This window comes from Streptomyces sp. NBC_01591, from assembly GCF_035918155.1.
In the GTDB taxonomy this organism is placed as follows: domain Bacteria; phylum Actinomycetota; class Actinomycetes; order Streptomycetales; family Streptomycetaceae; genus Streptomyces.
Genome location: NZ_CP109328.1, coordinates 228,835 through 286,012 on the forward strand (window position 1 = coordinate 228,835; position 57,178 = coordinate 286,012).

Annotated in this window: 47 protein-coding genes and 12 pseudogenes (2 of these 59 running past the window's edge); 28 read left to right on the forward strand and 31 right to left on the reverse strand. The window is 68.2% G+C overall.

From position 1 onward, the window contains the following. Positions 1-219: the final stretch of a TetR/AcrR family transcriptional regulator gene (locus OG978_RS41965; protein WP_326770360.1), read on the forward strand. It extends 444 nt beyond the left edge of the window; the window shows 219 of its 663 coding nt (coding positions 445-663); its start codon lies beyond the left edge, outside the window; it ends in the stop codon at positions 217-219. Positions 220-602: 383 nt separating this feature from the next. Here OG978_RS41965 and OG978_RS41970 read toward each other — a convergent pair. Continuing rightward, a pseudogene (locus tag OG978_RS41970) lies at positions 603-1,160 on the reverse strand (ATP-binding protein); the annotation flags it as partial. A gap of 191 nt (positions 1,161-1,351) precedes the next feature. Here OG978_RS41970 and OG978_RS41975 point away from each other — a divergent pair. From OG978_RS41975 to OG978_RS48605, 3 genes and pseudogenes are all read left to right on the forward strand, one after another. Then, complete coding sequence (locus tag OG978_RS41975; protein ID WP_326770361.1) at positions 1,352-1,951, forward strand: TIGR03086 family metal-binding protein; 600 nt, start codon at positions 1,352-1,354, stop codon at positions 1,949-1,951. Positions 1,952-2,139: 188 nt separating this feature from the next. After that, positions 2,140-3,372: pseudogene (locus tag OG978_RS41980) on the forward strand (transposase); the annotation flags it as partial. Positions 3,373-3,554: 182 nt separating this feature from the next. Then, a pseudogene (locus tag OG978_RS48605) lies at positions 3,555-4,521 on the forward strand (helix-turn-helix domain-containing protein); the annotation flags it as partial. A 618-nt stretch (positions 4,522-5,139) separates the two neighbouring features. Here OG978_RS48605 and OG978_RS41995 read toward each other — a convergent pair. Then, positions 5,140-5,796 (reverse strand): hypothetical protein, encoded by a 657-nt coding sequence (locus OG978_RS41995; RefSeq protein WP_326770362.1) that lies wholly within the window; start codon positions 5,794-5,796, stop codon positions 5,140-5,142. 594 nt (positions 5,797-6,390) lie between these two features. On the opposite strand from OG978_RS41995, the gene OG978_RS42000 reads away from it, so the two are divergent. From OG978_RS42000 to OG978_RS42010, 3 genes are all read left to right on the forward strand, one after another. Then, positions 6,391-6,711 carry a transposase gene (locus tag OG978_RS42000; protein ID WP_326763674.1) on the forward strand — a complete coding sequence of 107 codons (321 nt, stop codon included), beginning with the start codon at positions 6,391-6,393 and terminating at the stop codon, positions 6,709-6,711. Continuing rightward, on the forward strand, positions 6,695-7,615 hold the full coding sequence (locus tag OG978_RS42005) for an IS3 family transposase (protein ID WP_326770363.1): 921 nt from the start codon (positions 6,695-6,697) through the stop codon (positions 7,613-7,615). The genes OG978_RS42000 and OG978_RS42005 overlap by 17 nt, the downstream gene beginning before the upstream one ends. A gap of 204 nt (positions 7,616-7,819) precedes the next feature. Beyond that, positions 7,820-8,578 (forward strand): IS6 family transposase, encoded by a 759-nt coding sequence (locus OG978_RS42010; RefSeq protein ID WP_326770364.1) that lies wholly within the window; start codon positions 7,820-7,822, stop codon positions 8,576-8,578. A gap of 536 nt (positions 8,579-9,114) precedes the next feature. On the opposite strand, the gene OG978_RS42015 is transcribed toward OG978_RS42010, so the two are convergent. Further along, positions 9,115-9,708, reverse strand: a complete 594-nt coding sequence (locus OG978_RS42015; RefSeq protein WP_326770365.1) for a C40 family peptidase — start codon at positions 9,706-9,708, stop codon at positions 9,115-9,117. A gap of 796 nt (positions 9,709-10,504) precedes the next feature. Next, complete coding sequence (locus OG978_RS42020; RefSeq protein WP_326770366.1) at positions 10,505-10,717, reverse strand: hypothetical protein; 213 nt, start codon at positions 10,715-10,717, stop codon at positions 10,505-10,507. Between the two features lie 366 nt (positions 10,718-11,083). Here OG978_RS42020 and OG978_RS42025 point away from each other — a divergent pair, with 366 nt between their 5' ends. After that, on the forward strand, positions 11,084-11,713 hold the full coding sequence (locus tag OG978_RS42025; protein WP_326770367.1) for a hypothetical protein: 630 nt from the start codon (positions 11,084-11,086) through the stop codon (positions 11,711-11,713). Between the two features lie 645 nt (positions 11,714-12,358). Here OG978_RS42025 and OG978_RS42030 read toward each other — a convergent pair. Further along, positions 12,359-12,811, reverse strand: coding sequence for a helix-turn-helix domain-containing protein (locus tag OG978_RS42030; protein ID WP_326771049.1), 453 nt, complete (start codon positions 12,809-12,811; stop codon positions 12,359-12,361). A 28-nt stretch (positions 12,812-12,839) separates the two neighbouring features. Between OG978_RS42030 and OG978_RS42035 the strand changes: the two genes are divergently transcribed. Next, positions 12,840-13,610: a methyltransferase domain-containing protein gene (locus OG978_RS42035; RefSeq protein WP_326770368.1), complete on the forward strand. Its 771-nt coding sequence runs from the start codon at positions 12,840-12,842 to the stop codon at positions 13,608-13,610. A gap of 766 nt (positions 13,611-14,376) precedes the next feature. Here the strand turns inward: OG978_RS42035 and OG978_RS42040 are convergent. Further along, a complete protein-coding gene (locus tag OG978_RS42040; protein ID WP_326770369.1) occupies positions 14,377-14,580 on the reverse strand; it encodes a LexA family protein in 204 nt (67 codons plus the stop codon). Positions 14,581-14,996: 416 nt separating this feature from the next. After that, a complete protein-coding gene (locus OG978_RS42050; protein WP_326770370.1) occupies positions 14,997-15,641 on the reverse strand; it encodes a hypothetical protein in 645 nt (214 codons plus the stop codon). Between the two features lie 600 nt (positions 15,642-16,241). On the opposite strand from OG978_RS42050, the gene OG978_RS42055 reads away from it, so the two are divergent. Both OG978_RS42055 and OG978_RS42060 read left to right on the forward strand, forming a co-directional pair. Further along, on the forward strand, positions 16,242-17,735 hold the full coding sequence (locus OG978_RS42055; protein WP_326770371.1) for a hypothetical protein: 1,494 nt from the start codon (positions 16,242-16,244) through the stop codon (positions 17,733-17,735). 102 nt (positions 17,736-17,837) lie between these two features. Next, positions 17,838-19,970, forward strand: a complete 2,133-nt coding sequence (locus tag OG978_RS42060; RefSeq protein ID WP_326770372.1) for a hypothetical protein — start codon at positions 17,838-17,840, stop codon at positions 19,968-19,970. Positions 19,971-20,051: 81 nt separating this feature from the next. On the opposite strand, the gene OG978_RS42065 is transcribed toward OG978_RS42060, so the two are convergent. Together OG978_RS42065 and OG978_RS42070 are read right to left on the reverse strand one after the other, a co-directional pair. Continuing rightward, a complete protein-coding gene (locus OG978_RS42065; protein ID WP_326770373.1) occupies positions 20,052-20,948 on the reverse strand; it encodes an IS3 family transposase in 897 nt (298 codons plus the stop codon). Continuing rightward, a complete protein-coding gene (locus tag OG978_RS42070; protein ID WP_326763437.1) occupies positions 20,945-21,250 on the reverse strand; it encodes a transposase in 306 nt (101 codons plus the stop codon). Before OG978_RS42070 ends, OG978_RS42065 begins: the two co-directional genes overlap by 4 nt. Positions 21,251-21,366: 116 nt before the next feature. Between OG978_RS42070 and OG978_RS42075 the strand changes: the two are divergent. Both OG978_RS42075 and OG978_RS42080 read left to right on the forward strand, forming a co-directional pair. Then, a pseudogene (locus OG978_RS42075) lies at positions 21,367-21,564 on the forward strand (enoyl-[acyl-carrier-protein] reductase FabV); the annotation flags it as partial. A 100-nt stretch (positions 21,565-21,664) separates the two neighbouring features. Beyond that, entirely contained in the window at positions 21,665-22,069 is a 405-nt protein-coding gene (locus OG978_RS42080; RefSeq protein WP_326770374.1) for a hypothetical protein, read from the forward strand. On the opposite strand, the gene OG978_RS42085 is transcribed toward OG978_RS42080, so the two are convergent. From OG978_RS42085 to OG978_RS42105, 5 genes and pseudogenes are all read right to left on the reverse strand, one after another. Continuing rightward, on the reverse strand, positions 22,039-23,175 hold the full coding sequence (locus tag OG978_RS42085; RefSeq protein WP_326770375.1) for a sigma-70 family RNA polymerase sigma factor: 1,137 nt from the start codon (positions 23,173-23,175) through the stop codon (positions 22,039-22,041). The two genes, OG978_RS42080 and OG978_RS42085, sit on opposite strands and share 31 nt — an antisense overlap. A 3-nt stretch (positions 23,176-23,178) precedes the next feature. Continuing rightward, entirely contained in the window at positions 23,179-23,457 is a 279-nt protein-coding gene (locus OG978_RS42090; RefSeq protein ID WP_326770376.1) for a hypothetical protein, read from the reverse strand. A 495-nt stretch (positions 23,458-23,952) separates the two neighbouring features. Further along, positions 23,953-24,135, reverse strand: a pseudogene (locus OG978_RS42095) (threonine dehydratase); the annotation flags it as partial. Between the two features lie 720 nt (positions 24,136-24,855). After that, a complete protein-coding gene (locus tag OG978_RS42100; RefSeq protein WP_326770377.1) occupies positions 24,856-25,917 on the reverse strand; it encodes a ParB/RepB/Spo0J family partition protein in 1,062 nt (353 codons plus the stop codon). 44 nt (positions 25,918-25,961) lie between these two features. Continuing rightward, the gene (locus tag OG978_RS42105) at positions 25,962-26,624 is read right to left on the reverse strand and encodes a ParA family protein (RefSeq protein WP_326770378.1); all 663 of its coding nucleotides are present in this window, start codon (positions 26,622-26,624) and stop codon (positions 25,962-25,964) included. A gap of 494 nt (positions 26,625-27,118) precedes the next feature. On the opposite strand from OG978_RS42105, the gene OG978_RS42110 reads away from it, so the two are divergent. Further along, positions 27,119-27,244, forward strand: coding sequence for a hypothetical protein (locus tag OG978_RS42110; protein ID WP_326770379.1), 126 nt, complete (start codon positions 27,119-27,121; stop codon positions 27,242-27,244). A 428-nt stretch (positions 27,245-27,672) separates the two neighbouring features. Continuing rightward, positions 27,673-28,200: a hypothetical protein gene (locus tag OG978_RS42115; RefSeq protein ID WP_326770380.1), complete on the forward strand. Its 528-nt coding sequence runs from the start codon at positions 27,673-27,675 to the stop codon at positions 28,198-28,200. Here the strand turns inward: OG978_RS42115 and OG978_RS42120 are convergent. Together OG978_RS42120 and OG978_RS42125 are read right to left on the reverse strand one after the other, a co-directional pair. After that, the gene (locus tag OG978_RS42120; protein WP_326770381.1) at positions 28,148-28,942 is read right to left on the reverse strand and encodes an IS5 family transposase; all 795 of its coding nucleotides are present in this window, start codon (positions 28,940-28,942) and stop codon (positions 28,148-28,150) included. The genes OG978_RS42115 and OG978_RS42120 overlap by 53 nt on opposite strands. A gap of 310 nt (positions 28,943-29,252) precedes the next feature. Then, the gene (locus OG978_RS42125) at positions 29,253-29,576 is read right to left on the reverse strand and encodes a hypothetical protein (protein WP_326770382.1); all 324 of its coding nucleotides are present in this window, start codon (positions 29,574-29,576) and stop codon (positions 29,253-29,255) included. A 629-nt stretch (positions 29,577-30,205) separates the two neighbouring features. Between OG978_RS42125 and OG978_RS42130 the strand changes: the two genes are divergently transcribed. The 3 genes from OG978_RS42130 (at position 30,206) to OG978_RS42140 (ending at position 32,329) form a co-directional block, all read left to right on the forward strand. After that, the gene (locus OG978_RS42130; RefSeq protein WP_266798933.1) at positions 30,206-30,625 is read left to right on the forward strand and encodes a hypothetical protein; all 420 of its coding nucleotides are present in this window, start codon (positions 30,206-30,208) and stop codon (positions 30,623-30,625) included. Between the two features lie 67 nt (positions 30,626-30,692). Then, positions 30,693-31,418, forward strand: a complete 726-nt coding sequence (locus OG978_RS42135) for a DUF6585 family protein (RefSeq protein ID WP_326770383.1) — start codon at positions 30,693-30,695, stop codon at positions 31,416-31,418. Between the two features lie 35 nt (positions 31,419-31,453). After that, positions 31,454-32,329, forward strand: a complete 876-nt coding sequence (locus OG978_RS42140) for a DUF3592 domain-containing protein (protein WP_326770384.1) — start codon at positions 31,454-31,456, stop codon at positions 32,327-32,329. Here the strand turns inward: OG978_RS42140 and OG978_RS42145 are convergent. Genes OG978_RS42145 through OG978_RS42160 form a run of 4 tightly spaced genes read right to left on the reverse strand, consistent with a single transcriptional unit; the run spans position 32,322 to position 37,875 of the window. Next, positions 32,322-33,587 carry a CHAT domain-containing protein gene (locus OG978_RS42145; protein WP_326770385.1) on the reverse strand — a complete coding sequence of 422 codons (1,266 nt, stop codon included), beginning with the start codon at positions 33,585-33,587 and terminating at the stop codon, positions 32,322-32,324. The two genes, OG978_RS42140 and OG978_RS42145, sit on opposite strands and share 8 nt — an antisense overlap. An 11-nt stretch (positions 33,588-33,598) precedes the next feature. After that, positions 33,599-35,242 (reverse strand): hypothetical protein, encoded by a 1,644-nt coding sequence (locus OG978_RS42150; RefSeq protein ID WP_326770386.1) that lies wholly within the window; start codon positions 35,240-35,242, stop codon positions 33,599-33,601. 3 nt (positions 35,243-35,245) lie between these two features. Further along, entirely contained in the window at positions 35,246-36,505 is a 1,260-nt protein-coding gene (locus OG978_RS42155; protein WP_326770387.1) for a hypothetical protein, read from the reverse strand. Beyond that, positions 36,505-37,875, reverse strand: a complete 1,371-nt coding sequence (locus tag OG978_RS42160) for a hypothetical protein (protein ID WP_326770388.1) — start codon at positions 37,873-37,875, stop codon at positions 36,505-36,507. The genes OG978_RS42155 and OG978_RS42160 overlap by 1 nt, the downstream gene beginning before the upstream one ends. Before the next feature lie 671 nt (positions 37,876-38,546). Between OG978_RS42160 and OG978_RS42165 the strand changes: the two genes are divergently transcribed. Beyond that, on the forward strand, positions 38,547-39,068 hold the full coding sequence (locus OG978_RS42165; protein WP_326770389.1) for a hypothetical protein: 522 nt from the start codon (positions 38,547-38,549) through the stop codon (positions 39,066-39,068). Between the two features lie 273 nt (positions 39,069-39,341). Here OG978_RS42165 and OG978_RS42170 read toward each other — a convergent pair. The 4 pseudogenes from OG978_RS42170 to OG978_RS42185 form a co-directional block, all read right to left on the reverse strand. Continuing rightward, positions 39,342-40,099 (reverse strand): annotated as a pseudogene (locus OG978_RS42170) (IS6 family transposase). Positions 40,100-40,129: 30 nt separating this feature from the next. After that, positions 40,130-40,258: pseudogene (locus OG978_RS42175) on the reverse strand (IS3 family transposase); the annotation flags it as partial. Between the two features lie 8 nt (positions 40,259-40,266). Beyond that, positions 40,267-40,437: pseudogene (locus tag OG978_RS42180) on the reverse strand (IS30 family transposase); the annotation flags it as partial. Between the two features lie 3 nt (positions 40,438-40,440). Further along, a pseudogene (locus OG978_RS42185) lies at positions 40,441-40,883 on the reverse strand (transposase); the annotation flags it as partial. A 109-nt stretch (positions 40,884-40,992) separates the two neighbouring features. Between OG978_RS42185 and OG978_RS42190 the strand changes: the two are divergent. Then, entirely contained in the window at positions 40,993-41,232 is a 240-nt protein-coding gene (locus tag OG978_RS42190) for a helicase associated domain-containing protein (RefSeq protein WP_326771050.1), read from the forward strand. A gap of 585 nt (positions 41,233-41,817) precedes the next feature. Further along, the gene (locus OG978_RS42195; protein WP_326770390.1) at positions 41,818-42,612 is read left to right on the forward strand and encodes an SMI1/KNR4 family protein; all 795 of its coding nucleotides are present in this window, start codon (positions 41,818-41,820) and stop codon (positions 42,610-42,612) included. A 227-nt stretch (positions 42,613-42,839) separates the two neighbouring features. On the opposite strand, the gene OG978_RS42200 is transcribed toward OG978_RS42195, so the two are convergent. The 3 genes and pseudogenes from OG978_RS42200 to OG978_RS42210 form a co-directional block, all read right to left on the reverse strand. Continuing rightward, positions 42,840-44,219: an IS1380 family transposase gene (locus tag OG978_RS42200; protein WP_326763650.1), complete on the reverse strand. Its 1,380-nt coding sequence runs from the start codon at positions 44,217-44,219 to the stop codon at positions 42,840-42,842. 313 nt (positions 44,220-44,532) lie between these two features. After that, positions 44,533-44,727: pseudogene (locus tag OG978_RS42205) on the reverse strand (DNA alkylation repair protein); the annotation flags it as partial. Positions 44,728-44,747: 20 nt separating this feature from the next. After that, complete coding sequence (locus OG978_RS42210; RefSeq protein WP_326770391.1) at positions 44,748-45,980, reverse strand: oxygenase MpaB family protein; 1,233 nt, start codon at positions 45,978-45,980, stop codon at positions 44,748-44,750. Positions 45,981-46,364: 384 nt separating this feature from the next. Between OG978_RS42210 and OG978_RS48610 the strand changes: the two are divergent. Both OG978_RS48610 and OG978_RS42215 read left to right on the forward strand, forming a co-directional pair. After that, positions 46,365-46,625 (forward strand): annotated as a pseudogene (locus tag OG978_RS48610) (trypsin-like serine protease); the annotation flags it as partial. Beyond that, positions 46,510-47,082, forward strand: a complete 573-nt coding sequence (locus tag OG978_RS42215; RefSeq protein ID WP_442817876.1) for a trypsin-like serine protease — start codon at positions 46,510-46,512, stop codon at positions 47,080-47,082. The pseudogene OG978_RS48610 and the gene OG978_RS42215, both read left to right, overlap by 116 nt. Positions 47,083-47,490: 408 nt before the next feature. Here the strand turns inward: OG978_RS42215 and OG978_RS42220 are convergent, their stop codons facing one another. Further along, on the reverse strand, positions 47,491-47,802 hold the full coding sequence (locus tag OG978_RS42220) for a hypothetical protein (RefSeq protein ID WP_326770393.1): 312 nt from the start codon (positions 47,800-47,802) through the stop codon (positions 47,491-47,493). 451 nt (positions 47,803-48,253) lie between these two features. Here OG978_RS42220 and OG978_RS42225 point away from each other — a divergent pair, with 451 nt between their 5' ends. The 4 genes from OG978_RS42225 to OG978_RS42240 all read left to right on the forward strand — a co-directional run bounded on the left by OG978_RS42225 (position 48,254) and on the right by OG978_RS42240 (position 51,389). Beyond that, positions 48,254-48,589 carry a helicase associated domain-containing protein gene (locus OG978_RS42225; protein ID WP_326770394.1) on the forward strand — a complete coding sequence of 112 codons (336 nt, stop codon included), beginning with the start codon at positions 48,254-48,256 and terminating at the stop codon, positions 48,587-48,589. Positions 48,590-49,273: 684 nt separating this feature from the next. After that, positions 49,274-49,561 carry a hypothetical protein gene (locus OG978_RS42230; RefSeq protein ID WP_326770395.1) on the forward strand — a complete coding sequence of 96 codons (288 nt, stop codon included), beginning with the start codon at positions 49,274-49,276 and terminating at the stop codon, positions 49,559-49,561. Between the two features lie 524 nt (positions 49,562-50,085). Continuing rightward, positions 50,086-50,940, forward strand: coding sequence for an IS5 family transposase (locus tag OG978_RS42235; protein WP_326770396.1), 855 nt, complete (start codon positions 50,086-50,088; stop codon positions 50,938-50,940). Continuing rightward, the gene (locus tag OG978_RS42240; protein WP_326770397.1) at positions 50,937-51,389 is read left to right on the forward strand and encodes a type IV toxin-antitoxin system AbiEi family antitoxin domain-containing protein; all 453 of its coding nucleotides are present in this window, start codon (positions 50,937-50,939) and stop codon (positions 51,387-51,389) included. Before OG978_RS42235 ends, OG978_RS42240 begins: the two co-directional genes overlap by 4 nt. On the opposite strand, the gene OG978_RS48615 is transcribed toward OG978_RS42240, so the two are convergent. The 3 genes and pseudogenes from OG978_RS48615 to ltrA (OG978_RS42255) form a co-directional block, all read right to left on the reverse strand. Then, a complete protein-coding gene (locus OG978_RS48615; RefSeq protein WP_442817904.1) occupies positions 51,331-51,819 on the reverse strand; it encodes a GNAT family N-acetyltransferase in 489 nt (162 codons plus the stop codon). The two genes, OG978_RS42240 and OG978_RS48615, sit on opposite strands and share 59 nt — an antisense overlap. Next, a pseudogene (gene ltrA / locus OG978_RS42250) lies at positions 51,734-52,726 on the reverse strand (group II intron reverse transcriptase/maturase); the annotation flags it as partial. The pseudogene ltrA (OG978_RS42250) and the gene OG978_RS48615, both read right to left, overlap by 86 nt. A 202-nt stretch (positions 52,727-52,928) precedes the next feature. Next, entirely contained in the window at positions 52,929-54,716 is a 1,788-nt protein-coding gene (gene ltrA, locus OG978_RS42255) for a group II intron reverse transcriptase/maturase (protein ID WP_326763529.1), read from the reverse strand. A 2,250-nt stretch (positions 54,717-56,966) separates the two neighbouring features. Here ltrA (OG978_RS42255) and OG978_RS42260 point away from each other — a divergent pair. Continuing rightward, positions 56,967-57,178 (forward strand): IS5 family transposase gene (locus tag OG978_RS42260; RefSeq protein WP_442817877.1) (it continues 720 nt past the right edge of the window). Within the gene, positions 56,967-57,178 belong to an annotated coding region that runs on past the window's edge; the region does not span the whole gene.

The following is a 57,178-nucleotide window of genomic DNA, read 5'->3' on the forward strand; positions in this document are numbered from 1 at the left end:
CCGCGCTATACCGTTCAGCACGCCGCAGCGAAGGCCCTGACCTCCAAGCCTGACGCCCGCCCCGACGTCGACACCGCCCGCGCCGCCGACCTGCTGTACGGGCTTCTCAGCCCGGAGCTGTACCTGATCTTTGTCCGCAACCGGGGCTGGTCCCCCGACGCCTGGGAGGAGTGGGCCTGCGCGGCCCTGATTGCCCACCTCTGCACTGACCACGAGTAGGCCGCCGACCCTTCGGCGGCTGCCGCCGAAGCAAAGTCTGCGACCGGCTGCGGCTGCGGAGACTGACCGGGACGCTCACTCCGCTGCACCGTCGTCATCGTCGAGCGCCGCGGCGTCCGGGTTGCGGCAGCGGCCGTAGGCCGCCGGCCGGGGTGAAGGCGGTGAAGCTGTAGCGGCCCAGCACCCCGCAGCAGGCCGATCACCTGCACTAGAAGACCTTGATCAAATGCCTAGCGCCAACGGCTGTACCGCTGGTCCCCAGCCCGACGGTGATCTGACGTCAGTGTAATTCGTGCTGCAGGTGGGCAAGGTGCCTTCGGGTTCCTGCAATGGCCGAGGCCCGGGGACTGGGACGTGTGAGCCATTGCCCCGGGCCGCCGGAGTCAGGCTGCTGCCGCCTTGCGCTTGGCGGTGGTGCTGGCGAGGCGGAACGACTGGGTGCCGGTCTCGATGATGTGGGCCTCGAAGGTGAGGCGGTCGACGATGGCCTGGCAGAGCCGCTTGTCGGTGAAGGTCTGGTCCCACTCGGTGAACGGCCGGTTCGACGCAATCGCGATCGCGTGCCGTTCCTCGCGCTCGGTGAAGATCTGGAACAGCAACTCGGCGCCGTGCCGGTCGAGCTTGACGTAGCCGAGCTCGTCCAGGCAGTGCAGGTCGACACGGCCGTATTTCTTGATGGTGCGGCCGAGTTGCTTGTCGCTGGCGGCCTCGGCCAGCTCGTTCACCAGGTTCGCCGCGGTGGTGTAGCGGACGCGGCCGCCAGCCTCGGCGATCGCGGTACCCAGTCCGATCAGCAGGTGCGACTTGCCGGTGCCGGAGTCACCGATCAGGCAGAGCGGGTTGCCGGCTTGGACCCAGGCCAGCTGGGTGAGGGTGTTGATCACCTCTTGCGGGACGTTGGCATTCTTCGAGAAGTCGAAGTGGCTTCGTTGATCTCTAGGAACAGCGTTTGTCGACTGGTTTCGGAGTCACTTGCTGATCAGTGGGGCCGTGCATGTCGACGAGAAGTGACGGCACAACTGGCTCAGTCCCGGAGACCCACCTTTCGGGCAAGTAGCCGGCGGGCGTGCCTCCGGGGCTCGGCGGCTGATTTCCGCCAGCACGTCGCCTTCTGCATTCCTACGCTGCGGCCATGTCATACCGCTTCGCTGGCATCATCGACCGCTATCTACTCTCCGGTTCCGAGTTCACCCACAGGCTGCGCGCGGTACGGGACGAGCAGTGGACGGCACCCACCCCCTGCGCAGAGTGGGACGTACGCCACCTCGTCAACCACATGACCCGGGGAAACCTCAACTACGTCTCTCTGCTGGATGGTGACTCGGCCGCCGACTTCCTCCGGCTCCGGGACGAGGACGCTCTGGGCAGCGATCCGGTGGGTGCCTACATCCGGTCGGTGCGGGAGTGCGCCGAGGCGTTCCGGAGGCCGGGCGTCCTCCAGCAGACTCTCGACTACCCTCTCGGCCCGGTGACCGGAGAACAGGCCCTCGCAGTCCGCACCACGGACGCGACCATTCACACCTGGGACCTGGCCCGAGCCGTCAACGCTCCCGAGAAGCTCGATCCGGAGCTCGTCACCTGGATCGAAGAGCACCTCGCCGAAATTTACGCCGGCTTGGCGGAGTCACCCGTCTCCGCCGACACCACCCACCGCTTCTTCGCCGCGCCAGGGGCTCCACCCGTGGCCGGGGAGGCCCGCCAAGCCCGGTTGCTGCGTCTGTTCGGCCGCTGAGCGAAGGGCAAGGCGAGCTCGACCTTCGACATCTGCGGCATGACCAGCGCCTTTCACCAAGAGCATCCCGATGCTGTCCTGGCAAGAGCCGCCATGCCTCCCAAACTCATCAACATCACCTGACTGTGGTTCGGGGCGCCTTCCAAATCCATCGATAAGTGACGTCACTACTGCTCGATAAAGCCACCTCGTTGCTGGTGGAGCTGGATAGGCGGACCGGTTTCCTGGACTGCTTCACGCACGCCGGCGGCAAGCAGGCCCGCTCCCCGGAGCTGAAACGGAACCTGCTGGCCGTGTTGATCGGGAACGCCACGAATCTGGGTTTGGTGAGGATGGCGGAGGCGTGCGGGATCTCGTACGACATCCTGGCCTGGACCCAAGAGTGGTACATCCGCGAGGAGACCCTGGCGGCGGCGAACGCCGCAGTCGTCAACTACCACCACCGCCTCCCGCTGACCCAAGCATTCGGCGGCGGCACGCTGTCCTCCTCGGACGGGCAGCGGTTCCCGGTCAAAGGCAAGTCGACGACCGCGCGGGCGATGAAGAAGTACTTCGCCGGCCAGGGCCTGTCCACGTATGCGCATGTCTCGGACCAGCACACCACGTTCGGCACGAAGGTCATCGTGGTGACCCGCCGGGAGGCGCACTACGTGCTGGACGAGATCATGGGCAACAAGACCGACCTCCCGATCACGGAGCACACGACCGATACGCACGGCGTCACTCTGGTCAACTTCGCACTGTTCGACCTCGTCGGGATGCAGCTCTCGCCGCGCATCCGGGACCTGGGAAAGATCACCCTGTACCGAATGGACCCACAGCGGGACGTGAGCAGCCTCTGGCCAGTGGCCGGACCTCTGCTCACCCAGAAGATCAACATGAGGTTGATCGAGGAGCACTGGGACGATCTGCTCCGCCTGGCCGGGTCGATCAAGTTCGGGCACGCCACCGCCTCACTGATCGTCGGCAAGCTGTCCGCATCCTCCCGGCAGAACACCCTCGCCGCGGCGCTGAAGGAGTACGGGGCGCTTCGCCGCACGGTCTACGCCGCCCGCTACCTGGCGGACGAGACCTACCGCAGGAAGATCGCCCGGCAACTCAACAAGGGCGAATCGCTGCACTCCCTGCGCCGCAGTCTCCTGTACGCGCACGAGGGCGCGATCCGCCACCGCCACCTGGCCGCACAGACCGAGCAGGCATGGTGCCTGACGCTGCTGACCAACTCGGTCGTGACCTGGACGACGGAGTACTACGGCCTGGCCATCGCCCAGATGCGAGCCGAAGGCCGCGCGGTCGACGACGAACTCCTCGCGCACATCTCCCCGGCCCACAGCGAGAACGTGAACTTCTTCGGCACGATCAACGTCGAGGTCGACACCGAACTCGCCAAGCTCGACCCTGCCGGCTACCGGCCCCTGCGGCCCGCCGCCCAGGCCGGAACTGAACAGACGGACAAGGGACGGCCGACACCCCGGATAGGTGGAACCGCCTCCGCCAGGGCATTCACCAGATGTGTATCTGTGGATGGTGCACTCCTGCCTTGCCCTCATCAAGGGGCAAGAGGCAAACCGTTCAGGGACTCGCAAGACGGGGAGGACACGAGATGCTGATCGAAAAGGTATTCCGCAGCGAGGACTTGCCCCCGGCCGACCGGTTCGACTCCTGGCGCGAACTGGTCGGCCAGACCCATGCTCCACTGGAGCTGCGCAGTGACCACTGGGCGGATTTCCGGTCTTCCCAGCGCCTACTGGACCTCGGTGCCGTATCCGTGTGGCCGACAACCTTCCAGCCACTGTGCTCTCGACGGACGCCGAAACTGATCCGGCAGTCCGATCCCGAGGGGCTGCACATCTCTCTGCCTCTGAGCGGGGCACTGCGCGCCGTCCGGGGCGAGGAAGAGGCCATCTACGGTCCGGACAGCCTGTGCATCGTCGACACCTCGCGGCCCGTCGACATCCACGGGGGTGACGACGCCAGCCTGCACACGGGAGTTGGGCTGGAGGTCCCCAAAGCACTGCTGCCCCTGCCCCGCAACCAGCTCGACCAGGCGGCCCGGCTGCGGCTGTCAGCGCAGGACGGGTTCGGCTCCCTGCTGGCACAACTGCTCACCCAGCTGGCGAGAGGCACGAATTCGTACCAACCGCCCGATGGACCCCGGCTCGGGACTGTCGTGGTCGACCTGTTGTCCGCGCTGATCGCCCATGCCCTGAACTCGGAAAACTCGCTCACACCGGAAACCCGTCAGCAGGCGCTCGTCATACGCATCCGTGCCTTCGTCCAGCAGCACCTGCACGACCCGCACCTGACCCCGCCCGCCATCGCCGCCGCGCACCACATCTCCACCAGCTACCTTCACCGCCTCTTCCAGCAGGAAGACGAAACGGTCGCGGCATTGATCCGCAACCAGCGCCTGCAAACGAGCCTGCCACGACCTCGCCGACCCGGCTCAGCGCACCACACCCATCCACGCCATCGCCGCCCGCTGCGGCTTCCCACGCGCATCCGACTTCACCCGCGCTTTCCGCACCGTCTACGGCATCCCTCCCAAGGAGTACCGCCACCAAGCCCAGAGCTTCGTGGATTCCGAGCCCTCCGCGACGCATTGCAAAGACTTTGGCTCTCAAGTGACGTACCGGGTGACTGCGTCGACGCAGGGGCCGGCGTTCTGCTCCAGCGACCGGACCGAGGCACCTGGCGAGGGGCAGGAGCATCAGACGGGTCCCGAGGGGCAGGGTCGCTGCTTTCGCCTGTCTCACAAGCATGGATGTGACACAGGGGCAGGCCCGCTGAACCGTGATCACGTTTGTGCGACATCCCGCGAGTTCCCCTGAGCCCCGCTGATTCTTTGAGCCCATGGCCAGGGGCTTCTTCCTCCGTCGGGTGCTCTTCCATCCGGTGACGGAACTTCTGGATTCTTGAAGCCTTCTCATCTCGCCCGACCGGCCTGCGGTCTGAGCGAAGGCGAGGAGGCTCGGGCCGGCGGCACTGGCAGTCGCAGGAGGCCCTCGCAAGCGTCAGGCGCCGGCAGGCCGCCCGTGACCTGGCCCGGCGGCGATGACGGGGTGTGACCGGCAGCCGTTGACCTCGTCCGGGGACCGACCGCTGATCGCCGCACAGAGGTGACTGGTCTTGTGCTCGGCGACACCGGGCCCGCGTAGATGACGTAGTTTCTGCCGCTCCTGGGGAAGCTATTTGATCTTCGCGGCGATGGTCCGGACGAACTCAGGGAGCACATCGTCCCGCCAGACGAAAGGTGCTGGGGCCGACTCGCCCTTGAAGGTCACGCTGCTCTGCCCGCCCACGGTGAACAGCAGTGGACCTTTGCGGCAGTTCCAACTTCCCTCGTAATTACCGGTGATGACGCAGTGATCCGCGCCCTTTGCACCCTGGTTGGTACTGGATCCTGACGCTAGGCGATGTTCGTAGCCAACAATCAGCTTGGGGTCGGCCACGGCCTCGATGCGGAACCAGAACTGGGTAGCGGCGTAGGTCTCGCCCGGAAGGCGCATGCTGTAGAGGCACTGGCCGGACTTGGACCTGTCACTCTCCTTCCACGAGGAGTCGGCAGCGAAGTCCTTGATCGACAAAGCGCTGATCGGACGGCTCTCCTGTTCGATGTCCTTGGCACCAGGGAAGATCGCCTTGATCTCCTCCTGGTCCACGAACGAGCACGCGTCCGGCCACTGATTCGCGGCCACGATTGCCCCACCCTTGAGTTCAGGAAGGTTGACAGTCGCATCTCGGGGGGCGGCCTTGCCTATCGCAACATCACCCTCGGACGGCATGTACGTAGCGACCAGGAGCGTCAGCAGCACGACATTTGACATCAGCAGGGTGAGCATCATGGCTCTGTTCTTCCACATGGCGGCCGATTCTCCCCGAGCAGCGAGCTGATCGTCGACCGCATCCGCTGCACCGAGGCATCCCGCTGCCGGGAGATCCCGGACACAGCCGCAGAGCAAGACCGGCCGTCGGTTCCTGTGAACCCAAGGGCCAGAGCCGCCGGACAAGACTGAAGACCAATGAGTTCGCCCCAAAGCCCGTCAGTTCGCGCGAACTCATGGGCCTTCCGGCCTCGGGGAACATCGGTGCAGCCATTGGCGCTGAGATTGATCATGGTCGGCTAGCACACCGGCTGGGGGCTCCGCTGGGGTTCGCGGAAAGATCACCGTGCCGGTGCCGGGGCTGGCTACGGTCCGCCTCGTGCCGGTTGAGTTTCTGACTGATGAGCAGGCTGTTATCTGGACCTTTCAGATCCGAAAGGTGTGCCGGCCTGGGCGTTTGCGTGGCTTGCAGTGTCAACTAAGTTGATCGTCAGCGTCGCTTGCCGAGGCCGGGAAGCCCGCCTGGGACTGTGCGCACGCTGGTTGTGAGGTTCCCCCGAGATGCGGGGATGGGTGACAGAAGGTCAGATGGGTCTCATGAGAGGAGCCCAGACGATGCCTGCGCCGAGAAAGTACCCGCTGGAGTTGCGTGAGCGTGCGGTCCGGATGTACCGGACCGCCGAGCCGAAGCCCGTGATCCGCCGCATGGCCGAGGAACTCGGCGTGCACCACGAGGCCCTGCGCAACTGGATCCGCCAGGCCGAGGCCGACGCCGGCGAACGCGACGACCTGCTCACCACCGCCGAGCGTGAGGAGCTTGCCGCCCTGCGCAAGGAGAATGCCCAGCTCAAGCGTGCGAATGAGGTCCTGCGGACGGCCTCGGCTTTTTCGCGGCCCAGCTCGACCCGACCCGGCCCAGGTGACGGCGCTCGTTGACGAGCACCCGCATCTGGGGGTCGAGCCCGTACTCCGGGAACTGAACATCCCTTCCTCCACCTACTACCGGTGGCGCCAGGCCGAGAAGGAACCGTGCGAACGGCGCCGCCGGGACGCCGAGCTGACGGGCAGGATCCAGCAGGTCCACGACGAGTCCGGCGGGATCTATGGCTCACCTCGCGTGCACGCCGTCCTCAAGCGTGAGGGCGTCCACGTCGGCAGGAAGCGCGTCGAGCGGCTCATGCGGGAGGCCGGCCTGGCCGGGATCAGCCCCCGCCGGGGCACGGGTTTCACTCGCCGTGACCCGGACGCCGATCTGGCCCCTGACCTGGTGCAACGCGACTTCACCGCGAATGGGCCGAACCGGCTGTGGGTTACCGACTTGACCATGATCTCCACCGGGGAGGGGCCGTTGTGGCTGTCCGCGATCCGCGACGCGTTCTCCCGCCGGGTGGTCGCCTGGGAGACCTCCGCCCGCGCGGACGCCGACCTGGTCCTCACCTCGCTGGAGTATGCCCTGGCCAGCCGCGAGGTCGCCCCCGGTGAGCTCATTCACCACGCCGACCACGGCTGTCAATACACGTCCGTGAAGCTCACAACACGCCTGGTCAGGGCCGGTATCCAGGCGTCCATGGGCTCGGTCGGCGACTCGTTCGACAATGCCCTGGCGGAGAACCTGTGGATGGTCATCAAGACCGAGTGCATCCGCGGCCGCGTCTTCGCCACCAGAGCCGAAGCGAACCTCGCGCTCTTCGAGTACATCGACGGCTTCTACAACCCCCGCCGCATCCAGAAACGACTGGGCTACCTCAGCCCGATCGAGTACGAGGAGAAGCACTACGCCAACCAGGCAACGACCGAACAAGTGAACCTGAAACCACGTCAACCCGCTCTGACCAGCTAGTCAGCCACTCCCGCGCTGCGGGGGAACCTCAGTTGAGGGCTCGTCCGCGATAGGCCGCGATGGCTGCTGCGCTGAGATTGACTCTGACCTCAACGGTGGGAGCTGAAGCGGCTTGCCGGGCCGACGATTGGCCACGATGCTGTCCGATGCCGGGCAAACAGCGATCTTGTCGGGAGGCACTGTCACGTTGACTGGCCGGGTGGGATGATCTTCTGGTTGGTCGTGCCGGGGAGGGATTCGTTCGTGTCGTCCGCGTCGCCGTCGTACAAGGGCCACCGGTACCCGGTGGAGGTGATCGCGCACGCGGTATGGCTGTACTTCCGCTTCCCGCTGTCCTTCCGCGAGGTCGAGGAGCTGATGCTCGAGCGCGGCGTCATCGTCTCCTACGAGACCATCCGCCGCTGGTCCGCCAAGTTCGGCCAGGCCTACGCGGACGGACTGCGCCGCCGTCGGCCACGGCCCGGGGACAAGTGGCACCTGGACGAGGTCTTCGTGAAGATCAACGGAGAGCAGAAGTACCTGTGGCGGGCCGTCGACCAGGACGGCAACGTGCTCGACATCCTCCTGCAGAGCCGCCGGGACAAGGCCGCGGCAGGACGCTTCTTCCGCCGCCTGATGAAGAAGACCCGTACGGTGCCGCGGGTGGTCGTCACCGACAAGCTCCGTTCCTACGGCGCGGCGCACCGCGAGGTCATGCCCTCGGTGGAACACCGTTCCCACAAGGGCCTGAACAACCGGGCGGAGAACAGTCATCAGCCCACGCGGCAGCGCGAACGCGCCATGAAGGGATTCCGCTCCGTCGGCGGGGCCCAGCGGTTCCTGTCCGCGTTCAGCGGCATCTCACCCCACTTCCGCCCTCACCGCCACCTGATGACAGCCTCCGACCACCGAGCCGAGATGACCGTCCGCTTCGCGATCTGGGACCAGATCACCCAAGCTGCCAGCCGGCCCACCACGGCCTGACCACAGGCCCGGACCGCGGGCCCCACCAGACCACGACGCACCATCAAGCACCTGCAACCCAACAACGTGACAGCACCGTTCGGCAAGCAGTGCCTGGAAGTAGGCGATCGTCGGCGCCATGTTCGCCCGGTCGCGCTGGTCGTAGCCACGCTGGATCGCCTCGGCCAGTTCGGGCGTCACGTCGGTCGTCACTGCTGCGCCTCCATGCGTACGGGTCCGAAGATCGGCTCACCATAATGCAGCCTCGTCCGCAGGCGCCTGCCTGTGGGCCGGCCTGGCGTTGGCAGCGTTGGCGTCTGTACTTGATGGAGCCATGTTCCTCGTCACACGCGGATGCCTGCCTCGTCGAGGGTGGGCTGCTGTCAGCTACCGATTATGACGAGCGACGCCCCGGTTTCCCGTGTCTGCCAGTCCGTCAACCGAGAGGACGCGGGAGCATCGACGTCGCTTACAAGTCGCTGCTCCATACAAGACGCTATGCACGTTCGACCGTACGCGGCGGTGCACGTTGGCCCGTACGCCGACACCGTGTCCCGTCACGGTGTGATGTGGCGGTAGCTGACGACATCGGATGCGGCGGCGAGTGGGGCGACGGTGACCGTACTGCCAGGGCGTGGGGCGTGGATGACCTTGCCGTGCCCGATGTAGAGCTGGACGTGCCCGCCGCCGTTGGCAATCACCAGGTCGCCGGGGACGAGCTGGGCGCGGGTCGTGGCCGTGCCTGCCCGGACCTGACCCCACGTGGTGCGCGGGAGGCTCACTCCGGCCGCCTTCCATGCCTGCGTCACCAGACCTGAGCAGTCGTAACCGCGCGGGCCGGTCCCGCCCCATATGTAGGGCTTGTCCAACTGCGCCTGGGCGAAGGCGACAACGCGCTGCGGAGCGGACCGTGCAGGAGACTTCGCCGCCGACTTCGCCGATGCCGACGGCGCCCCATCCGTCGGCCGGTCCTTCCTCGTCTCGCCCACGGGTCCCGTTCCTGCGGGGACACGGAAGGTGTCTCCTGCGTAGATCAGTGTCGACGTGCCCAGAGCATTGAGCCGCTGCAGGGCCTTGACGGTGGTGCCGTGCCGGCCGGCCAGCGCGTAGAGCGTGTCACCGGGCCGCAGGACGACCTTCCTGGCCTCCATGCGCTTCGCCGCTCCCGTGCCGGAAGCGGCTGCTTCGGCAGGATGGGCGGGCTTGGGCGCGGGCCGTGTCGGCTCAGCGTGGGCAGGCTCCGGCGCGGGCCGCGTCGGTTCGACGTGGACAGGCTCGGGCACGGTCGGACCTTGCGGCGCCAGAGTGACCGCCGGCCGGGCGGCCGGGGACGAGGAACCCGTTGGACCATGCGCGGCAAGAAGTACTCCCGCCAGCCATGAGAGCGCGAACAGCACGAGCAGCACTCCCGCTGTCCGTCTCCACTGCGCGCTGATGCTCCCGCCGGTCCTCGGAGCCCGCGGCTTCCGGTGACGCGCTGCGGACGAGTCCTCCGGCACGTGCCGGGAGGGCCTGGGCAATGTCTGCTGTTCCACCACGACCTCCTTCGAGGGGCCGACGGATCAGCGGCCCGGAAGAAGGCTGTTCCGGCTCAACGGTGTCCCGCCAGATCGTGGGGCGGCCGGGACAGTCCGGGCCCGTCCGAGCCCGTCAGAGCTCCGGACATCACCCCTCGGATCCCGCGGCCGCAATCCACGGACACCACCCTTGACCAGCACGGACGAGCCCGGACTGTCCGAGCCGCCGCAGACCGTTGCCCCGCCCCGCACCAGCCCGCAACGCTTCATCCACCTCCCCGCACCGCCCGGCGACGTCGCCATCGAAGGTGTGTCGTCTCGCGGATGCCGGGATCGCCTTGCCGCCGTCGGCTGGACAGCCGCAGGCAAAAAGGGGGGATCACCTGGCCGCTCGAGCCTGGTCGAAGATCCCCCGCTCCCATCCATTCCTTCAACCCAGGAGCATCAGCATGCACAGCACACACAAGAGAAAGAGCCGCGCGCTGGCGGTCGCCGCCGTCGCCGTGGGGCTGCTGGCCGGCGGGATCGCCGCCGGCGGCGTCTCCACCACGGCTGAATCCACGGACACCGCCACCGACACCATCGCCAACGCGGCGGCGGCCGAACCTGGCAAGCTGCCTGCCATGAAGGGGCTGAAGTTCACCCTGGGCGACCGTTCGGTGAAGCTGGACTGGAAGAAGGTTGCCGGCGCCGACGACTACCGCGTCTACGCCGATTACTCCTGCGACACCGTGCCCAACAGCGCCAGCAGCTCCCAGCTCGTCAAAGACCATCTCGGGAAGACGACCGAGTGGACCCACAAGAACATCAAGGCCACCTGCGTCAACTACGCGGTCGCCGCAGTGCGCGACGGCCAGCAGGGCGTTCTGCCCCCATTCGGCAAGCGAGTGTTGGTCTCGATGCCCAACCGCGACTACTCCGCGGCCGCCCAGCGGTTCTTCACCGCCGCCCCCGCTCCGGCGACCAGGTCGCCACCACCCGCGTCGCCCCCGGCAAGGACCGCGGGATCGTGCTGGCCCGCGCCTACATCCGGAACAAGACCCTCTTCACCGACGCCATCGGTGACCACCGCAGCTGGACCGCGAACCCGGCCGCCTCCGCGAAGATCACCGTCGCGTGGAACACCGGCACCGGCGAAGTCGCCGCATACGCCCACAAATCATGCCCCGTCGGCGTCACCGGCCCCGGCGGCTCCGCGGAAATCCCCCCGTGCCGTGACGCCCTCCCCCTCGCGTTCGTCTCCGATGCCGCGTCCGTGGGCGACACATCAAAGGATGCACGCAATCTGATCAGCATCTCGCGCACCAGCTCCAGGGGTCTGTCCATAGGCGTCTCCGCCATGAACTCCTGGGAACGCACCTGCGTCGGCGAAACGTGCGTCGGGCCCGGTTTCGGCCGGATCAACGCACGGTTGACCCTTTCGCCGAGCGAGGACACCTTCACCGCGTCTCTCACCGCCGACAAGTTCCCTGCGTGGGAGTTCCTCCGCTACCCCCACTTCGTTCAGGGCGCACCTGAAACCAGGATCATAGGCTTCCGCGACCAGACCGAGATCGGGGACCTCCGCAGCGGACAGCAGTCCGCCTGCACCAGCAAGGGACCCGAGACCCTGCAGTTCACCAACCCCATGTCCTGCTGACCCACAGCACAACAAGGCGTTCGCCCCGCTGCAACAGGGCGAGGCACCGGGGCCAATGCCCCCTACCCGGTCACCGCCCGTCCCTGCGGGCGGGTCCGGGTTCGGGGCATTCCAGTAGGCCCTACAGCGGGGCAAGGCGGGAGACACGGTCCAGGGCACGCAGCAACTCGGGCCTCCTGCCGGGGGTGTCCTAGGCCGGCACCGCCGAGGACGTCGAGCTGCACACGGCGCTCGGCGCGGGCAGCAGTTCCTCGTCGGCTCGGCCACCGGCCCCAAGGGTCCGCCGCGGGGACGGCGGCGCAGCCGGGCGAGACCCGAGTACGCCTCGGGCTCGCAGTTCATCGAGGTCGGACAGACGCTCTCCGGGGAGAGCATCGAGCAGGTCGGCCTGGGCGGCGCGGATGCTGGGCGCGGGAGTCTGGGGGCCTGCGCCAAGGGCACGGCGGACGGTCACGCCGGTCATCGTACGGGCAGCGCATCACCGACCGCCCCGGCCGCCCCGGCCGCCGGGCTCCCGTGCAGCGGGGTGTCAGCGCGGTGTCCGGATCGTGGTCCAGGAGCAGCGTGGCCACCGGCTGGCCCGCCGATAGGGACGCGGCGGCAGGCGGCCGACTCGCATCGCTGCGACACGTCGAGCGTATGGGGTCAGACGGGAAGGCGGACCGCAGCGTCCGTGCCGGTGCGATCTGCCACCATCAGCTGGAAATGGGCGCACTGGGAGAAGTCCTCGTGGTCGCAGCCAAGGACACATTCGATCAATTCGAGAGACGCCTGCGCTGCCGCAATACGGGAGCGAAGTGCCTCGGCCTCTTCGCGCAGGATGTCCTTGCGCTTGGCGGGGTCTGCGGTAGCGACCAGAGAGCGGATGATGTCGAGGGAGAGTCCTGCCTCCTTGGCGCGCAGGATGACGGCGACGCGTGTGAGGTCGGCGCTCCCATAGCGGCGGCGGCCAGCGGCGTCGCGGGTGGGCGTGAGCAGTCCCATCGCTTCCCAGTGACGCAGGACGTGCGTAGCCAGACCGAAGCGTTCCGCGAGGGCGCCGATGCCTATCGGCTCGCGCTCACCGCCAACCGGCGTCCTGTGCTTGCTTGACTTCATGCCGACATTAAGTCGCAGCCTGGTGCTCATGACCAAGGAAACGGATCAAAAGAGCCAGTTGCCGGACGAGCTCATCGCGCTGCTCGATTCGGCCGACCGGATGCCGGGCGCCAACGAACTGCGGGCCCAGTCCTACGCCTTGCTCGGCGCCGGACCCGGAATGTCCGCCGTGGACGTGGGCTGCGGCGCCGGACGGGCCGTTGCGGAGCTGGCCGAACGGGGTGTGAAGGCCGTCGGCGTAGACCCGAGCGAGCGCATGATCGCCGTCGCCCGCGGCCGCTGGCCCGAGGCGGACTTCCGGATCGCGGGGGCGTACGAACTACCGCTGGCGGACGCCTCGGTGGACGGCTACCGCGCCGACAAGGTGTTCCACGAACTGGCCGAACCCGAGCGGGCGTTGACAGAGGCCCGCAGAGTTCTCAGGACCGGAGGGCGGATCGTGCTGCTCGGCCAGGACTGGGACACCATCATCATCGACTCCGCCGATCCGGCCCTCACCCGCACCATCGTCCACGCCCGCGCAGACCTGACCGCTGGCCCGCGTGCCGCCCGCCAGTACCGCAGCCTGTTGCTGAATGCCGGCTTCGACGATGTGACGGTCGAGGTGCACACCGGCGTGTTCACCGGACCGGCGATGTTGCCCTTGCTCGCCGGACTGGCCGAAGGAGCCCGCTCCACCGGCGCCATCACGCACGAGCAGACGGACAGCTGGATCGCTGAACAGCGTGCACGGGCCGAGGCCGACCGGCTCTTCCTGGCGCTGCCGATGTTCATGGCCGCAGCGACCGCACCACGGTAAGTCAGCGATCACCCGGTCAGGCGCGGCAACCGGGCGTTGCCGTGGTTGGGCCGCGGGCCGCGTGGAGGCGCTCAAGTTCCCGCTCCTCGCGCGTCGAGTCGGCCCTGGCCTGCGGTGGTCGGGCCTGTGGTCGGCCTACGTCGGCCCGTGGTCGGGCCCGTGGTCGGGCCCGTGGTCGGGCCCGTGGTCGGGCCCGTGGTCGGGCCCGTGGTCGGGCCCGTGGTCGGGCCGCCTAGTTGAGGACCTGGACCTCACCGATCCGCGCACTCCCTTGCCCCGGGGAGGGTGGATGAGGGGGACCTCTCTATCGAATTAGAGGTGTCGGCCCTGGGACGACGCTGACCCACAGGCGGTGACCTGCGGCGCAGCGAACACCGGTCGGGGGGTGTTGGCAACCTGTTGAGCAACCCGGTGGCCCGCTCCCGGAGGGCTGCTCCTGGTCGCGCCTCTGGTCGCGCCTCTGGTCGCGCCTCTGGTCGCGCCTCTGGTCGCGCCAGGATCCGGTGCGATGGAGGGAAATCCGCAGGCCGCAGGGTCCGCCACGGCCGGGCGGCACGCCGACTACTTACCTACAGAGTGCCTGTGCGCCGCCGGACCCGTCATCGCTGTCCGATGCAGCGGCCACCCGGCGCGACCGGTGCGTCCTCCTGGCCGTCGCCGCGGTACGTCACCCCGGAGATGCAGGCACTGGACGGCACGGCCCCCTTGGCCGGGCCGACCCCCTTGGCCGCTGACCCAATTGCTGACCCTCCCGGCATGGCCGGGGTCAGGCACTGAGGCGGCAGGAGCGCCAGCGGTGGCCGGTGCGGCTGATCAGTCCGCGGGCTTCGAGGCGGCCGAGCCGGTAGGCGACGGGGCTGGTGCTGGACAGGCCGACCTTCTCGCCGATCTGCCGGACGGACGGGCTCTCGTCGGTCTCGGCGATCCAGTCCCGGATCGCACGCAGGATCGCCTCCTGCCGGGAGGACAAGGCATCGGGCCGGGTCTTGCCGCTCTCGTCCCGCGCTGCTCCTGGCGGTGGGCGAGCCGGCGCAGCTCGACCCGGGCGGCGGGTGTGCCGGGTGGGGTGGACCAGAACGGATGCCACCGCAGGTAGGCGGAAAGGTCCAGGAGGCGGCGGCGCAGGGCGGTGGTGTGGCGGGGGCGGGGTTCGGCGAGCTGCCGGTAGGTGGCGAGCCAGTCGCGCTGGGCCCGGTGTCCTGTCGCACCGAACCTTGAGCGAATCTCACCGAAGACTGACGGATTGCAGTTCGTCTCATCGAAGGTTAAGTACGCAGGTCAGGGCGTTGCGGCAGCGGACCGCACGATCGCGCCGATACTGCACACGTACGGGTTGGGCGGCGGTCGGGAGCAGCAGATCCAAAGGGCAACCTACGTTGCGACGGTTCAGCGAAGCAGTGCTGCACGCAGGGTGATGCCGTGCCGCGTACGCAGCCGCCGCAGCTCCCACATCGCCACGGCGGTGACGGTCAGCGGGGCTCCCAGGATGAAGGCCACCCGCACTCCGAACGGCACACCGTCGTATGCACCCCGGAATACGTCGAAGAGAGCGACTTCCCAAACGAGCAGCGTCGCGAGCAGCGGTGGAACCGTCTCGTGGAGGTCTGCTGTCCGGAAGACGTGCACGAGTGACTGCGTGATGCCGTAGAAGCCAAAGGGGGCGAGCCACAACAGGAAGGCCCCCAGGGCGAACAGCAGCGCCACCCGCCCTGCCGACGCCGTCCAGTTCGTTTCCTCGGTCACGTACCCCAGCCCCGTGATCAGTCTTGGCACAGCGAGCGTGACGACCAACGCGAGCAGCGCCCCGGCGGGCTTACCCGCGCGGCGCAAGAACAGGCGCCGGTTGGGTGGGCGGGCCGCCGCGATGAAGGCGGCGACGGCGACCGGGAACGTCACCCCCAGCACAATGAGGGTGGTACGGATCTGGCCGAAGCGGTCGTTCAGTACGGAGTCGGCGTCTGATGCCAGCCCGTAGGACAACAGCATCCACGTGACAGCGACCAGGCCGACGACCGTCCGCAAGACCTGCACCCTCTTCACCACCGGGTCGTTCACACGGTCCGGCCGGGACGGCGTGAACACCACACGCCCCACAGCGATCGGATTGAAGAGACGTCCGAAGGTCAGCGGGCGCGCCGGACCCGGCGGCCATGGGCCCCCTGGCGGCACGGGTGGCGAACCCGGTCCTCCCGGCGGTTGTCCTCCTCCGTATGGATTCCACGGCACCCCGCCCCCGCTTCCGCTCATCCCCGCGTCCTTCCTGTCGTCGTTTCCAGAGGTCACGAGGAGAATCGCAGATCTCAGCGCGTGAAAACGCCTAGGTCCTGTCTCTTTGGTCAGCGTCGGGTCCAGATGAGGATGTCGACGATGTGGAGTGCGGCCTGGTAGGCAATAACGATTTCGGCTACTCCTGCCAGGTCATCCGTGTGGTCCAGCACGTCTCGGGCCTCGAGGACCCGGCCTACCCATCCCCGGTGGTCTGACCTGGGTCTCGCTGTGCCGCGCACCGCCCACGCGACTGCCCCGCCCTCGCTCCAGGGGGCGGCGCAGTTTCCGTCACCCCGCGTCGAGCCTCTACCTTGAACTCCGACGGAAATTACAAGTGGCGGCAAAGGAAGGTGAGTTGGGTTAATGGCGACAGATCCGGCGGATACGGTGTCCGTCAGCGGGGTCGGGTTCGGGGACTACTACCGGGCGCATGCGGGGCCGCTCGTCGCCCTGTCGCTGCTGCGGGGCGCGGACCTGGTGGAGGCGGCGCGACTCGCCCAGGACTCGATGACAGTGGCCCGGCGGTGGATGGACCTGCTGGTCGCGAACGTGGTCGGGGCCGCGAAGGACACCAGGACCCCCGTGGTCACCGCGCAGGCGCTGCGGTCCTGGACGTGCCGGATGACCGTCGGCGGCGGCTGCGGAGCGCTCCGCCCAGCGCACGGGACGGTGCCCGCCCTCCTGGGGAAGGGCAGCACCGACGCCCTGGTGCAGGTCCGAACGGTGGTGGCGCTCGCCCCGCTGAGAGAGTTGAACGATCGCCAACTCAACGTCATTGCCTTTCGGTTGGCCGGCTGTGCGCCGGGAGCGATCGGGTACGAGCTGGGCCTGTCGATGCCGAAGGTGCACCGCACCCTGCGCCACGTCGGCAAGCTGCTCGAAGCGGAGACGGGGGTACGGCAGGCCAGAGGTGCCGAGGCGCCGGGGGAGGCCGAGGGGTCTGGGGCGGCCGAGGGGTCCGCGGAGGCAGACGTCAGGTTCGCGGAGCTGCTGGGCGAGCTGGCCGCCGCGCTGGATCCCGTACTCGACCTGCGGTCCGGGCTGGACGAGGTGAGCGGCTCCATTGGTGCAGACGGGACCACCGCTCGCCGCGCCCCCGTACCGCCGCTGTGGAACCTCGGCCCTTCGCTCCCCGTGCCGCCCTTCGGCGCACCAGTGCTGCACTCGTTCGCCGAGCCCGCGCCATCCGGGGTACGGGCGTACGCGGCCGGCCTCGCCCGGTGCGACGCGCAGGGCCGCGAGGCTGCGCTCGGCGGGTTTCCCGCGGTCGAGCTGGCGGCTGTACGGCTCGGAGCGGTGCTCGCCCTTCAGGTGGAGCGATTCCGGCGGGAGGCCGAGAGGTCCGGGACACGGGCCACAAGAGACGAGTTCCGGAGGGAGGACGCCCAGGCGTTCGCGGTCGCACTGGCACAGGACGCCGCGCTCGCCGCGCCGATGTTCGACGCGGTGAAGGACCTCGACGTCCCGCGCCGCGTCGGCTTCCTGGCGGCGGGCCTCGCCCATGACGACCCCTGGACGAACGAGGTCTCCTACGACGGGATCGAAGCGTCCCTCGCCCTGGCCCAGTTCCGGCGCGCGGCGGTGCGGGCGGCGCTGCGCGCGTCGCACCGGCCCGGTGCGGACACCTCCCCTCAGTCCGGCGGCTCGCTCGCCGAGGCCCTCACGCAGTCCCTGAGCGACACCCACCGGATGATCCACCAGCTCGACGAACTGAACAGCGACCTCTCGCGTGCCGAGTCGACCCTGCCGGACGGCTACTACGTCGACACGACCCGGAACTTCGACCTCCACCAGAGCTTCCACGCGGACCTGGCCCTCGGTATCGACGCCGTCCGGGAGGCCCTGTCGCAGCCCTAGCTAGGACGGAGGCCCGTTCCCCGCCCGTCGTCCGCCGCCCGTCGTCCGCCGCACGCCGGAGGATGAGGGCGTGTCAGACCCTTGTGGGAGGGTGGTTCGCGGATGGGAGAGCCGTCCGCGACGGACCCCGGAAAGCCCAGGGAGCAGCACGTGAACAACCCCGGAAACGCCCCCACCGCCCCCGCCGCTCGTCGCCGGGCGGCGCGGCGACGGCGCTCCGACCTCGACGTGGTCACGGCATGGTGGCAGGGGCTCGACGGCGACGGGTTCCTCGTCCTTCCGCCGCCGAACCGGTGCCGCTACACCCAGTCCGACGGCCACGAGGACGCCGCCGAACTCCACGCGGCGCGGGGGCTCACCGGCCCCGTCTCCTTCGCGTACTGGCACTGGCAGTCCCATGGGCGGGCCTTCGACCGCTCCGGCGCCCTGAGGGGCGAACTGCTGCTGCACTGGGGCGGCGACCACGCCGCCGTCGCCGCCGGGCTCGGCGCGGGGCCTGCCGGTTTCCGGGTCGTCGACGGCGGACCGCAGGGCGCCTTCCGGCTGGACCGGATCACCCCCCGGGACGAGGCGGGCCTGCCCGAGCCCACGGACCCCGACGGCGTACGGCAGTTCCTCGCCGCGCTCGACGAGCCGGTGGACCGTTCCGCCGGCGTCCTCCGGTACCGGCCGCTGTCCCCCGCCGAGGCCGCGTGGCTGCACGAGCGGCTGGACGACGTCCCGGACCTCTCCGCCGCGACCCGGTTCGTGGTCCCGCTGGAGCGGCGGGACGGGCTCACCCCCGACGAGACGGGGCGGCTGCTGCGCGCCTGGCGGGAGGAGTACGAGGGACGGCTCACGGAGTGGGGCGCCTGGGAGGAGCTGGTCCACGCGCTGCTGCGGCACCGCCACGAGGAGGCGTGGGAGATCGTCGGCGACCTCGGCTCCCGGGCGGCCGGTGTCCTGTCGCGGGTGCCGTCCGAGCGGGGCCTGGCCGTCGTGCGGGAGGCCGCGCTCGCGGGCCATCGCGCCCCGGTCCACGCCTGGCTGGCGCTGCACCGGTCGCTGCACGAGCCCGACGCGGTACGGGCCGCGGCGGCCCTCGCGGCGGAACTGGCCGCGCACGACCTGCCGGAGACGTCACTGCACGGGCTGTACGACGCGCTGATCGGGGCGGTCACGGCCGACTGGCGACGGGAGACGGGGGCGAAGCACCATGCCGGCCGGTTGTACGCCACCCTCGCGGTGGTCCGCTTCGCCACCGACGCGAGGCTGCCGCGCGCCCTGCGCGTCCTCGCCGCGAACGCGGCCCGCGACCGGGTGCAGCACGTACGGGAGGAGGCGCTCCGGCCCGGCCAGACCGTGCTCACCGGCGTCGACACCGCCGACGCGCTGGCCGCCGTGGACCGCTACGAGGCCGCCCGGGCCGGGCTTCTGTCCGGCACCGGACCGGACCTCACCGGGTCCGAGGGCAGACTGGGCGACGTGTGGCACCGGTACCGGACGCTCACCGACGCCGACGTGCGCTGGCTGCGGGACCGGGTGGCCGACCCCACGACCGGTCTGCAGGGGCTCGGTTTCTGCCTCGAACTCCTCCACGCCCACGGACTGGCCACGGCGTCCGACGTCGAGGCACTGCTGCCTCGTCGGCTGAAGGACCTCACCAAGAAGTACCGGACCACGTACACCGAATGGCGCCACCCGCTCGTCACCCTGACCTGTCTCGCCCTCGACCTGGACCATCCGGCCGCGGGAAAGCTGGTCTCCTGGTGGAACGGGGCCCGGCCGCTCTGGAAGGACGAGCTGCGGCTCCTCACCCACCTCGGCGCGCCCGACGAGGCCAAGGCCGCCGAGCTGTGGGACGTCGTCACCTCGCCCGCCCACGACGTGGGCCAGCTGATGACCTGGGTGCTGGTCCGGGCCCGCCTCGATGGCGAGCACCCGCTGCTCGTGGCCGACCGGCTGTTCGGCTCCCCGGGCATCAGCGAGTACGTCCTGCACCGGGTGCTGATCGGCGTGGCCGACCCGGGACAGCCGCTGTGGCACTACGCCGTCGACCCGCGCAGCGTGTGCTGGTGGCGGCGTGCCCAGGAGGTCGCCGAGCACCCCGGCCTCTCCCCGGAGGCCCGTGCCGTCGGCCTGAGGCTCGCCCGCGAGCACTACCTCATCCGCTATCCGGACCAGGTGAGCCCTGCACCGACCGAGGCGGAACGCGCGAAGGCCCTGGCCTGGCTCGCCCGGCAGGACACCCCCTAGCTAGGGACTGTTTCCTCGATCCGTCCGTGAGATCGTCGTGCTCGTGATTGAAGTTTCCCCGTGATCTTGGACACGTCGCCGTTACGCCGCGAGGGCCTGATCCTGCTGGTAGCGCAGGCGTGTCTCGTGGGGTGCGAGGTAGCCCCAGTGGACGTGCTTGCGCAGGCGGCGTCTGTTGTAGAAGGTCTCGATGAAGTCGAAGATGCCGGCGCGGGCGGTCGCGCGGTCGGGCCAGAAGCGGGTGCCGATCTCCTCTTTGAGCACAGCCCAGAAGCTCTCCGCGGCGGCGTTGTCGAAGCAGCTCCCGGTCCGGCCCATGCTTTGCCTGTGCTCCAACAGGCCGATTCTGTCGCGCAGTTGGCGGGAGGTGTATTCCGATCCGCGGTCGCTGTGGATCACGCAGCCGGGTTCCAGGCGGCCCAGCGCGGCGGCCATGTCGAGCGCGTCGACGACGAGTTCGGTGCGGTGGTGGTTGGCCATCGAGTAGCCGATGACCTCGCGCGTGGCCAGGTCCAGCCACGCGGCGAGGTAGAGCCAGCCCTCGGCGGTGGGGATGTAGGTGATGTCCCCGACGATCTTCGTGCCGGGGCGGGTGGCGGTGAAGTCCCGGCCAATCAGGTCCGGCGACGGGGCGGCTTTGGTGTCGGCCCTGGTCAGGCTGCGGCGTCCGGTGCGCCGGCTGTTCCCGGCGATGCCGTGCTCCCGCATGACCCGTTCCACCCGCTTGCGGTTGACCGGCCGGCCCCGCCGACGCAGTTCGGCGGTGACGCGCGGGACGCCGTAGTTCCGCCGGGACGCGAGGTGGATCACCGTGATCTCGTGCGCCAGGGCCTCATCGGCCCGCCGCCGCGCTGCGCGGGCTTCCCGTCCGGCCACCCACGCGTAGTACGTGGAACGGGCGGTCTTCGTCACCTTGCACAGCAGCGTGACCGGGTAGTTCGCCTTCTCCGCGTGGATGAACCGGCATATCTCGCTCACCGGTCGCTCTCCTTCGCGAAGAAGGCCGTCGCTTTTTTCAGGATCTCGATTGTTTTCGCCTGCTCGCCGGTCAGCTTCCGCAGCCTCTTCAGTTCCTCGTCCCGGTCGTCGGCTCGCCCGGCGGCGGGACCGGATCCGGTGTCCTGAGCGGCACGGGCCTTCTTCACCCAGCCCCGCAGGGACTCCGAGCTGACCCCGAGCTCCCGGGCGACCTCGGTCACCGTCCGGCCCGACGACCGCACGAGCTCGATCGCGTCCCGCTTGTACTCGTCCGAGTACCGCTTCGTGTACTTGCTTCCCACCTGGCACTGCTTCCTCTGGGCTCTCACGGCCCAGTCTCCAGGTGTCCACGATCAAGGGGAAGCTTCACCCTCAACTTCCCCTGCAATCACGGACTCCACGCTACGAGGGGAAGGTCACCTGGGAACTCGACCCCGCCGTGCAGAACGACGTCGCCGAACACTGGTCCACCGCCACCAGCAACACCATCACCGCACTCGCCGACCTCGACTGGTTCAGCGACGAAGTCCGCCGCCTCTACGGCTTCTCCGTCCCCGGCGTCGACTACACCGCCCCCGTCGAAACCGATGTCCCCTGGCCCGCTCCCACCATCTGACCCGCGCCGCGAACGCCCCCAGACACTCATCACGGCCTCTCAGGATTTCGAGCCAGGGAACGCGATGACGCTCCACCAAGACCCTGGCGGAGGCCGGCTGATGAACCCCCAGACACACATCGCGACAGACGGCTACGCCGACGCCATCCCGGCCCCCGGCACTCGCTGGGGCACCGCCATGTTCGACCTGATCCACTCCCCCGCCGACGCGGACCGGATCACGCCCGTGTACGCCTGCACCACCGGAGTCCCGCGCATCGCCACAGCTTTCACCCACACGTCCAGGCCGTCCTTCTCAGCTGAAGAGCCCGGCGATCTCGTCAGCCGCATCCTCGACGGCCGCCTCGTAGTCGTCATCGTCGAGGATCGGCATGCGCAAGGTGACGCGGTGCCGGAGCTCGGCCAGGTGGCTGAGTACCTCTTCGTCGGACAAGGTCTTGTCGAACCCGTCAACGTGGAGTTCGGCGTCGTGCTTCATCGCATGCCTCCCTCACGGAAGTCGTAGCCGAGTGAATCCTCAAGACCCTTGCGGGCCGCGCTGAGCCTGCTCTTCACTGTGCCAGGGGGAATATTCAGCAGCTCGGCGATCTCGTTGACGGGGTACCCGTCGACGTAGTGCAAGACAAGGCACTCGCGCTTGTCTCGCGTCAGGTTCCCAATCGCGGTGTACAACGCGATCTTGTCCACCGTCGTTGACGCAACATCGAGGCCGTCGCATGGCATGCCCGTATCCGAGTCGTTCAAGGGGCGCTCGGGGCGGGATGCCAGCTTCTGATACGACCGATTCAGGATGCGCCGGCCCGTGAAGGCCACCCAGGCGACGGGATTGGGGTGTTCACTCACTTCCGGCCACTTGCGGTAGGCGATCTCGAAGGCCCGGCTGGTTGCCTCTTGCGCGAGCTCCCAGTCGTTCTGCCGAGCGTTGAGGATGCGGCAGATCTGTAGGAAGTGGGCCTTGAAGAAGTCATCGAAGTTCTTGGCCGGTGGGCGAGGGAGCGTGACCGCAGCTCTCAAACCCTCCAGAAGCGCGTTGGCACGCGCCGCCAGGGGCCAGTTGGTGTGCTCGGTGAGGATGCGGGGGGCGCAGCGATCCCCGAAGAGCACCACCAGATGGTCTCCGCGGCGGAAGCGCGAGGGCCACAGGAGCCCCTGGGCCCAGGGATTGTGCTGGCGTAGTACCGAGGACCAGGCCCGTGCGCGAACGAAGTCTTCGGAGAGAACAAGTTCGGAGGAAGCCCCGACGGCATGGAGAGCCTCCGCTGTCGTCAGGTCAATAAGCAGAAGAGGGTCAGTGGTCCGTACCTTAGCGAGTTGACGGTCCACAACCGCCGCCAGTGGAACTAGTCGCAACCCATCAGGGTTGAACGTCGTCGCCCTCAGCAGCGTGTCTGCGACGGCCGCCTCGGGAGTCTGGGCCGCGTAGAGGTAAGAATACGGATCCTCCGGCGTGCCGTCGAAGCGTCCGCCCCCGAAGATGTGCGCTGGGCGGGGGTTGAACGCTGTCGAAGAGATGCGCTTGTGGTGGACCCTGTACAGCCCGGTGCCTTCTGGCAGCTCAGCGCGCCGAGCCGTCAACGGCCGTGCTGGCGGAGGAGAGATGGGCAGGGACATTGGTCACTCCTCCTCAGCCGTGGTGAGAGCGTTGTGACGGGTAGGGAGTAGTTCTGAGGGCGCCGATACAGCGCGATCGCAGCGGACGGACTCACCGACGATGACGTCCAGCCGCTCCTGCACGGGGACCGTGATTTCCAGGACGCTTCCGTCGGCCCGCTGGTCGTAGATCCTGCCGCCTTGCTGAATTGCCAGCGGCGCCGTGAGTAGAGTCGTACGCCGCTCCCGTTCGAACGTTGCCGCGTTCTTGCCCTCGACCCAGCTCCGGATCGTGTGCCACATGCCGCCTTCCCTTCCTGTCCGGATGCCGCCTGCGAGCGAAAGCGCCGCTCGGATCATCTGAACCACCATGCCTGCTCCCTCAGCCTGTCGTGTCTGCCTTCACCCCGGTAAGGCCTTCGACCCGCGGACTGGTTCACACGAACTTTCTGGGAAACCGACGCGGGACCAGGAGCCGTGGTTGGCGCTGAGATCGATCAGTGGGCCACCTCCGGCGTTCGCTCAGACTTCGATGAGATTTACTCAGCCTTCGGTGAGACAGGGCAGCAACGCTTCGATGAAAGCGGTAAGAATCCACATTTCTGATCAAATCCGGCAGACGGAAAGGCGGTGCTGGCGGCCTGCTGGCAAGGGGTCGGTATGACGAGGTGCCTGAACGGCTGGCAGGCCGCCAGGAGGCCGTACAGCCGATTTAGCCTGTCCTGAACGGGCATTGAATGCTCCGTACGGGTGAGGAAGGTGTGGCCAGCGCTCTCCGAGGGACCTTTCGAGCGCTTATCAAGACCTGTGGACGGGAGCCGAGCCGACCCAGCGGTGGTAGGCGTCCACGTCGACGTTGCTGCCGCACACGATGGTGACCACGTGTCGGCCGGCGAAGCGGTCGCGGTCTTCGAGGATCGCCGCGATGCCGAGTGCGGCCGACGGTTCGACGACGAGGCCGGCGTGGTCGAGGAGCATGCGGGGGTGTCCGGAATCCAACCGGCCACGAGAAGAGCGGTACCGCTCCCCCACCGCCGGGCGGAAGAACGGGGCCGCAGCACTGTCAGGCCATCGTGGTCACGGGCTGCCTGGCTGCGGAGCTGTCGCGAGCTCCTCACCCGTGACTTTGTGCAGTCGTTTCGTCAGCCTGTGCCGGTCGAGCTCGCCCATCCGCGCCATGAGAGCGTCGAACACCGGCTCCCGCCCGCCCGGCGGTAGCTGCCAGTCCCCCGCAACATCCTTCGGGGCATCCAGTGCCGGATGCTCGGCAGCCGGCAGATCTGCCGATGGCTTCCGGCGAGGCTCCGGCAACGTCGGATCAGGCGGTCCAGCCGCCTCAGTGCCTGGCTTGGGGGCAGTCGATTGAACAGGAGTGACCGACGGCGTCTCCAGTTCCGGTGAGGGCTTGGCCGTCTCAAGGTCCTGCACTTTCAGGTTCGCTCTGGTTTACCGCGGTAAACCGGGTCTGCTCCGGGGGCTGCCGCGAGACGGCCGCAGGCTGCGTGTGCATCCGCTGCTTCTGCTTGCCTTTCCCTCGGCTCTCCAGTTCGGCAATCCAGGCCGCAACCCCTCGACTGTCAGCCGTGTGACCGAAGAACCCCGGCAGGTGTAGGTGCCCACTGAATCCGACCAGGCCACGACAAAGCGGCCCCGCTCCCCCACCACCAGGTGAAAGAACGGGGCCGCCAATGACGCTTGACGCTATGCCTGGGAGTCCTCGACCCGGCTGGTCTCACTAAGCATCACGCGCTGGAGTTTCTTCGTCAGCATGTGCCGGTCCAGCTCGGACAGTTCCCCCATCAGCCGGTCAAACCACCTTTCCCAGTTGGCCAGAGCCTGCTTCTGCTCTGTGACAGGGATCAGCTCGACTTCGGGCGATTCAGGAGCGGCGTCGCGTGGCACAGGGACGGGCAACGCTTCGAGCGGGACAGTTCCCGGTGATTCGGCTGGCAGCGGCTCTTCTGCGCGCGGCACGGGCTGCTCTGATCCTGCTTCCGAACTGGAGGATGTGTATACCGCGGTATACGCCGGCTCAGGTTTGGGTGCCGGTGCGGCGGTCTCTCTCGCAGGCGCGGGGCCGGGGGCAGGCATGGGGCTAGGGGCAGGCGTGGGGGATCCCTTCCTGTCCGCCTTCTGCTTCGCAGCCATCCGATCGGCTTTCCACGCGGCGAGCTGATCGCTGGGCGGCATGGCCGAGTACATCCGCATGTCACGGAACGCCTTGAGCTCGCCGGAGATGACGAGTGCTTGCATCTCCTCGGAGAGGCGCAACAGACCGATGCGCTGACTGAACCACTGCTTCGACTTCTGCAGCTTCTCTGCAGCCTGCGTCTGGTTGCCGTTGGTCATCTCCAGCATCTGCTGAAGACCACGGGCTTCTTCGATGTAGTTGAAGTTCGACCGCTCGACGTTCTCTGTGAGAACAGCCGCGAGGAACCTGACGCGGGACTCGGCGATGTCCTCGCGGACGTGTACGTCGAGCGTAGGGAGTCCGACGTGGACGGCAGCCTTCCATCGCCGCTCCCCTGCGGCCATGACGATCCGGCAGTCCGGCAGCAGTTCCTCGTGTTCGGGGAACAGCTTGACGTAGCGGGCCCGGGTGATCCCGACACAAGGCTGAAGCTGCCCGGTGCGCATGCTGTTGCCGAGCTCTTCGAGCTTGACTGGGTCGAAGTCCTGGCGGGGGTTGAGGGGAGTGGGCGCCACCTGGTCGGGCGCCACGTGAACCAGAGTGGGCTTGCTGCTGCCGGGGGTGCTCTCCACGGCTGCTCCGGCCAGGGTGGCCAGGTTGAGTCGTCGGCCAGCCATCAGCGGCGGCCTCCGTATCCGAGCTCCAGCGCCAACCGGAAGTAGTCTTCGCGTGCTCGGAGCGTGGTGCCGTTGTCGGCGTACTGGGTAACGACCTTGCCTTCGGCCGCCGCACGGGTATGAATCTTGTACCGGCGGATCACGGTGTTGGCACGTGGCCAGCCCATGGCGTCGATGTACTCAAGAGTCTCATCGCGGTCGGCCTTGCCGTCGCGCGGATCCCAGGCATTGACGACGACCTTGTACGGCAGCCCCCGGGGTGCGATCACCTGGGTGATAGTGCGCGCGGTCGGGTCGAACGCAAGAGGTTCCGGGGGGAGCGGGACCAGGACGTCATCGGCGATGTCGAGTGCGGCCGCGAGGATGTGCTCGTTCTCAAGGCTGCCGGGGGTGTCGATGAAGATGTGCTGCCGCTGGTCGCTGCTTCCGAGAACATCGTGCGTAACTGCTGCCAGGTTGACCGTGGTGGTCGTCTTGCCGACTCCACCCTTCTGGTTCGCGATGACGTGGATCTCAGCGCCCAGGTTCTTGAGTTCCGCGAGGCTGTCGGGGTCCTCGTGGGCAGTCGCGAAGTCGAAGGGGAGGTTGTCGCCGATCCGGTCGGCCCACCAGATGGTGGATCCCTGTGGGTCGGTGGATACAACGAGAATGGAGGAGGCCATGATGCTCCGTTTCCGTGTGCTTCCCGAGGGGTTCTCGGTACTCGGACTGGAACAGCATTGCAGATGATCGATCCGGACATTTGCACCACCCTGGATGTTCCGCGTGGCGAAAATGTATACCGCGGTATACGCGGACGCAGTATCAGCGCGGCTGCCCGAACCGTCGGGTGACGGAGTCTCCGAACGGGCCGAGGCGTATACCGCGGTATACGCCTCGCCTCAGTCCCGCCTCTCCAGGGTGCATCTATCAGGTGCTGCCCTGGCTCTGTGCCTCGCCGTTCGAAGAAACCCCGCCGACTGGTCGCCGACGGGCGCATATACACGTGGACGATGCGCCACAGCCACGACAGGGACGGCGACGGCCGGTCCGTGGACTGCCGCCAGACCCTCACCCTCTCCCCACAGCCGGCGGCAGCGGAGGCCCGCTGCGCATCGTCTTCGCCGACGGACCGGGACGGCACGTTCCGGGCGGGGCCCCCATGGGCTCCGGCGGGGTGAGCCTCACCCAGGGCGAGTCCCTGAACCTGCACGAGCCGGGCGCCGTCCGGGCCCTGCTCGACGTAGCGCTGGCCCGCGGCTGGCAGCCGGGGGAGCAGCGAGCGGTGGAGGTCGACGGCTGAACCCTGCTCGAGGCGGCGGCCGTCGTGGGGGCCGGGGAGGCCGGCCCCGCGAGCGCATAGGGGCCTATGGCGATGCGTATCTGGGCTCGCGCCGCGATCGCCTGGTGCAGGACGGACCAGGCGCTCACAGAACCAGCTATGCCGCTGGGAATCCTGAGTACCCCCTTCGCCTGACTTCATTGATTCTCGTACCGGCTCACCGTGGCGCGATCAAAATTTGATGGGACTGGTCAAGCTCCGTCGAGACGGGCCAGTGACGGGGTCTTCGAACGGGCCGAGACCGTCCCGCCTCAGTCGACCTGGTTCGGTCTCAGAAGCCGTATCTCAACCGAACGTGATCGTTTGATTTCCGCTGGTCAGGCATTGTTTCGGTCGGAGTGAGGGAGAGTCCCGACGTTCTGTTCCGCTGGTTCGGTGAGGGGTGTGCGGTGGCGTCGATTCTGGGGTTGCTGGAGGTGCGGGAATCGGCTGCTCGCGAGCGGGTCGAGGATCTGCGGGAGGCGGCGGCCCGGGCGGCTGCGGCGCTGGAGGCTGCAGAGATCGAGCTGGACCGGCGGGTGATTGCGCGGGAGGAACTCGTCGAGGCCCTGGCCGCGTCCGCTACCGGGACCACCGCCCTGACCGAGGCGGAGACGGAAGCGGAATCAGTGCCCGCTTCCGCGCCGTTGCCGGGAACGACAGTGCCGTCCTGGCGGGAAGGTCTGTCGGCGACGGCTCTCTCGCCGGACTACCAGCGGATCCTGGGCATGCTGGCGGACCGGCCGGGTCGGGAGCCGGTGAAGGCCAAGGAAATTGCGGTGATGCTGGGGCTGGAACCGACGCCGGCGAAGGTGGAGGGCGTGCGGTCGAAGGCGAGGCGACTGGCGGAGCGCGGATGGCTGGTCCAGGAAGCGTCGGGGATGTTCAGCGCCGTCCGCGGGCCCGTGGCCGGGCCAGGCGGCGGCTCATCCGCGTGATCATCGACCACTGGATCATGGCCTCGCTGGTGGCGGTCAGGGTTTCGTAGTCACGGGCCAGACGGCGCGAATGCATCAGCCACGCGAACGTGCGCTCCACCACCCACCTGCGGGGCAGCACCACGAAGCCTTCCATGGCGTCGGTGCGCTTGACGACCTCCAGAGTGAGCGCGAGTTCCTGACGGCACCAGGAGACAAGGCCGCCGGTGTAACCGCCGTCGGCCCAGACCAGAGTGATCTCCCGGTGCAGCGACCGCAGTCGTCGTAGCAGGGGCACGGCCGCGTCCCGGTCGCCGACGTTCGCGGCTGTCACCGCGACGACCAGCAGCAGGCCGAGCGTGTCGGTCACGATGTGCCGTTTGCGGCCCGGCACCTTCTTCCCGCCGTCGTACCCGCTCGAGGAAACCGGCACCAAGGCGGAGGCCCGCACCGACTGCGCGTCGATGATCCCCGCCGAAGGCTCCGCCTCCCGGCCCTCGCGCTCACGGACCCTCCCACGCAGCCGGTCGTGGAACTCCGCGACCAGCCCGTGCTCCCGCCACCGGCGGAAGAAGGCATAGACCCGGCCCCAGGCCGGGAAGTCCGCGGGCATCGCACGCCAGGAAATCCCGCCCGCGACCAGGTAGCGGATCGCGTCGATCATCCAGCGGTGGCAGTAGCCCTCGGGCTGCCCGCCCTTGCCCTCCATCCAGGCCGGAGCCGGCAGCAACGGACGCACCGCCGCCCACTCCGCATCCGTCATGTCCGAGGGATACCGGCGCACCCGATCAGGATGATCAGCCGCGTTCCCGTACACGTGCGCGAGGCAATCACACGATGGAGGGGACGAGTTGAAGGCAACGGGGTCGGGCGCGTACAACTGCGACAACAGGGCCTCCTGGAACCGCTCGGATGGGATCGCACCCCCGAGCTACCAAGAGGCCCTGCCTTCATGCCCCGCCCACCAAAAGATCACCCGACCAGGAACCCTGTTCGACCCGCACGTTCCAACACCGGTTGAGGAACGGCTTGTCACAGCAGCTGTTGCATCAACCGATTGACTCCACCCTGGTTCAGTCAGGCGGTGGTGGTGACGCGGAATGCTGCTCGGCTCTGGTGACGCGTTCCTCAAGGGCCCGGATGCGGTCGTAGAGATCGACCAGGGTCACCCCGTTGGCAACCACGCCGGGGCGCTGCCAGTGCCTCCGCACAAATTCCTCTCGGCTCTCCTGCGACGACTGCTGGAATCCGGTCGGAGCCGCGGCGCGTGGTGCCGGCGCTGACCTGGGCTCGTTTCGCTCGAGCGAGACCTTTTGCAGCTTCAGCACAGCAATCGCACCGAGCACGATGACCACGAGAGCGGCGACGGGTATCAGCAACAACCAGCTGGCCGACATGAGAACCCACGCTTTCCGAAGCGTCCCACGATTTGCATCGTAGAATGGCGGGCACCGCGCCGGGCCGAGGAGATGCCGGACAGGCCCGCGGCCAGAACCGCCCGGATGATCGTCTTGACCACGGGTCCCTCCTCGCCGTCGGCCCTGTCTGACGGTGCGGACGATACGTGGTCGGGTGGCGCCTACCGATCCCAGGTTCGACCGCCGGCCCAACGCCGGCACGCGCGGCGACGCCACCGGCGCGGCGACCTGACGGCGTCGGGCCCGGCCCGCTTCGACATCCGTCCAATCGCATGACACGCCCTCAGGTGAGCCGGCGGAGTACCAGGCCCGACCCTCCCCTGGCCGAGCGAGCTTGATCTGATGGCGCAACTCGCCGGTACGCGGGTGCGCGAACGCCTCCGGGACTGGGACCGCGCCCCCTTCACCGGAGCGAGCCGCAAGCACGTCTCCGTCTGCAAGAAAATCCGACGCCTACTCCCCCACCGCCCCGCCGGGACGTGAACCTGGGATCGGTAGGCACGGCAGCGCACCTAGCGTCCACACCGTCAGGACATACTCGGCGGCACTGCCCGGTCGGCAGTGCGCAGTCGGTAGTCCGCAGCCAACAGTGCAGAGGAGAGTGCGTCATGGGAGTCTTCGACAGGCGTCGCCGGAGCCGCGAGGAGAAGGCCGCGGAGATCGTCGACCAGGTGGCCAGCGGCAAGGGTTTCTACGGTCGGGCCACGCGCGCGTTCATGGGCAGCGAGAACTTCGCCGAAGTCCAGCAGTCCATCGGCGCTTACAAGTCCGGTGGTGAGGTCCAGCAGTTGCTCGCCGCGGGGATACCGACCGTCCCGGCGGTCGTCGTGTCGATCAGCGACACGGGCAAGCTGGTCAACTTTGACCCGGTGGTGAACCTTGTCGTCCAACCGACCGGAGCGGCGGGCGGCCAGGTCACCCTGCAGACCCTGGTGTCCAAGCTGCAGATCCCCCGTGCCGGCGACCAGGTACTCCTGCTGGCCGATCCCGCGAATCCCGGCGGCTACCTCTACGGCGGGGTGGCCTGACCGACGCCGCCTGCGGACCGCTCGCCATTCCATTCGGTCCGGTCAACCCGACGCGAGGCAGCAACTCATGGCAGCACCGACCGCTCTGACGCCCGAGGCCGCAGACCTGGCGGCCCGTCACAACCTCGGCGCGCTGGAGACCACCTTCGCCCCCAAACGCCTGAACAAGCTGATCTCCGCCGCCATCTGGCTGGCGATTGTCACGCTGCTGCTCATGTTCGTGGTCCCTGGCCTGGTGTACCTCTGGACGCTGCGCAAGTTGCCGGACTTCAACCCGAAGCAGGCCTCCAAGCGACTCCATCTCTTCGAGAACGGGATGATCGCGCAACCGCAGGCCGGCGACGGCCTGGTTGCCATTCGCTGGGACTCCGTCAGGCTCTACCAGGACATCACCCAGACGTACTCCAACGGTGCGCCGGCTTACCGGCACTGCACCTACGTCGCTCTCGCCCCCGGCGCGAGCGCGACGATCACGGAGTTCTTCGAGAACCCCGAGACCTGGGGGTCCAGGATGCAGGAGGCCGTGGTCCACGCCCAGGGGACGAAACTACTGGAAGCGGTACTGGCGGGGGAGACCGTCCGCTTCGGTGCCTTCGAGGTCTCCGGTCTCGGCATAGCCACCGCGCAGAAGGGTCTCCTCTCCTGGCCCGATGTCCAGGAAATCCAGCTCAGGGCTGGCTGGGCCCGGGTCATGCGAACCGGCGTATCCGATGCCTGGGATGCCGACGCGGTCAGCAGGATCGCGAACCTCTATGTCTTCCTGACCATCGCCGAGAACCTCTCCGCGCAGTAGCGGACGCAGCACACCAAGGACGGCGGGAGACTCGGATGGACGGTCAGGGGATGCTGGGCCTGTGGTGGACGGTGCCGACGGGGCTGGCGCTGGTCGGGTACGGGAGCTCACTGGCCGGGGTGACGCGGCCACAGCGGGCGGTGTGGGTGACGGCGCGGGTGGTGGAGGTGCATCAGCCGGACCACGGTGACTCCAAGAGACCCGGGATACCAGTGACGGTCGCGTTCCAGGACCCGGCCACGGGGCGGGAGTTCAGGCTGCGGCACGCGGGGAAGAACGGCCACGTGGTGGAAACAGCATGGGTGGGCCGGGAGTTCCCGGTGCGTTATCCACAGGGGCGGCCGGAGCGGTTCCACCTGATGCTGGACATGTGGGGGGAGACGCGAGGGATGGGCGGGCCGAACTGCACGGTCTTCCTGCTGCTGGTGGGGCTGGTCATCCAGGCGTTCTTCGTGTGGGGCTGGCCGAGAGGGCTGATCTGCCTCGGTGGCCTGCTGTTCCTCATCGTCGCGATCAGCCGGGACTGTCAACTTGCGCGCGCCCGCGCGGCTCTGTTGGCCGAATCCGTCGCCGTCCCGGGCCGCGTGGTGGCCGTCACCAAGGACGTCTACACCGACGGGGAGGGCGACGAGATCGTCAACCACGCTCCCGTCGTCGCCTTCACCACCCATGAGGGAATCCTTGTCACCGCGCTGTGCCGCGAGGGCATCCCGGACCCCAGCCTGTCCCTCGACCGCGATCTCACGATCCACTACGCGCCCGCCGACCCGTCCGTCCTCACCCCCGACCTCGACCACGACCGCCGCGAGCGGGCGACGAGCGTCAGGTTCATCGTCACACTGCTGCTCGCCGGAATCGCGGCGGTCGCGGCGGGCGTGATCTCCCTCTACCACCTCTTGCCCGTCACCTGACGATGCAGGTCATGGCCGCCCACAGCAGGGGCGAGTGTTCGATCCGGCCGCCGGTGCGCCAGCGGTCCAGTTGCTCTCGCTGCCAGACGCCGAGGCGGTGCACAGGGTCGCGGTGTTCGTGGGCGGTGTCGACGGCGATGACGGCCTCCGTGAGCGGGCGTACGGGCTCGGGCACGTCGGCCAGCCGGTGGAAGGCAAGGCTGGTGGGCAGCACCCAGCGGGTGGCGGTGACCAGTTCGGCACCGTTGTGGATCATCGCGGACGCCAGGCCGAACGACTCGGCGAACCGCAGATCGCCGCCGCTCTCACAGGCGATCAGGGCGACGCGCGCGGGCGCGGGCCACAGCTGGGCCCCGGGGACGCCGTCGGCCCGCAGGGGGAGCGTGCCCAGGAGGAGATCCTTGGCCGACAGCGGCCGGTGGGTGCGGATCACATCCGTCAGCCCATCGGTTCCCGGACCGCAGCACAGATGAAGCGTGCCGTCCTCGCTCTGCCCGCTCTCGACCGGCGCGCCGCTCACATGCCCGACGTACATCAGCCGGCGCGCCCCCTTCCTCAGCACGCCGCCCAGCCAGTCCCGGTCCAGATCGGTGCGGCGGAACGCCTCGGCGGGAGTGGCCACGGGCGGCACGACGGTGCCCGCGTCGAGACGGCGCTGTACGAGCGACAGCAGCGCCGGGTCCGCCCCGGGCGGACCCAGCACCGAGCCGAGCGGGGAGTCAGCCCGGAACCCGGGCACCCGGGGGTCGAGGACGAGCACGACGGCTTCGGCTTCGGCGTCCGGTGCCGGACGCGTGGCGGCGCCGGGCCGCCGCAGCGAGGCCGGCGCGGTGGTCACGACGTCCGCGAGGTCGATGAGCCGTACGTCACCGCCGCTGCCGTCATCGTCATCCTCCACGGCGAGCCCCTCCCACGGGACCTGGGCGACCCGGGGCGACGGCTGGATCCGCACCAGCGGGCGGCCCGCGCGCTCCGACACGTGGCGGATCTGCTCGGTCAGGCCCGGCGGCCACAACGCCTCGGCCAGCACGCGCGCGAGCCGGCGTTCGGCCTCGTACGCGGCCATCGCACCCGACGCGAAGGCGCGCCGCATCCCCTCCGCCCCCTCGCCCGCGCCGGGCAGTGCGGCGGTCAGCGCGCGGACCGCCTGGGCGACCTCCTCGAAGGGCGCGTGCCCGGTGCCGAATCCCTGGGCCACGCGCGTCCACGTCCAGGTCATGTACAGGTCGCCGGCGTCGGCCAGCCGGACCTGGACCACCGGGCGGTTGGTCAGGCCGTCGGCGACCAGAACAGCACCTCCTCCTCGCTCACGATCCGCCGGTGATAGCGGAATTCGGCCGCCTTGATGTACTGCTCAAGCGCGATGCGGCCCGTTTCCGGTGACATCACCACCCTCGGCGGCGGCGCGACGCGCAGGCCGACGGAGGCGGCGGCCTCGGCCGCCACGCCGCCCAGCGTCATCGGGCCGTCGGCGGGCGCGTACGTCTTCATGGCGGCGTCCGGGAAGACCGTCCCCTCGCCGGGGGCAGCCGGCGGCGTACGGTCGGTGCGGCCCAGAACCAGCGAGGCGCCCGCGCAGCGGTGTTCCACCAGTTCGAAGAGCAGCCCCTGATCGCCGCTGCGGTTGACGAGGCGGAAGGCCAGCCGCATGGCGTCGTCTGCCAGTTCCAGCCACTGGCTGCGCGCGTGGGCGGTGGCGAAGTCGTAGCGTGCCGCCTCCAGCGCCAGCGCGACGGGAAGCGCGAGGGAGATCGCGGTGGCGATCGCGGTGGTGATCGACGCCGGCTCGTAGTCGCCGGGGTTGATCCGGTTCAGGTTGTCCTCAAGGATCCGGGCGAGCGTCAGGTCCACCTGTGCGCACCGCTCGTACACCCCGCGCTCCTGGTACACATCGCGCGCCGCCTGGGCCAGCCGCTGCAGCTCGGCGATGTCGCCCCGGTCGTACGCCTGCTGGGCGGCCAGCAGCATGGTGTCGGCGGCGGCGATCGCGGAGCCGAGCCGTTCGAAGCGGGCCAGGCTCGACGCCATCAGGTCGTTCGCGCCGGTGGCGTCGCCGCGGCGCTCGGCGAGGGAGGCACGCGCCTGATCGCAGACCGCGAGATCCTCGAACTGGCCCTGCCGTTCGAAGATCGCGGAGGCCTCGGCGTACAGCTGTTCCGCGCGGTCGAGGTCGCCGGCGCGCATCGCGGCGTACGCCCGGTGGGAGATCAGCTGCTGCCGCCCAGCGTTGTGTCCCAGCGCCAGATAACCGTCATCCGCACGGGCGAAGTAGTCCTCCGCCAGGTCGAACCGCCGGGTCGAGGCGCAGATGATTCCCAGACAGTCCAGCAGATGCGGCACGATCGCGGGCGTGGTGGACAGCAGCGCCGAAGCCAGCTCCTCGGCCGCGCCCCACTCGCTCCGGTCCACCAGCAGATGCACCCGGGTCTGGCCGATCTCCGCGGTACGCAGCCCCTCGGGATCGTTCAACTCGGCCAGCAGGGTCGCCGCCTCGTCCACAGCCGCCTGCGCCTCGTCCAGGCTCCCGGTCCTGCGCATCAGTTCGGTCCTGGCCAGCAGTGTCTTCAGCAGGACTTCCAGCCACAGTTGGCGGCCGCGCGGCCCCATCGGCACGGACGCGACGCCCCGCACCAGACCGAGGGCCTGCTCGATGGAGAGGGCCGCGCCGGGCAGATCCGTGGCCGTGAGCTGGACCGTCCCGATATCGGACAGCAAGTGCCCCCGCAGGAGCCGCACATCGGGAGAGTCCTCGAACGACTCGGCGAGGGTGAGCAGTTCTTCGTAGACGGCCTGCGCGGCAGGGAGATCTGAGGTCAGTTGATGGTGCTCAGCGAGTTCGAGGCCGCTGTCGAAGGGCTCGCCGTAGCTCAGTCCCGCCAGCTGTTCTGCCTGTTCGGCTTCGTCTTCCGGCATGGGCTAGAAGTCCTCCTCCACGGCAGCGGCGGCGGCGATCTCGGCGAGGAACGGTCCCGGGTGCGTGTCGTCGTACGGCGAGGGCCGCGCCGCGGCCGCCAGCCGCTGCCGGGCCAGGGCGCGGACCGCGTCGCGATGGGCGGCGTCGCCGGGGGCGCCGGGGCCCGGGTCGAAGCCGGGGAACAGGACGGCGACCTCGATGCGCGGCGGCATCGCGGCCGACGGCAGGTCCTGGCCCACGTCAAGGTCCAGGTCCGCGTGGCCGGTCCACAGGTCGTCCCGCAGGACGAGGGGCACCCGGGCCGCCCGGCCGCCGTCCACCCGGACCTCGGCCACAAGGGGCGCTCCGGCGGCGGGCGCGGCGACGTCCGCGACGACCTCGACCTCGATCCGGCGGCGGGCGCCGACCGCGCGGGCGGTCCAGGACACCGCGTCCTCGGCGGCGTCGACGAAGCCGGGCGGGTAGCGGCGCCAGTCGTTGCTGCCCGAGCCCCGGGTGATCACCCGGCCACCCGCGACGAGCGGATCGCCCGCCGCGAGGGCGTACCCCCTGTGCCGCGCGAAGAGGGTGCCGAGGTCGACCGACGTACCGACCGGACGGCGCTGGTCCAGGGACGCCCGAAGGTGACGCAGTGACGGGCCGCCCAGCCCGGCGCTGTCGGCCACGTCGTCGATCAGCCGTAGGACGCTGTCCAGGTGATGCGCCGTATCGGTCGGCTGCGCTGGAGCGAGCCACCACCGGACCAACAGGTCGAGCGCCGCCTGATACTCCGCTATCAGTTCGGCCGCGCAGTCATCGGGCTGATCGCCGAAGGCGGTGTCGAACAACTGATGGCACTGGTGGGTGAGCGCGGCCAACTCCAGTCCGAGCACATCCGGTTCGAGCTTCGTTATCCCATCCATGTACGACGTCGGCCACCACCGGGCCGCCCAGTGCCCGAAGGCGAGCCGGGCGGCACCGCCCGCCAGAGTGGTCACCTCCGCCGCCGCCACCGTCACGCCGGCCGGCACCCCCGCCTCGCAGCCGTGCACGGCGGCGGCGACGCGCTCACCGTAGAGCGCCCACAGCCACTGCTGCGCCCGCCCCGCGTCGTGGACCTGCGCCGCCGGCAGGCCCTGAGCACCGAGGACGGGCCAGGTCAGAACCGCGCCCGCGACGTCGAGAACGGCCCGGGTGAAGGCGGGCCCCGCGGGCTCGTCGCCGACCCGTACGGTGCCGTCCTCGGCTCGCGTGACATGGGTGTCCATGCTGGCCTCGGGCATTACGCGTTCCTCGGCTCGGCCGCCGGCGCGGCGGTCGCCGACAGCGTGCGCAGCGCCGAGCGGACCCTGGCGCGGTGGTCCATCATCACCGAGCGGGCGACCCCGTCAAGCAGTGCCCAGGCCGACGCCATGTCGTTCAGCGGCGCGTCGCGGACATCCCGCCCGTGCAGCCGCACCCACAGCCGCCGCATGTAGGCGACCCACGGGGTGCGAAGGTCCCGGGCGAGCGCGTCCAGCACGCCGCCGTCCGGGTCGGGGCAGGGAGAAACGGTCATCCTGCGGGCGCGGAGGACAGATGCCTCCCGTTGCCAGCGGCTGTTGACGGCGCGGTGCGCCGCCGTCCGCCCCGGCACGGACTCCCCGCTGCCCAGCGGATCCAGGCCGACCGCGAGTCGACCGCCGAGGACCACGGCAACCCGCAGGCTCTCGTCGTGCAGACCGAGCGGAGCGCAGCTGCGGCCGACCTCCCGCCGGACGAGTTCCGGCACCGTCGGCAACCCCTCGCGCCGCACCGACGACTGCAACACGACGAAGAGCCGCTCGAAGAGCGTGCGGTCCAGCGGCGCCGGAAGCGTGGCGGTCGAGGCACCCCGGCCGACCTCCGGTCGCGGCGGCACCTGATGCTCGGTCAGTTTCAGATGCGCCGGCAGATCGTCGCGTCCCCAGACACCGCTCGCCTGCGCCCACAGGGCTCGGCCGAGCAGGCTTCCGTATCCACCCTCGACCATGGCCTCAAACGACGACGAATTCCTCTCCGGGCTTGGCGCCCCACAGGCTTCGAGAACTGCGGCCGCCGCATGGGCTGCCACGCCGGCGTCACCGGCCGGAGCCGTCTGACGGCTCTCCCAGGCGGCGGCCAGGTCTCCGTCGAGCCGGGAGCGCCGGGCGGCGTCGGCCAGATGGTCCTTCAGCGCCTCCACCGTGCGCCCACCGGCGGCATTAGCCACATCCGCGAGGGCGGCCCTGGCCACTGCTTCCGCACCGGCTGAGGGCTCTCCGTGCTCGGTGGCCAGCTCGAAGCAGAGCTGGAAGTACAGGTCCTGGGGGTTGCCCGCCACGATACCCAGCGCCCGGCGGGACTTCTTGAGCAGTGTGAACCACTGCGCCGTTGCCGCAAGGCGCGCGCCGGCCTCCCGGATCAACGCCTCGAGGAGCGCGGCCTCCCGCGGGTCGAGGAAGTCGGCCGCGAGTTCCGGACGCAGCGACGGCCTGACCACCAGCGGCAGCACGATCAGCTTGACCGACCGGGTCAACGGCGCACCACCGGGGCCGCTCAGCGAATCCAGCCCCGGCCCGAGGCCGCGCCAGGCCCTGTCGATGACCATGGCGCGCGGACGACGCTCGCTGGTCGGCTGGCTCAGGGGCGGCATGGCACGAGATTACGGCGTCCGGGACACCCGGGCGAATCTGGGATCGGTAGGTGCCATCGGCCCCCTACCGTCCACATCGTCAGGCAGGGCCGGCGGCGAGGAGGGGACCATGGCCAAGACGACGATCCGTACCGTCCGGCGCGCTCGGCAGGTATGCGTGGCCCGGCTCACCACAGCCGGTGCGCTGTCGGCCCGGAGACCCCGAGCAGGCCGAACTCGGTTACGGCACCGACCCGGTCACGTTCGAGACCGTATACGCCGAGGACCAGGTCCGGTCAGCCCTCAGTACCCGCCGCGATCTCGACAGCGCCGCACGCGGCATCCGGGCCGAGGTCGTGGTCGCCGCCGTCTCGTCTCTACCGGACGCCGAGGACGAGGTCGCCCTCCGGCCACCCGCCAACCCCGGCGCGCCGGGACCTGACAGCACCAGGAGGAGCGAACGTCATGGGAATCCTCGGAGAGCGTCGCAACAGCCGCGAGGAGCGGGCCACAGAGATCGCCAAGAGGGTGGCAATCGGCAAGGGTGCTCACGGCCGGCCCACGCACGCGCCGCCGTCCACCTCACCGCCGGCGCAGCCATGGATCAGCGGGACACAACGGACCGGACACGAATTGTGCGCAACCCATCAGGGCCCGGCTACACGGCCCACCTTCGACTCACCGGGGTTCCCATGCATGTCCGTGCCTTCGCCCTCGCCGTCACCTGCGCCTTGATGCCGCTCACCGCGTGCAGCAGCGCGTCCACCGGCAGTTCTCAAGCCAGTAGCGCAACGGCCACTCCCACGACGCCGCTTCCCGCCACCGATCCCGTCGCCGTCGTCGCGTGGTTCAAGGACAGCCGCCACCACACGGGCCTCAAATCCCTGGACGGGGACCTGTCCAGATATACCGCCGGCTCCGCGGCCTCCGACGCTGGCATCGTCCTGAGCGCCTGCAACGAACTCGCCCACGACGTCCGCATTCTCAAGACCTTCGAGCCCATCCCCGACGCACCTGCCCAAGCCTCGTGGGTCTTGGCCCTCGCCGACCTGGAGCAGGGCTCAGCCGACTGCGCCAGCGGCATCCTCAACAACGACACCGCCCAGAGCGCCAAGGCCAAGTCAGAGATCAGCAAGGGCAACAGCGAGTACGCCGCGGTCGTCGACCGACTCGGCACCATCCTGGGGGTGCACCCCACAAGCTCACCGACATGAACGCCCGAAGCCGTCAGCACCCGTCCCGTGCGCCCCGGAAGAGGACCCGGCAGCCCCAGCGAACCGAGTTGGCATGGCCTCATCCTGCGTGCCGCACAATTTATTGCCGGGGCACAGTGGGGTGTTCGTCATCCGCTGCCCGGTGCCGGGGCCGTATCCGACGACTCGGCAGGCTGATGTCCGTGCCTGTCCACGAGGTGCTGTCACGTTGTTGGGTTGCAGGTGCTTGATGGTGCGTCGTGGTCTGGTGGGGCCCGCGGTCCGGGCCTGTGGTCAGGCCGTGGTGGGCCGGCTGGCAGCTTGGGTGATCTGGTCCCAGATCGCGAAGCGGACGGTCATCTCGGCTCGTGGTCGGAGGCTGTCATCAGGTGGCGGTGAGGGCGGAAGTGGGGTGAGATGCCGCTGAACGCGGACAGGAACCGCTGGGCCCCGCCGACGGAGCGGAATCCCTTCATGGCGCGTTCACGCTGCCGCGTGGGCTGATGACTGTTCTCCGCCCGGTTGTTCAGGCCCTTGTGGGAACGGTGTTCCACCGAGGGCATGACCTCGCGGTGCGCCGCGCCGTAGGAACGGAGCGTGTCGGTGACGACCACCCGCGGCACCGTACGGGTCTTCTTCATCAGGCGGCGGAAGAAGCGTCCTGCCGCGGCCTTGTCCCGGCGGCTCTGCAGGAGGATGTCGAGCACGTTGCCGTCCTGGTCGACGGCCCGCCACAGGTACTTCTGCTCTCCGTTGTTCTTCACGAAGACCTCGTCCAGGTGCCACTTGTCCCCGGGCCGTGGCCGACGGCGGCGCAGTCCGTCCGCGTAGGCCTGGCCGAACTTGGCGGACCAGCGGCGGATGGTCTCGTAGGAGACGATGACGCCGCGCTCGAGCATCAGCTCCTCGACCTCGCGGAAGGACAGCGGGAAGCGGAAGCACAGCCATACCGCGTGCGCGATCACCTCCACCGGGTACCGGTGGCCCTTGTACGACGGCGACGCGGACGACACGAACGAATCCCTCCCCGGCACGACCAACCAGAAGATCATCCCACCCGGCCAGTCAACGTGACAGTGCCTCAGCTCGGCTTTGAACAAGCTGTTGAATGCTTCCGCGAGGGCGTTATCGTATGAATCGCCCCGAGATCCGACCGAGGCCACCGCGTCGGCCTCTTCGAGGCGCTCGGTGTAGCGGATGGCTCGGTATTGCCCCGGACTCAATCGGTTGTCGCAACACCGGCTTCTTGAGTCAAGAGCAGGTGTTCGTTGAGGGCTTCAGCGGGTGTCTTCCATCCGAGGGTTTTGCGGGGGCGGCTGTTGAGGGCGAGCGCAACGGCTGCGAGGTCGTCTGTCTGCCATCGGGACAGGTCTGTGCCCTTCGCAAAGTACCCCTGGCGTTTGTGGTGGGCGTAGTAGGTGGAGGGGGCGATCTTGCAGTCGTGGTCGGTGAGGACCCGGCAGATCGGCTCGACGCCGCCGAAGCGGTCCTTGTGCTCGTCGATGAACGCTACGAGCGTGTGTGTGGCCGGTCGAGCTCGGCCGCGAAGAAAGACGCCGCGGCTTTGAGGATGTCGTTGGCCCGCTTCAGCTCGGCGTTCTCCTTCTTCAGCCGCTTCAGCTCAGCCGATTCCTCGCTCGTGGTGCCGGGCCTGGCACCGGCGTCGATCTGGTCCTGTCGCACCCACTTGCGCAGTGTCTCGGTCGTGCCGATGCCCAGTTTCTGGGCGACCGCTTTCATCGCGGCCCACTCGGTTTCGTACTCCGGGCGCACCTCGGCGACCATTCGCACCGCACGACGGCGCAGCTCAAGCGGGTAAGGGGAAGGACGTGCCATGACTCGATCCTCTCAAACGATCGAGTCTCTACCGAATCCGGAACGGTTCATGCTCGGCATCGAGGCGGTTGGGGACGACGAACGCCCTGTACGGCGGTCACAAGACGATATGTGGGCTCTCAACCTGGCAGCCGCACGGCAGTTCCACGCATGTGAGGGACATCTTCGTGTGCCCCGGAAGCACGTCGAGCAGGTGGGGACGGAAGCGGGCTTGGTGGGCCGTCAGAACGGTGCTGACGGGGTCGTGGTGGTCAAGCTCGGCACATGGCTCGACAACGTGCGCAAAAGGGCCGGGAAGCTCGCCGAGCAGCGGCGGGCGGACCTCAATGCCCTCGGCATGCGCTGGTAGAGGTGGGCGTGCGGGAACCGTCCTCTGCCCGGACGACGGGGCTGTTCTTCGCTGTTTTGCCGGACGCCCTGATGCCGCTCGGACCAGTCTGGGTGCCCAGGTAACAGCGAGAGGGGTGCAGGTGTCTGATGGTGGCGGGGTTGTCCGTGTCGGCGGTGTGGTGCCTGGGGTCTTTCGTGTCGCTCCTCTTGCCGGGGAGATGACGTCGTCGCTGATCGACCGGGTCGCCGACTGCTACGGGATGGAGGCGAAAGCCCTGCGGTCGTACTGGCGGTGGCGCGGTTCCCGGCCCCGGCATGAGGGCGGGGGTGTGCGGGCGGATAGCGAGGTTGTGCTGAACGTGGCGGGGCGGGAGGTTCTGGCCCGTGCTCGACGGACGCCTGATCCGCGACTTGACGCCGGCCAACGACGATGCCGCTGAACACTCCGACGAGCGCGCCTATTGCCGCTATCGCGGCAGCGACGATTGTTGCCACCTCACCTGTCATGGGCACACTCTGCACGGTCTCCGCAGTCCGCGGACCTGGGAGTATGACGGTGTTCGCAGAGTCTCTGCCTCCGGGCCACATGATCAAGGAGAGAAGGATGGTCGAGCAAGATCGGCCGCTGGGCCGCTATGTCACCGAGTTTCGAGCGTTGGCTGAGGGACGAACAGCACCGGAGGACTGGCTTGCCTGGTGGGCGCAGCACGGACAGCAGATAAAGGAGCTCAGTTCGCCTGGCGTTTTCCTTCGCCTCAAGCCTAGACACGGCGACGAGTTCGGTGGCATCCGGGCCGCTGTCACCAGCCAGGAAGGCGCTTGTCGTGTGCTTGAGGCCCTCGGCGTTGCCTGCGACCGGTCTGATCGGTATCAGATGGCTTGGAGGCAGGTCATCGACCGTCTGCGCGAGGAGCAGGCTGCCGAGGCAGCACGCAAGGCGGAGGGCTTCGGCCCGGTGATCGCCAGTCTCGCCGTCCGTTTCCCGCGTTTCGCTGCTTTCCTTGCCGCTGGCCTCAGCGAAGTCGACAGTTGCGGACCAGGGCTCGACGATGTCGCGGTGGACCAGCTCGAACACTCGCTTGGTCTTCGGCTTCCTGCGGCCTACCGCGTCTTCCTGCAATGCGCCCGTGAAGTCATCGTGGGAGACACGTTGCAAATGACCTCAAGTCATCCGTTCGTACATGACTCGAGGTCGGTCGCGCTGCCTTCCCTGGGCATGCTGTGCATCGCCGACTATTGGCTGGAAGCCGATGGTGACCAGGTGCTCTTCGATGTTCGAGAAGACTCTCAGGACGACCCGCCAGTCCTGTACTACGCCCATGGGCAGAGACAGGTCCGGGTAATCGCGGATAGTTTCACCGCCTGGCTTGAAGGGCTGCCCAAAACACTGGCGAGCTGAGTGCCAACCCCGTCCGCAAAGGGCTCAGCAAGCTCATTCACGACGCTACGAGCCCGGTCTGAGCTTAACCTCGATCTTGCATGACGGTCCGTCGGTTCTTCCGTCGGGCCGTTTTGCTGTTGCGGATGTGCGAGGGCATGTTGGTGGCCCGGTTGTCGCGTCGGGTGGGCGCCGGGTTCCACTCCCGGGGTGGTCGTGCAGGTTGTTGGGACGGGTGAATTTACTGGTCAGCCGGGGTTCGGTAGGGCCTGGAGCCGGTCCATGGCGCTGGTGATCACGGATGTCCAGGGCCATCGGGCGGCCAGGCGGAGCCAGCGGCGGCGGCCGGTGTTCACGAGCTGGGCGGCGGCGGAAAACAAGCGGAGGCGGAGGCGCTTCGGCTCCCAACGGCGGGTTTCGCCTGTCAGGGCGAGCATCGGCATCCAGGCGAGGAGGTCGAGCGCGATGGAGACGATCTCCAGCCAGATCCGGTTCTGGGCTGTGTCGTGCAGGGGCAGGTTGCGCAGGCCGGTATCGCGGGCGTTTCGGATGCGGTCCTCGCAGCGGGCCCGCCTGCGGTGACGCAGTTCGAGGTCGGCGAGCTGGCCGCCCTTTGTGTTGGTCGCGAAGCAGGTCAGTCGCAGCCCGTCAACGTCGGTGAAGCGCAACTGGGCGCCGGGGTGTGGCCGTTCCTTGCGGACGATCAGCCGCATGCCCTTGGGCCAGGTGCTCAGGTCGGGCATGTCGGTGATCTCTGCGACCCAGGCGCCGGGCCGTTCGGTGCCGTCGGAGTCGTAGGCCGGTGTCCAGGCCCGTTTCGGGATCTTCAGCACAGCCTGGTGGATGGCGTCGGTGATGGTCATTCCGACCGAGTAGGACAGCCACCGGCCGCGGCGGGAGAGCCAGTCGAGGAAGGCGTGGGTGCCGCCGGCGGAGTCGGTGCGGACCAGCGTCTGCCGTCCCCGCCGCAGGTGTTTGGGCAGTTGGGCCAGGGCGAGGCGGGTGGTTTCGATGTGATCGCTCGCGGTGTTGGAGCCTGCGTTGCCAGGCCGCAGCAGCGCGGCCACCGGTTCCCCGGAACCGGCCTGGCCGTGGTCGACGAACGCAACGAGCGGATGGTGACCGAAGGTCTTCTTCCAGGTCGCGGTGGCGTCCTGCTTCTCGGAGTGCGCAAGCACCAGCACGCCGTCGATGTCCACGATCACGCTGCCACCGGCGGCCGGATTGTCTTCACCGGCCAACTCCCATACTCGCGTGCGCACTTCGGCTCGTGCCGCGCGGATCGCGGTGAGCGCCTTCGGCCCGGCCGCGGCGAGCGCGTCGATGAGCCGGGAGACCGTGGGGTCCGATGCCACTGGACCGAACACGTCGGCCTCGGCCCGCAGCATGGCGACATCAGCGAGGCAGTCCCCGCCCAGAGCCGTCGCGAGTGCGATATCCAGCAGGACCTTGCCCGGATCATGCATCGTCCGCGGCTTGCGCCAGGGCGCCAGCGCCGCCGATATCGCATCGTCCAGGCCCAACGTGCGGACCGTCTCGACCAGCAGCACCGCCCCGGCCTGCGAGACCGCCCCTCTGCCGCCGCCCTCGACGCGGACACGTGGGTACAACCCGATACGCTTACTCACCTGGAGAGTGCTTCTTTCCGTGCAGCCAACAGGACCCTAGACAAGTCCCATCGTTGCAGGTCAGAAGCACTCTCTGCTTATTTGATCAAGGCATGGACGAGCACGCTCATGAAAGCGCGAGGTTAAGCTTACGCTGGGCTGGACGGACAGCATGGGCCGCTGACGGCCTCGGAGTTTTCGCACTGGCACACACCACGTGATCATTCCGGGGCCGTCGCCATGCCCGGAGGGCAGATCGCGACCGTCACGCTTCACGCATAATCGGCCACCCGACAGGCTCTCAGAGATCCAGGTCGGCGACTAGCGGTTGCCCTCAGCAGAGCAGCGTGAACGAGGCTTCCCCGTGGGATCGACCGTTGACCTGGAGCTGCACCAGATGGATACCCGGGTGGTAGCGCCGTGTGCTGATCGGCTTGAAGGAGTGTCTGCGTGTCGCGCGCCACGTCTCGCCGGGAGCCAGGGACCGCGTGGTGAGTTTGAAGACCTTGGGCGTGCGGCTGCCGTTGGCTATCCCTGGGAATCAACCATCTAGTGCCCGTACAGGTGCAGCGGCATCGTCAGGTCGATGTCCTTGCCGTTGTTCAGCGCGCGACGGACCATCTGGGTGGCGATTTGTGTCATGGTCGCGGACGGTGTCGGGAGTCCGCCGGCCTGTGTCGCGGTGAAGAAGCCCGGTACGGCGAGCGGCACGACCGCGTCCCATGACGACCGGGCGAGACCGAACGCGTCGGCGTCCGCGTCACCGATCATGTAGCGCACCAACGCGGTCGCAGGAGGAACAGTTGCCTCCTTCGGTCCGGCCAGCGACGCAAAGTATTCGATGGTCGCCTGCACGTACTTCGCGGACCGTGGTGTCACCTGCGCGTACAGACCATCCACCGCCGCCGCCCTTGTGCGGGCCGCGTCCAGAGTCTCCGGCATGCTGTCGTCCGGCATCCCAAACAGGTGTCCCGCCACACGCCACACGTAAAGGTAGACCGCCGCATCCTGCTCACTTGGGTGCACGTTGAGTTTGTACAGCTGGTCGACCAGGTAGCTGCTGAACAGGTTCCACTCGGCAATCATGTCCAGCTGGCTCAGAGGCGCACCCCACTTCGCCGTGTCCCAGTTGCCCTCCGTGTGCAGCAGGTAACGCACCGCAGAGTGCGCCATGCGGATCCGTGCCGACGTGACGAACGCCGACCCCGTGGGGCCGTACGGGTCCTCGACCAGCGTGTAACCCACGCCGCGCAGCGCCTTGGCGAAACCTTGTTTGTTGTCGTGCGGGCCCTCGATGCCGAAGATTGCTTCGGCCTCGGCGGGGTAGCGCATTCGCTCGGGCGTCACGTCCAGCACCGCGGTGAACGAGATCTGCTGCGCGTTGGCTCGCACAAACCTCTGCCCCTGGGCCAGCACTGCCGGGTCGGCCCAGGAGGGCAGCCGGCGTGCCGACTCCAGGAAGTCGCGCAGCTTGGCGGGCAGCCCGTCGGGCACGGCCTGGCCGTTGGTCGTCCACCCCTTGAGCGCCTCGTTGACGGCCGTGCCCTGCCCGCGCTGGAAGAGGTCGGTGACCGCTTCGTCGCAGGGCGGGTCCGCGATCTGTGTCAGGCTCTCCAGGTAGGCCTTCTCCTGGGGGTCGGCCTCGGCCGCGGTGAGCCGCAGGTCCTCTGGATCCGGCGCGACCTGCGCGGACGCGGTCGTGCTCCCCGCGCCGAAGAGGGCTGTCGCGCCGGCCACTGCTGCCGTACCAAGAATGTGAGGTCGGGACTTGTCGTCGCTCATCCGTCGATCTTCCTCGACGTGATGCCGCTGGTATCGCGACGGATGGGGAGGTCCGCTCGATCGGATGAAGATGATCTCTGTCGCGTCGTGAGCCGTTCGCCCGGGAGGTAGAACGCGGGGCCGCCCGACAGACCGGCGAGCACAGGAGCGGGATGGTGCCCCGGCAGTTGCCCGACGACGGTGGGGTGCCGAGTGCCCGGCCGGGCCGGGCCGCTCAGGCCATCACCTGCTCGCTGGCCGCTGTGCCGATGGCCGTCCCCCGAGACCGGTGTCCGATCGGGCGGGCGGTCGTTGATCACCGGGCGGCGGACTGCCGCCGCAGCCCGCGCTTAACAGGGAAGAAGTCACGTGTTGCGCAAAATCGTCACTGCATCAGCCGCCTCGGTGTGCCTGGCGCTGTCCGCCACCACCCCGGCCTCCGCCATCGTCGGCGGATCGGACGCCGCCTTGCAGACCGCGCCCTATCAGGTCAGCGTCCGGGAACAGGGCTGGACCGGAAGCCTGTCCCAGATCTGCAGTGGCTCCCTGGTTGCCAGTAACAAGGTCGTCCTCCCGGCCCACTGCGTCGACGGCGCAACGGCCAGCAAGCTGGAGGTGCGATGGGGCGGCACCAACCGGGACGATCTCCCCTCCGCCAGCAAAGTCGCGAAGATCACCATCCACCCCCAGGTTCGACACGAACACCCTGGTCGCCGACGTAGCGGTCATCACTCTGCAAACGGCCGCGTTGCAGCAGGGCGGGGTCCAGTTCGCCCGGCTCGCCAGCCAGGACCCGGCTCCGGGCACCCAGTTCACCGTGACGGGCTGGGGTGCCACCGGGCCGGACACGCCCACACTCTCCACAACCCTCCAGGCGATCCAGGAGAAGGCGGACACGCCCGCCGGCTGCCGCTCCCAGGTCGGCGACGCCCTCCAGGACGGCATGTTCTGCGGCCGGCCCGCCCCGGGACAGGGCACCTGCAAGGGCGACTCGGGCGCCCCTGCCGCAGCCGACGGCACCGTCTTCGGCATGGCCACCAGCAGGATCTCGCCCTGCGGCAACGGCACCGACGACGTGTACACCAGCACAGCGGCGTACAAGACCTGGATCGAATCGCAGTAACGCGGCGTCGGAGGTCACTTCGGCCGTGGTAATCGCTGAGATTGATCACGGTCCCTGTGCTGGTCCGGATGGGACCGGGCCCACCACACCTTGGCGACCGGGTCCGGGGTCGGTCGTGTGGCCGTCCGGGCCGCGGCGCGGCGACGTAGGCCTTCTGCCGAGGCATTGCTCTCGGTTCGGCTGGCTCTGTTCACGAGAACGGGTTCTGGCTCATTTCCGTGAGGGCGTGCTGTGAGTGATGGCTGGCTCCGAGCGGGAAGGCCGAAGCCCCGAGCCGTGCCCGGCCCGGGGCTTCGCATGCACGCGGATGTCATCGCTCCAGCGTGTGATCAGCTGGCACCGCAGCGCAGGGGGCCGCAGCGTCGCTGGCACTGAGATGGCCCCTGACCGGCGGTAGGTCGGGGAGGGTCATCCTTCTTGCCAGTTGGCGCTGCCTGCTCCTGTGCCACCACCGCATTCGCCTTCGGAGGTGCCGCGCTGGCCGGGGTTCAGCGTGATCCACTGGCCGTTGGTGTCCGGCCAGACGCCGCAGACGATGGTGGCTCGGAAGGCGACTGCGGTCTGGGTGTTGTTGGTGCAGTCCGCGAATCCCTTGTATCCGTCGACCCACGTGCGGCAGTTCAGGACGCCCCCGTTCGCTGTGCGGGGTACTGCCTCGGTGGTGTGGGCGGAGGCGGCAGCGGCCGGCGTGAGCACCACGGCGGCGACAACAGCGGTCATCAGTCGAAACTTCATGTGGAGATCAACGTCAGAGGAACCAGCAGGACACGGCCCCTTCCGGGAGGCGGACTGGGCGAACGGAGAAGCCGGCGCCCGCGTGCACGCCTCGGTGCACGTGCACTTCCTCTCTCCGACCACCACGGCGTGGGACGGGAACTCGATTGGGGCGTGGGCGAAGAACGCCCGGGCAGCGGCGCGTAGTGCGCGGGAGAACGAACAGCTGCGGCCGGCCGTCCTGTCCGGTCGGCGGCCGGAGCGATGACCGAGCGCGCGGCGGGACAAGCTGGACGCGATCGATCCGGAGCGGTGCCCGGTATGGGGCACCCGGTGGAAGCGGTTCTTCCGCTCGTCCAGAACCACGTCCAGGCCAGCGGCCCGGTGCCGGCGGCCGCGGGCGACGTCGTCGTCCAGGGCGAGGACCTCGGACGCTGGGTGACGCGCAGCGGTTCGGGTGGGGACAGCTCTTGCCCGTGCAATCCTGGAGAACACCCTCAAGATCACACCGGCCGAGGAGGACGAGCGGCCGGTGAAGCGGACGCAGGGCACCATGTGGGCCCTCAACCTCGCGGCGGCGCGGCAGTTCCACGCCCGGGAAGGACACTTTCGAGTGCCTCGGAAGCACACCGAGCACCTGGAGACGGAGAACAGCCCGACAGGCCGTCAGGACGGCGCTGACGGGGGTGTGGTGGTCAAGCTCGGCATGTGGCTCGACAACGTCCGCAAACGCGCCGCGAAACTCCCCGAACAACGCCGGACAGACCTCGATCAGCTCGGGATGCGCTGGTAGAACGCCGCACCAGGCGGTGAGGACCGGGACGGCCCGTCAGCACCGCACGCACGGCGAGCACCTGACGCCCTGAAACCGTCTGTATGCCCCCCTGTGCCGCGAACGCGAGTCGCCAGCGACGGCACCGGGGCGCGGCGCCGCACGCGAAGCGGGCTCAGCCACAGAGGCCGGTCCCTCGATCCGGTGGTTGTCGACGGCGACACGCCCGTCGCTGCCAGCTGCGCGTGCCACGCACGGCGCGGCTCGTAGGCCGGGGTTCGTGTGGCAGCTGGGGACACATGAGAGCGTTGCGCTGACGCTGCCCCCGCCATCTCGCGCGCCCACCCTCACCTGGGCCGACTCTCGCTGGCACGGCCGCGCGGCTTCAGGAGAGCGAGGTCGGGTTGTGAGGTGGTGGTACGGCCCGGAGCAGTTCCCACAAGGGGTGTGGGGTGCTACGGAATCTGCTTCGATTCAGTCTTCGTTGGCGGTGAAGTACGTCTGGTCGATGTCTGTCACGGTGAGCCCGCTATCGAGCCTGACAGTCAGCAGACGCTTGATTGGTCCGGCTGCCCGACTCTCTTCCACTGTGCCTGGCGTGCCCTCAGTAGGCCGTGCTCCGGGCCCGAGGGTGTCATGACCCTATGCCCGCGGCCGCCGAAGTCGCGGACCGATGGCTCCACAGCCCCGATCAGGGAGAAAACCATGCGGACCAGTCCAGGAGACAGTGAGTTCTACCAGTGGTTGCTTCACCACGCCCGGCTGATGAACTGGGACCTCGACGCGGTCGACGAGCTGGACGGTGTCACCGTCCCGCGGCGCCGCTTCTTCCTCGTGTGGGCGTCGATCGCACTGACCAACGGACTCACCCCCGCACAGACCGGGCAGCTCGCCCACGGGCTCGGCGTCACCCCGGACGAGGTGACCGCCGCATACACGCCGGAACTGCGGGCCGCCACCATCGACGAACTCAACCAGGCCCTTCACCTCTGAGAAGCGTCACGACCAGGAGGCGGAAACGGTCGGCCCCGCTTGCCGGGATCGCCCTTATGCGCGTCAGGCCCGTAGGTCGAATCGAGGTCAGTGACGCTTCGAAGCTTCACCGCCTGCGCCGCGCTTCCTGCTCTGTGTGCGCACTGAAGCTGTCGGATTCTCACGGCTTCTCGTTCGTATTGGGATACTGGCCCCATGACCGATTGGGAGCACACACCCACACCAGGGCCGGGTGGACCAGTTCTTGGCGGTGCACTCTGCCTCATCGGCGGAGTCGGGTCGCTCGCGGTCCTGGTGCCCAGTGTCGGATGGGACGAACTTGCCTGGTTCTGTGCTGGGGTCGCACTGCTCGGTGCGGTGCTTCTGACAGTCGGAAGCACCAAGCTCCTCCGAGCGCGTCGCGGTTCAACAAACGACCACTGAGTGGACGTTATGTCCATTTCTGGATGATCTGGTGTCACCTGTTCGTGGGTGCGGAGTCGTTCGGGCTGACTCGCATGTCGTGTGCATGATGGGGTCGGGGCATGGAACGGATGCCGTACTCAACGGACCTGTCCGACGGGCAGTGGGCCTTGATCGAGCCGCTGATCACAGCCTGGAAGCAGGAGCGGGTGTCGCGCTCGGCGACCGGAGATCCGGGCTCCTGTGATCTGCGCGAGGTCGTGAACGCGCTGCTGTACCAGAACCGGACGGGCTGTCAGTGGCGGCTCCTGCCACACGACTTCCCGGCATGGTCGGCGGTGTTCTACTACTTCACCCTGTGGCGTCAGGACGGTATTGACCAGCGGATCCAGGAGATCCTGCGCTGCCAGGTGCGGGAGCGGGCCCGGCGATTAGAGGACCCGTCCCTGGTGATCATCGACACCCAGTCCGTCCGCGTCGCGGCGGGGGTGCCGAAGGAGACGACAGGACTGGATGCGAACAAGAAGACGCCCGGCAGGAAGCGGGGACTCGCCGTCGACGTGCTGGGCCTGGTCATCGGTGTGGTGGTCCTGGCCGCCAGTGCGCACGACAACGAGGCCGGCATCGCCCTGCTGGACCAGGCGGCCGAACGGTGCGGGATGCGCCTGGAGAAGGTCCTGGTCGACCAGGGCTTCAAGGACGCCGTGATCATCCACGGGGCGGTGAAGGACATCACCGTCGAGGTGGTCCGGCGCAACCCCGACGACCAGGGCAAGGGCTTCGTTCCGCAACCGAAGCGGTGGGTGGTCGAGCAGGTCAACGGCACCCTCATGCTCCACCGGCGCCTCGCCCGCGACTACGACCACCGGCCCGACAACGCCGCCTCCCGCGTCTACTGGGCCTCCACCGCGGGCATGCTCCGCCGCCTCACCACCCCCAGCCCCGCCTGGCGCGACGACGTCGAGCTGGCTGCGTGAACGTCACCGAACTCCTGCGGCTGTTGCAGGCCGAACACGACGAGACCGCCGCACGCGCCGACAGCCTGCGCGAACAGATCGACCAACTCACCAGTGCCCTGGCCGAGGTCGAGGCCCGCCTCGCCGAGATCGTCACCACTGGCAAGGTCATCGACGGCCTCGCCCTGCCCGAACCCACACAAGCCCCCGCAGAGCCCGCCACCGTCTACCAGCGCATCGTGACCGCCTTCAACGAGCATCCCGGGCGGGTCTTCCGGGTTCGTGACCTACACGAACTACTCGGGCTGCCCACCGACGAGCCCTCGATCAACGTCACCCGCTCCCGCCTGGGACGACTCGTCCGTCAGGGACTCCTCGACCAACCCGGACGCGGCCGGTACCAGAAACGGACTAACGCCGCACTTCGTGGGCTGGAATCGGCACAGCCGACGGCCGCCACTCTCGCCTGATCAACCCGAACACCCACGAGTCGGATACCTCACCGTTCACGACGCAGTCTTCCCGCAACGTCCCTTCACGCACGAATCCGATCTTCTCCAGGACCCGGGCAGACGCCACGTTGCGCGTATCGGTCTCAGCCTGAACTCGATTCAGGTCCAGTGCGTCGAATGCCCACTGCAGCACGGCGTGCGCGGTCTCCGTCGCGAAGCCGTGGCCCCACATCGCATCGTCGAGGCAGTAGCCCAACGACGCGCTGCGGTACTCCGGGTTCCATCCGGTCAGACCGCACCAGCCGAACTGCCCGCACCTTGCCCGTGATGGAGGCCAGCGCCTTCTTCGACGGATAGGTGTAGACGTAGTGCTCGCTGGTGCCCTTCTTGCGCCTTCGCTGGATGTGAAAGCCGAGAAAGTCCAGTCCCTCGTCGATATGGCAGACACGGGTCTTGGCCTCGGACAGGCGGAGCCCCAGAGGGGCGAGCACGGCCGTGACCTCCTCCCACAGCGCATCCGCGTGAGCTTGGGTGCCGCACACCATGATCAGAAAATCGTCCGCGTAGCGGACGATCCGGTTTGTGGCCCCTCCGCGTCGGCGGTGCGCTGTCCGCCTGCCGCCATTGCCGTGAGCGTCCCACTTGGCACAGAAATGTTCGTCCAGCGCCGAGAGGGCGATATTCGCCAACAGCGGTGAGGCAATGCCGCCTTGGGGCGTGCCGGTGTTCGTGTCCCTGGTCTCGCCATCAGCGGACATGATGCCCGCCTTCAGGAACGCCTTGACCAGAGTGAGAACCCGCTTGTCTCCGACTCGTCGGCGCATCCGCTCCAGAAGAGCGGAGTGCGCGATGTTGTCGAAGCACGCTTCGATGTCCGCATCCAGCACCCAGTGATAGCCCTTGGTGCCGAAGTGGTGCACCTCTGCGATCGCGTCATGGGCTCGTCGTTCAGGGCGAAAGCCGTAGCTGACCGGCTTGAAGGACGCCTCGAGGATCGGCTCCAGGACCAGCACAAGCGAGGCTTGCACGAGCCTGTCCATCGCGGTGGGAATCCCTAATCTCCTGAGTTTGCCCCCGCTACCCGGCTTGGGGATCATGCGCTCCCGCACCGGCAGAGGGGTGAACGCGCGGGCTTTCAACTGCGCCCGCGCGTTCTTCAGGAAGGCCACGATATCGGCGTCGTCGGCGATGAAGGCCGGTACGACCCGGTCCACGCCGGCCGTGCGCGCCCCCTTATTGCCCCTCACCCTCTCCCACGCAACGGTGAGGAAGTCAGGGTGATGAACGAGGTTGTAGAGATCACCGAACCTGCGGCCGGGATCACCGACCGCCCATTGGTGCAGCTTGGTCTGCATCCGTCGTACCCGCAGCCAGGCCCCATCGGGGTCAGGCCACCGTTCACCGGTATTCACCAGCGTCTCCGTCCCTTGCAGTTCCTCAACTACATGAATCCGCTGGGCTGCTTCGCCATGTGGACGGCTTTGTCGGGTAGCTCCGGCGCGTTGCCGCGCCGGAGCCCCCTAAGAACCGGACGTGCCAGTCATCCCGGCATCCGGCTCAAGCAAGCCCTGAAGGCTCGCGGGTTTGCAGGGTTGCTGGACCTGGCGCGATACCGGCAGAACGCCGACGTCGGCAGGCTGTGTGCACGAAACGAAGGACCACGTTCGACGTGCCCTGGTCCGGAGCGAGGACGAGGTATTGCTTCGTCATTGCCCTTCGGACCACCGCCATCCACTGTTCCCATTCAGCCGGGCTCTGCGGTTGGTGGTCGGCGTGCAGGAGGAAGCCCCGACACAGCGGGCAGCGGCCGTCTTGCGACGTCAGCAGCCGCATTCCGAACGCGTCCAGTGGCAGGGGTTTCTCTTTGCGCCGCCGTTTGGCCCAGTATTCGGCCAGGGCTGGATCGTCCGGAGACGATGTGCCCGGGACCATCTGGTGTCGAACAATCTTTGTCCAGGAGAATTTCCGCAGGTGAGCACCGGTCTCCCGGTTGCCGAATACCCAGCGGTTCTTGCTGGACTTGTTGAACTGACCGAAGTACCGGTTGACGATCCAGTTCCTCGATTTGTTCTGGTGGCCGTGCTTGGCCCACTTGTAGGTGAGCTTCCACATGTAGTCGTCCAGCGCGGTGAACGCCGCACTGGAGACCACCGTCCGGTAGTAGGCCGACCAGCCGCGCACGATCGGATCCATCTTGTGCAGCACCGCACTGACATTGGACCCTCGCAGGGCCAACATCTCGGTGCGTAGCCGTTCCCGGATTCGTTTCAGAGCCGCCGGACTCGGTTTGATCAGCAGCTTTCCGTCATAGCGGCGGACGTTGAATCCCAGAAAGTCGAAACCGGAGTCAGCGTGGACGATTCTTGTCTTGTCCTCGTTGAACGCCAGTCCTCTGGGCAGCAGCCATTCGGCGAGCTTCGCCTTGACCTGTTGGGCTTCGTCATGGCTGTGACACAGCGCAACAAGATCGTCGGCGTACCTGATCAGGGCCGGGGAACCTTCAACCGACTCGGCGGCATTCGTGCCGAGCTTGCGGTATCGGACTCCGGCGGCTTGTTCCATTCCGTGCAGAGCGATGTTCAGCAACAGAGGGCTGACGACTCCCCCTTGTGGGGTGCCTTCCTCTGTCGGGGCGAACCGGCCGCCGTCGACCACTCCGGCCTTCAGCCAGTGCTTGACCAGTTCCCTGGCGGGGAACGTGCCGAGTTGGGCGAGCAGGTGCCCGTGGTCGATGCGGTCGAACGCCGCTCTCAAGTCCGCGTCCAGCACCCACATCCGCTGGGGATTCTTGCCTTTCAGCGTCAAGTAGATGGCGGATATCGCGTCATGGCAGCCGCGGCCGGGCCGGAAGCCGTACGACTTCGGCTCGAACCGCGCCTCCCACTCGGGTTCCAGCGCGTTGACCACCCGCGCTTGCAGTGTCCGGTCAGCGATGACCGGAATCCCCAGTGGGCGCTTCTTTCCGTCTGCTTTGGGAATATGCACGCGCTTGACCGGCAAAGGCGTCCAGGTTTTCGCACGGTATTGCGCCCAGTCGGCCAGTTTGGTCTTCGACTGGGGCAGCAACGCCGTTCGCCCGTCCACTCCGGCGGTCTTGCGCCCAGCGTTGATCTCCGTCACGCGCCGCACGCTCAGCAGCGTGTTGGCACGGGAACGAAGCATCAGTTTCTGCAAGTTGCGAACTCGTTTGAGGTCGCCTTCCCGCGATGCCGTGAAGATTCTCTGTCGCAGACGCCGTACTTCATCCTCGACGGCACGCCAGTCAATATCGTGCCAGTCGGGGATGTTGTCCTCCGGTCCGTTCGCCATCACGTCTACGTCGGCTTTCACCTGCGTCTTCGTCATGGCGTCCAACTTGCCCTTCGGTTCCGGTGTCGTTCTCTTCGTCTCTCCACAGGCTCACCTGGCCTCCGTCAGCACCCTTTCGGGTCCGGGCACCAGCCCGTATCCGGCCGGTTATGCGAGACGGCCGGCGGAGAGCCGGTCATGGTGTCTCGATTTCCCGCTGCCTTTCGGCCGCCGGCATTGGCTTCTGAGGCCATCCTGTGCCCGCTGGAGAATCGGGCCTTCCTTGCGGTCGGCTTGCCGTAGACGTCGTGGCGTCTGTGGACTCCAACGGGGTTGTCACGTTCCGCACGAGTGAGGTGCGGCCGGGTCGGGTGCCCCCTATACCCCGAGGACGGCGGTGTTCTCCCGACCGGACTAGCGTCTTCCGGTCGGCGCCTGCCGCTTCTCAACGGCCAGTCCTTGACCCCACTGCAACGACCCATCTGCGGGGCTTCCGATGACGAGGCATCACCAGGGGTTCACACTGTTCACCCTGTCGGCCTTCCCCGTGACCTGTAACTCCCGGATGGAACGGGAGCCCTTGGGCCTGGAGACCTGAGCTTCGCACCCCGCCGTTACCAGCGACGCACGTCAGGCCGGGGACAGATCCTCGAACACTGATCCGTAACTACACCTTCGGCATCAGCCGACCTCCTTCGATGAAGCTCACTCAACTCGTGCGACTTTCGTGTCGCACCCCGCCCTCGGACTACTACCAGCCCTCCGCCCCACCCCGGGCCGTCGACGGACGTCGCGCCTTCCTGCCCCATCACGCCTGGAGAGCGCGCTGATGCGGGAGCTCCGGGGTGGTTCCCACGTTCACTGTGATCCGCTCGTCGGGTGAGGCGGCCAGCTTTGCCCCTGCGGCATCGCCACGGTTACGCCGCAGTCCTTCACCGTGGCCTCCCGACCGGCAAGATCAATCCGATCCAGGAGTTCCCGCCCTGACGGGCAGTGCGCACCGCAATCCAGCCCAGATCCACCGGGTTTGAGCTGGCGGAGGTCTTGAGGGGCTTTACACCGCTGGTTCCGGTAGTTCCGGTGCGTCCCGTCGTTGTCGGGGCTGCTCTCCACCAGATCCGGCCGACTCGCCGGGCCCGACTGCCCCCTGCTTCTGTCGTCCCGCTGCGACGGGACAACGGTGCGGGCCTCACACCCGCACGCGGATCACCGCGCCTCGTGGCGCACGGTCTTCCACCTCCACTCGAACCAACAGCGCCTCACGGCGCAAACGGAAGCTGAGCCAGAACCACGACTCGTGAACCACCGGCTCGATCCGCTCGGCGGGCAGCGGCCGTCGGCGCGGTGTCGACTCCGTGGTCGGGCTTGGTCGGCCCGACCACGGGTCAGCGCCTACTCGCGGGAACGGCGACGAGGACCAGGCGGCCGTGGGCGAAGGCCGGCCACCGGGGCGCTGCGAAGAAGTTCCAGAGCCTGCTCGACGAAGCAACCTGACCAAGCCTGACGAGGGCATGACCCGCGGGCCAGGCTGCCGACAGGTACGTGATACGAAAGCGCCGCCCCGGCCGTCAAGCACCGCCGGCCCATCGCGGCCACCCGGGCAAGGAACCGCCACAAAGGCTTCCACGACCATAGTTGCGCGCAAACCGCACGCGCGGCCCAGAGCGCTCCCCATCAGCACATAGATACCGTCGGGTTGAAGCTTCCCCTTGATCACGGACACCTGTCTGGACTACTCGCGGCACCTGCGACCACCGCCTCAGCACTCGCCCTCTCCGGATGGCGCGACGCTAGGTTCTGTCCGGCCGATCTTGGACTGTGGGAGGATGCCATCCATGACTTGCACCCGAAGTGGCCGTGCCGCGTAGAACACCAGCTTCACTTCGGTCGCGGGAACGCGGCTGGGGAAGCCCCTGGGTGGGGTATCGCGATGTCCCAGGTCTGTCGGGAGCGGCGAATGCCGCCGTCCGTGTGCTCGAACGGGAGCGATTGTCTCCGGGCATCGTGGCAGTGGCGTTGAGCGTGTGGTCCGTGCGCGTCCATGGCACCAAGCGCCGGTGGAGGCAGTGGGAGGCTGAGTTCACCTGCCCGTGCTGCGGCGAGGGGTGGGCCCGGGACAAGCTGCAAGACGCTCTGTTCATGCTTCCGCCAAGGGCCGCCGGCGAACTCCGGGTGCAGGTGGAGCGCCTGGACGTGGTGCTTCTCGGGCGAACGCATCACGAGCCGATGGCAGACCAGGAGTTGGCGTGGTGGCATCGAAGGTGCTGACCGCGCACCCATGCCGCCCGCTGATTCGTTGGCTCTTGTATGACTGGTCGGGGGGATCTGACAGAGGCGGAGCGGCGACGTCTGGAGCCGCTTCTGCCGACAGGCAACAACCGCTGCGGGCGGTGGCGCGATCACCGTCAGGTGGTCAACGGCATCCTGCACCGGGTGCGGACCGGGGTGCAGTGGCGTGATCTGCCTGAACGCTACGGGCCGTGGAAGACCGTCTATGAGCGTCATCGGCGCTGGTCGGC

Coding starts and splice junctions, on each gene's coding strand:
- OG978_RS41975 (WP_326770361.1), top strand. CDS start 1,352: ATGTCATACCGCTTCGCTGGCATCATCGACCGCTATCTACTCTCCGGT.
- OG978_RS41995 (WP_326770362.1), bottom strand. CDS start 5,796: ATGATGCTCACCCTGCTGATGTCAAATGTCGTGCTGCTGACGCTCCTG.
- OG978_RS42000 (WP_326763674.1), top strand. CDS start 6,391: ATGCCTGCGCCGAGAAAGTACCCGCTGGAGTTGCGTGAGCGTGCGGTC.
- OG978_RS42010 (WP_326770364.1), top strand. CDS start 7,820: ATGATCTTCTGGTTGGTCGTGCCGGGGAGGGATTCGTTCGTGTCGTCC.
- OG978_RS42015 (WP_326770365.1), bottom strand. CDS start 9,708: ATGGAGGCCAGGAAGGTCGTCCTGCGGCCCGGTGACACGCTCTACGCG.
- OG978_RS42030 (WP_326771049.1), bottom strand. CDS start 12,811: ATGAAGTCAAGCAAGCACAGGACGCCGGTTGGCGGTGAGCGCGAGCCG.
- OG978_RS42035 (WP_326770368.1), top strand. CDS start 12,840: ATGACCAAGGAAACGGATCAAAAGAGCCAGTTGCCGGACGAGCTCATC.
- OG978_RS42055 (WP_326770371.1), top strand. CDS start 16,242: ATGGCGACAGATCCGGCGGATACGGTGTCCGTCAGCGGGGTCGGGTTC.
- OG978_RS42060 (WP_326770372.1), top strand. CDS start 17,838: ATGGGAGAGCCGTCCGCGACGGACCCCGGAAAGCCCAGGGAGCAGCAC.
- OG978_RS42080 (WP_326770374.1), top strand. CDS start 21,665: ATGAACCCCCAGACACACATCGCGACAGACGGCTACGCCGACGCCATC.
- OG978_RS42085 (WP_326770375.1), bottom strand. CDS start 23,175: ATGTCCCTGCCCATCTCTCCTCCGCCAGCACGGCCGTTGACGGCTCGG.
- OG978_RS42090 (WP_326770376.1), bottom strand. CDS start 23,457: ATGTGGCACACGATCCGGAGCTGGGTCGAGGGCAAGAACGCGGCAACG.
- OG978_RS42105 (WP_326770378.1), bottom strand. CDS start 26,624: ATGGCCTCCTCCATTCTCGTTGTATCCACCGACCCACAGGGATCCACC.
- OG978_RS42120 (WP_326770381.1), bottom strand. CDS start 28,942: ATGACGGATGCGGAGTGGGCGGCGGTGCGTCCGTTGCTGCCGGCTCCG.
- OG978_RS42125 (WP_326770382.1), bottom strand. CDS start 29,576: ATGTCGGCCAGCTGGTTGTTGCTGATACCCGTCGCCGCTCTCGTGGTC.
- OG978_RS42130 (WP_266798933.1), top strand. CDS start 30,206: ATGGGAGTCTTCGACAGGCGTCGCCGGAGCCGCGAGGAGAAGGCCGCG.
- OG978_RS42135 (WP_326770383.1), top strand. CDS start 30,693: ATGGCAGCACCGACCGCTCTGACGCCCGAGGCCGCAGACCTGGCGGCC.
- OG978_RS42140 (WP_326770384.1), top strand. CDS start 31,454: ATGGACGGTCAGGGGATGCTGGGCCTGTGGTGGACGGTGCCGACGGGG.
- OG978_RS42150 (WP_326770386.1), bottom strand. CDS start 35,242: ATGCCGGAAGACGAAGCCGAACAGGCAGAACAGCTGGCGGGACTGAGC.
- OG978_RS42155 (WP_326770387.1), bottom strand. CDS start 36,505: ATGCCCGAGGCCAGCATGGACACCCATGTCACGCGAGCCGAGGACGGC.
- OG978_RS42160 (WP_326770388.1), bottom strand. CDS start 37,875: ATGCCGCCCCTGAGCCAGCCGACCAGCGAGCGTCGTCCGCGCGCCATG.
- OG978_RS42165 (WP_326770389.1), top strand. CDS start 38,547: ATGCATGTCCGTGCCTTCGCCCTCGCCGTCACCTGCGCCTTGATGCCG.
- OG978_RS42190 (WP_326771050.1), top strand. CDS start 40,993: ATGTGGGCTCTCAACCTGGCAGCCGCACGGCAGTTCCACGCATGTGAG.
- OG978_RS42195 (WP_326770390.1), top strand. CDS start 41,818: ATGGTCGAGCAAGATCGGCCGCTGGGCCGCTATGTCACCGAGTTTCGA.
- OG978_RS42210 (WP_326770391.1), bottom strand. CDS start 45,980: ATGAGCGACGACAAGTCCCGACCTCACATTCTTGGTACGGCAGCAGTG.
- OG978_RS42220 (WP_326770393.1), bottom strand. CDS start 47,802: ATGACCGCTGTTGTCGCCGCCGTGGTGCTCACGCCGGCCGCTGCCGCC.
- OG978_RS42230 (WP_326770395.1), top strand. CDS start 49,274: ATGCGGACCAGTCCAGGAGACAGTGAGTTCTACCAGTGGTTGCTTCAC.
- OG978_RS42235 (WP_326770396.1), top strand. CDS start 50,086: ATGGAACGGATGCCGTACTCAACGGACCTGTCCGACGGGCAGTGGGCC.
- ltrA (WP_326763529.1), bottom strand. CDS start 54,716: ATGACGAAGACGCAGGTGAAAGCCGACGTAGACGTGATGGCGAACGGA.